Origin of the sequence: Citrobacter sp. RHBSTW-00029 (genome assembly GCF_014104295.1) — a bacterium.
Classification (GTDB): domain Bacteria; phylum Pseudomonadota; class Gammaproteobacteria; order Enterobacterales; family Enterobacteriaceae; genus Citrobacter; species Citrobacter youngae.
Genome location: NZ_JABXRT010000001.1, coordinates 1,547,469 through 1,602,483, shown reverse-complemented (window position 1 = coordinate 1,602,483; position 55,015 = coordinate 1,547,469). Strand labels below are relative to the sequence as shown.

The window sequence follows — 55,015 nt, the reverse complement described above, 5'->3', positions numbered from 1 at the left end:
CGAAAATTGCTAAAGCAAATATCAATGCAAGTACAAATAGAGCCGCTTTTTTTTTCATTAAAGTCCTGAACCCCGCAAAATCAATGCTTTTTTACTTCTAAGGTCGGTCAGTAGCGATTGAAGATTTACAATCTCATCATTTTCCCTTTCGATTCGAAGGTCGAACTGCGTCCTAGAAAGAGAGTTACTCAACCAGTAGGTTTTGTTCGCTTCCCCCTGAAAAACAAAGCCATAGTCATTCACCTCTGACGGATCAGCATCCCATTCCTGTATCATTTGGTTCACGTCGTCCAAATCAACATCTGGGGATATTGTATATCTTACCTTGGTTGAAGGTTGAGCTGCGTGCTGAGCACCCAAACTGATTTTAGCAAGCATTTTTTGCCACAAATCAAGATCTGGGCCAATACTTAAATCAAGCTCAATAATTCGTTCAATTTTCTTTATGAAATTAACTTTTTGTTTAATTTCTTCATGTTTTCCGGGATTTTTAATTAATGCAGTATTAAACCTAGGGTAATAAACCCTTTTTTCTTCATGCTCATCAGACACATCAAGCATGTATCGGCTAACCCTTACTTCATGCGAACCGTCATCTAGCTCTACAACTTCAGCTTTGGCATGCTTCGAAGATTGCTTTAAAAAACACTGCATATACTTCTGCAACGAACCCTGAGCTGTCACTTTGTTATGAAGTCGAATTGTTGCCATCAAATTCTGATCGGCGATAAACCAAAAATAAGTAGCAAACCCAGGAATACTTCCCTCCTGAATCGGATTCATTATCACTTCCGGCTCAGCGCCAAATCTAGCATCTTCACTAAGCGAAGGCATGCGTTGACCGTTACTTGGAACTTCGTTCCATAAAAGCAGGACCCAATCCTCACCAACACTTTTGGAATCAACTAAGTAGGATGGATAACGTTCTTCATCAGCCTCAAAGGTCTTAGTTTCCTTAAGTGTCTTAGGTTCGGCCCAATCTTTAAGATCGACCAAAATTTCAGCCAACGATCCAAAATCAGGTAATCCTGCACCAGAACGATAGAAACCAGCATTTCTCACACGATAAAACGTAAAAGTCGCTTGCTCATTAACCATAAACCTCAACCTTGAGTAATAGGAAAAGGTTTAATTTAATACTAAACAGATTTTAAGGTTACCTGATTATTTGATCAGCACCATTAACTGTATACATATACAGTACAATGCCGCCATGCCATATGCAATAAGGTTCCGCCTATTGATAAAATACAACACACCTACATTTTAGCCAGCCGCCGCGCTTTCTTCGCCATATAGTCATCAGCCACGGCGTCATACTCTTCTCTCGTGAATCCTTTCTGGTCTGGGTATTTTGCCGCCAGCAGCATCTGAAATTCGGTCATTGTTAACTGCGACGCCTCGGCCCGGCTCATACCAAAGTGACTGCGTGCTGCGCTGATGTAGTCGAAGGCGTTAAACTCTGTGGTTCGCTCGCCTGTTTCGTGCCGCTGCAGCTGGCGAACCTTGGCTTTTCCGACGATGCCATGAGTAATTAAGCTCTGCGCAACAATTAGCATGCTCGACGCCGGCATTGAGCCTTTGTGCCAAACGAATCCCCACCGCCCTGATTTACCCAGTTCCAACCAGCCAATAAGTGGGGAAACATCATCATCACAACATGCGGTGAGAACTGTATGAGCAGCTACGAATGCCGGTTTTGCGAATTGAATACCGGATATGTACTCACTTAGCCAGGATGGAATGTATCCGTATGCCTCGATAGCTCTTTTAACCATGGGCGTAACGTTATCGTTGTGAAGATGGTAGAACGCGCTAACTATTTCCTGCGGTGAACCAATACGAGCCATGGCTTCAAAAGATGGTCGGAAGAAATAGTCGGCTTCGCGATCAACAATCAGGCATTCGCCAATTTCTTTCAGGGGTGTCATTTGGTCTTCCATGCAATGGATATTATCAAGGGCAGCACGCCGCCCTTTGGAATGTCCGTTAGGTAACGGTAACCGTGTGCACGGCCACAAAGTTTCCGTCTTCGGTGTTGATGATGATCTGCGCGCTGCCGGTGGCGACGCGGTTCACCGTGACGGCGGTACCGGAGGCCGTAGCCGTGGCTTTGGTTGGATCGGTTGATGCAACGGTGAAACCTTTGTTGGTTGCGCCGGTTGGCGCGATGTTCACTGTAAACGTACTGGTTCCGCCCGCAGCGCCAGTGCTGGTAGCCGGAGTTACCGTCAAACCTGTCACTGCTATAGCGGTCAGTTCGTTAACTTCAATCGTGCTCGCATCACCGACCTTGAACTCGGTGGAGAACGTGACGATATCATTGGTTCCACCATCGGAGCTAAGCGCCGTAACGTTCATGTAACCGATGAATTCAACCGGGCCATAGTCCATGCGAACCCAAATACCAGGCTGCTTCTTAGCCTTCAGTTGCGCAGCAAAATACGTGATGAACTTGCCGATGCCGTACTGGTCCAGCTTGTCTTTCTTACGGACTTCACCTTCAAAACTGATAGTGAAGTCACTGTTCGTGATGATGGTTTCGACATAGCCGCCGCCGTCATCTGCGTCTGAAGTAACAGAGTTCGGGTTGAAGTCGAAGCCCTTAGACGTGCCAGCGGCCAGCGCCAGCCACTCAGACTCAAGTGGTTTAACGTCCGGGCAGCCATCGGCAACCTCCAGCACGATAGCGCCGCCAAACAGGCGTTCATTTGAGTTCTGGCAATCAGCCATTTGAAACTCCTTAATTTGCATAAAAGAAAACCCGCCGTAGCGGGTCTGTCTGGTTGAGGGAGCTATTCGCCGAAGGTGCAAGCGAACTGGAGTCGAAAGACTATTCGTCCTTCTTCTGTGAGCACCGGCGCGGGGATTGCGCCCATGTTCTCGATGTAGCCGACACATTCATCAGCCATAGGATTGGCCTGGACGTAATCGACGATGTGCTGAACGGCATTAAGCGCATCTTTGCGCTTGTCTTTCGCACCGACGACATCGACCAGGACGTGATACTCAGAGCCAAGGTCCGTTCTGATATTCGAACCACCGTTTGGCCTGAATACCATCACCGCTTTCGACAGGTCTCCCGGGTCGTCATACATCAACTGCTGCACCATGAACCCGTCAGTAAGCCCGGCATCACCGAACATATTGCGCACCCGCTCATGCATCATGGGTGTCATAACGTAAGCTCCTTGAGAATCACCGCATCAATCTGACTCCGGGTATCTTCAAAGCCTTCCGTCAGAAACTCTTTCTGTGCTGTCGAGCGCCGGAAGACTTGGGGTACATCAGGATCATGAACATAAACAGCATAATTAGCCGAGTACCCAACCCTCCCGGTGACCAGAGTGCCACTGGTGTTAATTTCACGGTACTGACTATTAAGCAACGTAGATGTATCGATTGGGGTGTATAACGCAGCCTGAGAGCTACCGATAATCATTGCCGACTGCAGAGCCCTAACCACCTTACGGCCTCGAACATCCTGAATAATTCGGTTTAGGTTGGCCTTAGCCTCGCGGATACCGCGAACTTTAGCGCCCATATCCTACTCCAGTCAGAATGGCGTAATCATCCGCCAGGCGCTCGAATGTATCGGCATACTGTATAACCTGCCTAACCTCGTCAGCGCCGGCCACAATCGGATCAGACTCGGTTGACTCGCCAATCAACAGGTAATCACCTGCCGCTGCCAGCGCATACTCAGTCCAGACAGTGTTCTTCACGACGATTTCAGCGCCCAGGCTGCCGATGCGCTTTGACAGGCCGCCCTCGTAGTCACAGAGAATCTGCTCAGGCGGTTTATAGCCTCGCGGGTCGCCATATTCATCATTACCTTCCATCTTGCGCCAGATTGTCGCTGTGGCGGTATAGGACCAGTTAGCAACCGAAGACATACCCTATTTCCTCCATTGCAGTACAATCGCGCCTGTCGCCCGGATGCGCGGACAGTTGATATGCCACTCGCCATTAGACTTAACAAAGCCGGTTGTCTCCCGCCCGGTGTCGGTCAGAACCCACACACGTACGAATGAGCGGGGTATAGTTTGCTTAACGGATGTCCACGTCATCAACAGCCCCCAACGACATCGAAGAACCCGACACTGTTACCAGCGCTGATTGGCAGTTCACTGGTGCAGCCGCTGGTATCGAGCTGAGTCAGCGACTCCCGCAACCAGGTAATGCTATCGGTACCGTAATCGAAAGAACGGGACGCGCCAGACGGTGCGCCCTGTGATTTCAGGCGGCGCGCGCCGGACGATGTCGCCATCAACGCGGCTGCGTACATCAGAATCAGCTTTGCTGTACAGTCGTCATACCCCGCGCCATCAAGACACGGGGTAATCTTGTTCACCACGCAGAGAATCGGATCCAGCAGCGCCCCCGGAATGGAATAACCCAATTCACCGAGGAACGCCTGCACGTCTGCCGCTGTGATTGGGTCAGCCATGGTTATTTCGCCTTCTTGGTTGCTTCAACCAGCGCGGCAACAGCGTCGTCAGCGCGTTTAGTTTCGGTGGTGAGTGCATCAGCATGCACCACGTCTTTCTCAGCTGCTGCCTGCTGCAACTGCTGAATCTGCAACAGAGCGTCATCCAGTTGGGCCTGAAGCGTGCCGATTTCGGTGGTGAGTGGCGCAGACGGGGGCGATACTTCAAAATGAAGTTTGACGCCCTTCTCCTTCGACTCCTCCGCTTTGCCATCGGTGATCCATTTCTCAGCGATCGCATCGTCAACATCATAGGTTTTACCAACCTCCAATTTCTGGAAGTTGGCACCGGCAAAGAGGTTTGCAGCCAGAATCTTTACGAGTGCCATGTTTTATCCTTAGCTCGAAGCGTAAACGACAGAGAAATGGCCGTTGATGTCCTGCTTGACCATCAGGCCAGCAGCACCCCAGGTGCGCCATACGTAATCACTGTTGTAGAACTGACGCGGATCAGCAACAGTACCGAACGCCTGGCCGACAATCGGAGCGATGACGCCAGCGCCCAGCGGCACAATCATGATCTGATTCCCGGTCAGCTTGGCATCTTCTTTGATGTCTTTAATGCCGGAGAGCTTCTTGATCTCTTCCAGCACCGTGCGCAAGGAGTTCACGTCGAAATACTGTTCCCAGTTCGACATGATTTCACTGGATACATACCAGGTCTGCTCACCGTACTGATAGTTCTGCAGCTTCAGCACGTCGCGCAGCAAGATTGCCTGCGCACGAATGGCCTTCGGGTCGGTGCTGGTCGCGAAGTTGAAGGTCAGCGTGATCTGAGCAACACGCTCATCAGCACGCAGGCCTTTCCAGGTTTTATCGTCGAACTTGATAAAGTTGCCCGCTTTGTCGCGGAAACCGCTCCAGATGTAGTCCACGTACTGACGACGAACATCATCAACAGATCCTGACTGGGCATCAGCCAGGGAAGCCAGCGCCGAGCCTTTGTTGAATACTGGGTCACGCCAGTTAAACTTAAAGCCGGAGTCGTGGATCGGGACCATCGTACCGTCGAAGGTGTAGGACTTCGCATCCAGCGCCGCACCAATCTGTCCAGACATGGAAGTGTGTGCCCAGCCGCGACCGCCGGTGCGAGCATACTCATACACGGACTCTTCCAGGCGAACTGAGCGTGACAACGGCATAAGGTCGTTCAGCAGCGTGAATTCGGTAGTCGGCTGGAACTCAGCGAGCACCGTCTGGTCGTAAGCACGGTACAGGCGACGAATGTCGTCGACCGCATTAACTGCATCCAGCACAGGCGCGTTAGCAGCATCACCGCGCACGCGGGTGCGGGCGATGAAATCAGCAACAGCCTGAGCGCTGGCATTACGGGCAAATTGCAGTTCCTGAAACTGAGCGGTGTTCGCCTCAAGGTTTCGGGTGGCAGTTGCCTGTTGGGTGGAGAATGCAAACATTCGTTGCTCCTTACTTAATGACTACGCGCAGCAGTTCGCCGGCGGTAGCAATGGTGTATGAACGGTCCTCTTCCACGAACGCGAAGACCGGCTCATCGGCAGCGGCAGCTTTCACGCGGCCATTTACAACGGACAGCGCCTGACCTTTGGTGTAGGTTCCGGCCACTGCTGGCACGTTAAAGAACACGCCCGGAGTTGGATGCATTGCCACAACCCAGTCACCGACCGCAATGATGTCGTCGACGGTTTTGCAGCGCAGATAGTCGTAGTTGGCGACGTAGAGGATCGCGTCTTCTTTGCCGTCCACAGAGGCAGTGAATTTTCCTGCCGCATTGTCGAATAAGCCGATCGTACCCGGCGGAGTTGCTGCGGCTGCCGCACCCTCGCGATGGAGTTGCGGGTTTGCAAAGATGCCGCCCGCGTGAATTACGTGTTTCCCGTCTTTAGCCATTTCTTACTCCGGCATTTCGCTGAATGAATCGTTGTTATTGACCTGGCGGAATGCACCATTCAGGCCGGTAGAGGTCTGGCACTGAGCAAACAGGCCATCGAGGGCAGCGCCGTCAAGCGCATTCACAGCGAGGTCATCCAGACCGAATTTCGCTTTTACGGCAGCTCGCTTTTCGCCCTTCTCTTTGTCAGAGTTAGCGGTAAGTCCAGACTTAACTGCAGCGAGATCATCAGCAAAGGGCTTAAACCATGCCGGTGCTTCCGCCTGGTTGTTGGCACGCTCGCGCTCTTCTTTTTCAGCCTTTTCACGAGCAGCCTTCTCTTCTGGCGTTTCGGTTTTGGTAGCCGCCTTTTCAGCAGCCAACTGGTTGTATGCGTCCATCAGCTCGGCGTCTGATTTGCCTTCAGTCGGCTTACCAGCGGCTTGCAGCGCATTGATAATCAGTTCTTTCATCGGATCGTTCTCTCCGTTGGTTTTAATCTCGTACTCAGTGGGTTTGCGCACGACTTCTACAGGTTCGCCGACGAACACGGCCTTGCCGTCGTCATCGATGAGGTACTTCTGCTTCAGGTATTTGGTGTCATTGCGGTAGATGAAGCTGTCCGGCCATACCGTTTCAGGCCAAAGCCACTTATCTTCGGCGTCACCCTCGCGCAGCTTGTCGCTGATAGCGTGGGAGATGTCGTCGAAAGAGAAGTTGGAAGCATTGGTAAAGAAGAATTTGGTTTTGTTGATCAGGCCATCGCGGGTGCAGTCGATTCCGTCAGCCAGACGGGCAACCTCAATCTGTTGCTCATCACCTTCTGAGTTAACGAAGATGCCTACGCCCTCTTCTGGCGTTCCTGCGCCAGGCTCATCAAGCAGCACCGCTACATGGTCAAACATCATGTTTGTGGCGATCTCGTTATACTTCTTGCCCTTCGATTCGCCGTTGGCGGCGATACCGGAATACAGCAGGCCGGTGGATATGTGGATCGGGTCGGAGTTGGTACCGGCCAGCATCTCATCCAGGCGGTTGATCAGGCGCTTGCCCTTGTCGCTCGACTCGGCGTACTGGCGGTTAACGTACATGTCGCCCGTTACCTTCCCGTCTTTGTGGCTGACGTTCTGCAGCCAGGCACCGACGTGGTACTCATTCACCGCCCGGACATCGCGCGCCGACACATGCTTGCCGTCCACTTTCGGGTGGCCCAGCGGCATCGGATTACGCTCGAGCGTGTTGTAGGCCTTTTCGATTTCTGCTGCCGGGTACAACTTCCGGTTCATCACGATATCGTCAACGACAGGCGTGATGCCGCGAACCACGATATGTGGCTTGTCGTCGATGGTTTCTGTTGTGATGTTTGAAGCGGAGTTGACGACGGTCAGCACATTAACGCGGTTGCGTTTCATGCTAGATCCTCGTTAAGTTATGTTTATTCAATAAAGGAGTGAGATGATGATTAAAAAGGCCTTGATAATTGGCGCAATCGGTTTATTCGGTGTGCAGGACGCGCAGGCTAATTTTTACACTGGAAATCAGCTTTTTGCCTGGGGCGAATCCTTGATGCGAGTCAGAGAAAATAGAACAATGGGTTCTGATATCAGCGATGCGAACATGTACTACGGCTACGTGTCAGGAGTTTATGATCTGGGTAGCGGTGTACTATTTTGTGCCAGTAATCAACTTAACCTGAATCAAATATCTGACGTCGTATATCAGTACTTGAAGCAGTATCCTAAACGCCGCGCTGAAAACGCGTCTGATTTGGCGGTTGATGCTCTGAGTGAAGCGTTCCCTTGCAAGAAATAGTACAAATTGCGCCTTCGTTTAGATTTTTCGTAACATAGGCGCCATACAGCACCATGGGAAATACACCAACGCAGTTACGCATTGATAGCTCACAGTTCGCCCGCAACCACAGCACCAATAGACTGTCACGCAGCGCCCTCATTCGTGAATTTCAAATAAAATAAAAACCCGCCGGAGCGGGTAAGTCCCAATGCTACTTTTTCATAGCCGCGATGCCAGTTAACGTACTATGATCAGGAATGTTTTCACCTGCAATCTTATAAAGCATCTGATTAGCGTGATTAAAAGCAGATAGCTCAGCCAACTGCGCGCCATCAAAACTATATAGATTAGTTGTTATCTGCGGAGCTTTATTGATTACTGCTTGCGCGCTTCCAGTTACTTCTATTCCTTTCGAGGTCACTATCTTACAAATTACTCGATAATGGATGGCAATGTCAGTTTTGAACAACTCCTTCCATTCGAAATTAACACTCTTCGCTTCCATTGTTTACAAACTCTCAATATTTAACGGATTATAACATCATCATATCAATGATGTTTTGTCCATAACATCCTTTCATTTGTGAGCTTTTGCTTTAAGCCTTCATTGAAAATACTGCCGTCGTCGTTAAGCAGTACCGGGATCTGGCTGCAATAGCAGTGATATTTGTTCCCATCGACCGCATACCAGTCGCGCACCTCTTGCACGGTCCTGACCTTTCCATGCCAAAACGCGTGCGTTGTCCTGGTTGTAGGCTTCAGCGCAGAAAGATGGAGAAGACCGGTGTTTAGCCCCAGCCTCTCAGATGCCCAGTCCGTCTCGTTCCATTGTGCCAGCCGCAGCGCACCGACCTGCTCGGTCTGAGCGATGGTCTTTGCCTTAGACATCGACACGTCGAGTCGTTTGCTTACGATGCCGGCTGTCTCGCGTGGATTAATTCCCCGACCAATCGAGTCAGCAATGATATTTGCCAGGTCAGCACGGGCTGTGTCGCTAATACCTTTCCAGTCGCTGTACGTGCTGATGTAAGCGCTAGCGATTTGGTTCTGGTAAGCCGGGCTGGACAGCAGTTGTTGCAGCGTTGTCTGGCTGGCGTAGGCCTGAGATTGCACTGAAAGGTTGGTGAAGGCGTTAAGCGTGCCGCGCTCATACTCTGCGGCGACATAATCCAGCGCCCAGAGGTTCTGGCTACCACCTTCCAGCAACTCGTCATCCAGTATCGCCTGAACCACCTGCAGGAGGTCGGCCAGTTGGACCGACGACATGTCGTAGATGAACTTACCGGCATTGACCTGATACAACGAAGGCTCAGAACCCTCGTTATTGCACATCATCCACGACCGTTCGCCATTGGTTTCGCGTTTCTGCCCGGTAAGCCGCTGGTCAAACAGCGTTTTCAGTCGGCGCTTTATCGTCAGATAGCGTTCATCGATGTCACGAAACATCCGCCCTACCTGCCGTGCTGACTGCGTAGGGTCGGTTTTATTACGTGGTACGACTGGCGTTCCGATTCGGATCTGCACTGTCATCATCATCTGTCAGCGGATCCTTATCGGTTGGTCTCGCGTTTGGGTCTGGGGTTGCAGGCTCTTTACGTGGCTCAAGTTCGCCGACGGCACGGACCTCGTTCTCATCGACCGCTGGTGCGCCGTAAGCCTGCTGCGTTTTCTGCGCCACGTCAGCCATCACCGCCATATTGGCAAGCTTTTCTTTCTCGCTCGGGGCCAGTAAATCTGACCAGACCAATGAAACCTCACCGGACGCGGGTGGCTCAATAATGCCGACGTTCCAGAATCGCTCAATCACACGGGTGATAACGTCTGATTGAAACCCCCAGCGGCGACCGTTACAACGATTCGCCCAGGCCGTTTTGTCCTCTTCCGAGGCGAGATTCCCCGTCTGCTTGCCGAACATAATGTTGAACGGGCATTGAATTGTTGAAGAGAACGAGTTCGCCGAGACTGTCCAGCTAGGCGTTGGGTCGGCGGCGGCAACTGAGAGCACCGACGTTTTCCCACCCTGGGTAACCAGTGCGGCGTCGGTACCACTGTTGAGCTTATTAACCTTGTCATTCATCGCATCGCCGAGTCTGTCGTAACCGGCTTCCTTCGCCTGCTTAATGAGTGAATCTATACTTACCTTCTCATCGAATTCGGTAGCCAACTGGCGGCTCGCGTTCTTCAGAAAGCCCTCGGCGCTGCCACCCTTCGTTTTTTCGATGTCCAGAAGGTCGTTGTAGCCAGCTTCCAGCAACGGAATACCGGAGAGGATGTTGTCATCCTCTGAGCCTTCACAAAGCAGAATGATGCGCTCCGGATGAACCTGAACAGAACGCGGGCTGCTATAAGTTCCCTCATCACCGATGGGTTGCTCGTTAAACTGGTAGCTAACCGGCTGCCCATAGGTTTCAGACCAGGTATCTATATCCAGATTGCCCGGTTTGATCTGCGGCTCCCACGCAGGGATTAACTTCACCAGAGCCTTGCTGCCGAGTTTTTTTACCACATCAACATCAATCGGCTGCCACCAATCCCGGTTATCGCGGACCTGAATCAAAAGCGCAGAGTAGCGACCAATCATATTACGGCGATCGGCATCCTTAATTTTTGCCCAGTGCTTCTTCATCAGCTTTGTGACGGTTTTTTCCCACTTCGTTGTGGCTGTCGACTCCCTGTCTTCGTCGCCATCAATGATGGTGGGCAGATCTATCCAGCAGGCGTCGAGCAGTTTGTGTACCGCAGAAAAACCCGTCGAACCACGGCGGTATTGACGATAGAAATTATCGAAGGTGAGCGTTTCCGGATAACCGAACTCATCCCACAACTTCGTGCGCTTCACGTTGCCATTACGCCCAGCGTATTGCATGCGCTGGCGCCCGATTGCATCAGCAAGGGCGTTAACGAGGAATGAGACCTCGCCTTGTTGTTCACTCACTGATGAACTCCTTAGAAGAAGATGGCTCCCACCTTCGCCGGTGAGTGCAGTACGCGGTAACGAGTGGCATCCCAGTCGTGGTCTTCCTGGTTGGTGTCAACGTCGTCAGGTTTTTTGTCGTCACGAACTAAAACCGGGATGCGGCTTATCCAGCCCCGGCAGTGCTCCATTACATAGAAAGCTGGCTTCTCGGGTATTCCTGACTCCATCTTTTTAGCTTCAACAACGGCCTCAAGCATGTCAGCAAAGAGCGATGCGCCGTTGATGCGTGAGCCTGGTTTCTTGTCTGCGGGTATCCATTTGACGCCCTGGGCCTCCATTTTTTGGGCGATGGACAACTCGTTATCGCCCGTATTGAAAATCGCACCATCGGCAGGTCCGGGAATGACGCTACTGCATATGCCTGGAACAATGTACATCTGGCCTTTTCCCTGTACTTCCTCCGGCTCGTCCACTTCCTCGCCCACCAGCCGCTTATCCACCCACGCCACGCCTTTAGCGACGTTTGTGGACGACATGTTCAGGCCTTTGTTCAGCTCGTCCGGCGGGCAGCCGTACCACTCGCCAATCAGAATGAGCGAACCGGCAGGCGGGCAGAACTTGCTACCGTCAGGAAGCTCTGCTGCGGTGCCGTCTGCGCGGGCCCACCAGAGATTAGAGAACGGCTTTGATTCACCCCAGTCATGTGAGCGGTCAACCGTCCAGCTATCCGGGATGCGGAACGGCTTGATAACGTGCAGCGATGCATTCCACAGATGGTCAAACCGCCCACCACTGGTAACGTCCCACGAGCCCTCTACCCACGCTTTGCGGCGATTAGGGTCTTTGATTGCCATCAGCGTTGCGATGTACTGCGGATCCAGATAAGGGTTCTCTTTGAACGAGCCGTGAATCGCAACGCGGGTAAGCGTCACATCCTCTTCACGTTCAGTTTGCGGGTTAAACACCTTCTGCGTTTCGCGAATGATCGTGCCGCGCGGCGCTGGCTCGATGAAGCGCTTCTTCACCCAGGTATGGCCGATGCCAAACGGGTTGGTAGTACTGAATGTTTCGAGCGGGATTGGTTTCAACAGGCTACCGTTAGCCAGCGGGTAGTTCTCCGGCCGGAACGACGAGCGTCGGCAGGAGAACATCATTTCGTAGAACTCAGCAGACTGCTGCTTTGTCAGCTCGTTAAAGCCGATGAACGGGAACTCCTGCCCGTGATAGTCCCAGTAATCACCCTCTTCTTTGCCGAATCGGAACAGCAGCTCCTCGCCTGTGGGCCAAACCCAACGTAATTCACTGGCCGATGCCAGATAGCGTGCACCGTCGTTAAACAGGCGATACATACGCTTTGACTGGGTAATGATGTCGGTGAGGTTTTTATACTCGGTATCAAAAATGACGCCACGCCAGAACGAGCCATAGCCCAAGCCAACCAGGCGACGAAAGCGCGCCAGCTGCGCAGCAGTTTTACCCGGACCACGCGTACCTTCATAGAGGATTTCGTTACACGGGCAACTCAGGGAGAGCGATTGCGATCCCGGCAGAGGTTTCCAGACGGCTTTGTAATTCATCCACCAAGAACCTCGCTCTGTTGCTGTTGAGCCGCCTTCTCCCACTCATCGACACTCGTACATGATGGGATTGGCATGATGTTGTGAGTGGCAGTGACATTCTGCTCGACCTGCTCTTTAAATGCTTGGACAGAAATATGCTTACCGAGCAGTTCAAGGTTCTTCACTTTGTCAGGCCACTTAATCTTCTTCAGGAGCGCGGCGGTCCCACCTTCTGCTGCCATCTCCATGACCTCGAGGCCTGATAGAGTCGTGCGCCAGACCTTCGGCCACTGAGAAACTGGCTTGAGTTCCCCGGTCGAGGTGAGGATGTCGAGCACATCCATCTGGTCAATCTCAACAAGACGACTCAGGACGTATGTCGCATTAATGCCAACAAGATCATTGCGTTGCGCTTTAAGTTCGGCAATCCTTGACTGGATGTCAGGTTTTGACAGGTTTTCGGACGCAGTACGGTTAGCGGTCTTTGCGCTGTACCCCGCCCGAATAGCCGCTTGTGTAGCGTTTAAATCGATGAGGTACTCGCGACAGAACATTTCTTGCTTGTCTGTGAGTGCCATTTCTTCTCCAAGGAGGATTTATGAGCTCTTTAACTTTTATTGGATTGTCGCAACTACTTTCGAAGAAAGGTGAGTTGTTACAGCAAAATACGCATGACTTACTAGATCGTGTTAACGCCGCATGGAATAACAAACGTGACCTTAATAAACAAATTTCCATAGAGTTAAATGATGGTGAGCTTGAGGTTTCCATTCCCCAACTACGCTTTAAGTGTTTTACGGAAAGCAAGCTTTCACTTTACGAGGGCTCGTTAATCGGGGTCATCACTTTTTACACGTCTCGGGATGGAAAAAATCAAGAATTTCATAAAGTTTTTCTTGATTGGGACAATTGCATGCATTTTGGGGCGCCAGATTCGACTCCTTCAATCGACACCGATTATGCTGAAAATGTTGAATATCACTTCATGAACGCCCTGATCGAGTCTGCCTCTCGTAATAAATTAATTTAGAAACCGTTTAAAGGGTGGTGAATTTCCCCACCCTGTTAATCTTCATCCTCTTATTCAAGAGTAATGTTGGGCAGAGGCGTAAACTGCACGCGCTTCACATCGGCAGGAGCGAAGTACAGCCACTCGCCAGTTTCGGTAGCCAGCGGCACAAAGCCATTAACCAGCTCAGGCTGACGTCGTGACATCTTGCCCGTGAAGGTTTCGCCTGTTTGGGTGGTTAGCGTGATTGGATATATGTCGGACATTTAGAGCCTCTTTATCCGCTTGCGATGGTGTGTGGTTGATTTTCCGCTGCAGAAGACGGACTAAACTATCACTATGGGACAACTCGGTGTCTAACGCGTTAGACACGTTGCATAGCATTTAGGGGACACTATAGAAGGCCCAATCTTGGCCACTCCCGCCACACTTTGAAAAGGATATGAAATGCTTACTCCCCATGACTGGGTTGAGATTATGCACACCCGTAGCACATCCCACCTCACTTAAAAGAGAGAAAATCTAGCATTATCAAAGCCTCTCAGTGAAGAGTTTCTGCAATATCATTGCATAACGTTATTAGTCCAATACTGCTGGAGAAGTGTTTCAGGTGAATTAGTGGCTACTCCTGAAGGTAAGAACCATCTTGCCTCATTCCTATTGGAGGTCACATGAAACAAAGCCTATTGTTGTTACTGGTTTGTCGCTGCGCAGACAGTTTTAACGACATCGTTCATCTTATTTGTCTGCTGATTGCAAAGCACTACGGCATTCTTCAATACTTCTAATCCCCGTCTTATCCAAATTGCACTGTCTCAGCGCCGTACAGAGCTTAGCATTTAACTCCAGACTTACCTGCCATGTGAACGGAACCATCATTCCAGGGATCGGCCTACCTGCGGGCAGGTTTGTTGGCAGCAGCACCGCAGGAACCTTCACGTAAACAGTGCTCGTATTCACGCACCCAGTTAAACCCAAATAAGCACATAACGGGACAATGCCCCTCTCAGCTATTGCTGTATTAACGACTCACTATAGGGGGAAAAGTCCAACACGTTGGACAACCCCATTTCAATTTACGGGACACTATAGAAGCCCACTCAAACTTAGATAAGGAGACTAAAATGTTTATGCCAGAAATGATTTCGCTCGCAACAGCCTTAGTTGAATTAGCCAAACCTATCGTTGAAGTAATATGCCATTGGCTTAAACTCGAAATAAACAAACGCTACGGCGTCAATTAACTCCGTTGTTTGACTCCCTCATCGATTCATAAACCCGCTCACACGTCATCCCTGCTCTGTAGCGTTCGTCAGCGATTCCAGCATATCGTTTAGCTTCTCCTGCAATATCTCCGAGCATGTCGGCGAGCATTCTGGCGTCGGCTCCGGCTGTTTTGCTTCTGACGGCAGCGGCAAGATCTGAGGTGTGCTTTGCGGCGTCCAGGCGGGCGGCAAACTTTGTTGCTTCGGTGCGCAGCTGGCTAACAGTGGCAGACAGGCCAGCAGCATTCGCAGCAGATTTAGCGGCTTGTGCTTGTGCATCTTTTACAGCCTCATCACGGGCAATAATTCGCCCTTGTTCAATCATGCGGGCGGCGGTCTGCGCGTTCGCTGTTTGCGAGGATTTCGCGCTGTCACGTTCCGCCCACTTTTGTTCCCAACCGCGGTTACTCCACTCGTTTCCGGCGATAAATGCGACGGCCACCAGCACCGAAATAGCAATGAACTGATAGCGCAGGCTCACTGGTCTATCCCCCAGCACGTCAGCGCGCTTTCCTGATCTCGTCGTTCTACCTGCCCATAACAGCCATTTTTCTGGCCTTTGGTCAGGCGACAATCGCGGCCACCGTCTTTAATCCACCAGCGAATAGCTTCACAGGCTCCTTTACGGTCGCCCGCATTGATCCGCTTATAGAACGTGGAAGGGAAACATTTTCCAGGGCCGATGTTGTATGGGCAGAAAGAAGCAATACCTGCTTTCTGTGGTTCGGTCAGCGGTACTTTGATATTTCGTTCTACCCAAGCCAAAGCTTTATCGCGTTCAATGGCGTTTACCTGGGCACATTTCTCAGCTGACAGCTTCATGCCTTGAACTACTGGCTTACTATCAACCATCGTAGCGCCACGGCAAATGGTCCACACTCCGCCGCCGTCACGATATGCCGTCAGGCTGTTACCCTCCTTCTCATCCAGAAACTGATCGAGAATCACGGGCGCGGATGCCCCGGCAAGAATCAAACCAACGACCGCTGCGCTCAGCTTATTCCTCAGCTTTGGTGGCATAACCATTGCGCCGATCCTCCCGTTCTTTCCAGCGGAAATACCAGTTCACTGCACAGGTAATAACAGTGCATGCGATACCGACAATAATTGCCCAGTCGCTCAGGCTTAACCCTGCAATTCTGTCGGCCAACATCCAGGACACCTCTTTTGCTGTTTTAGCTGTTTCGGCATATGCCTTCGCTGATACACCGCAGCCGGTCAGCGTGGTTCCTGTTCCATATGAAAGTCTGCTGTAAATGGTGCTCATTCTGGTCATAGCCTCACCTCCGATAGTTCGGATGGCGCTGTGTGTGATGACAGGGTCAGGCTTCACGAGCTGGATTTATCAACAAAGCGCGTAGTGAGTGATACCCGTGAGCCTGAAATAGAAAAGCCCCGCATAAGCGAGGCTATAAATTATTATCCACACTCTCGCAGTGGCTGCGCTCGTGCCCTCGAGTATCTGTCGCGTCATCGCCGCTTATGACCGGTGCGCGTCTGGCGTTCGCGCTGCTTTACCGGAGTTTGTTTTGATATAAGAACCTTGACCCATCACTACACAGGCTCGCTCACTGGCGACTCAGGGCAGCATCATGACTGCTACATTGCCTATCGGCTGCGGTCCATCCGTTTACTGGTGCATTTTCTTACCCTCCAGAAACGCAAAAGCCCCACGGTGTTATCCGCAGGGCTTGAAACGAAGGCATTAACCCATCGTTGGGACAAAATTAACACAGATTCGGGAAAAGTAAATAGCCCGCAACAAAATCGCAGGCTATCGCTACAGGCGTTACCGCGTTATCTGCTTAAGCTGTTTTTCTGCCCAAGCCTCTTCGATATCGAATTTCGTGATCAACTGGTCATAGAATGGCTTAACAGACTTTTTCCAGGTGTCCAGGCTAATAGCATCCGTAATCTGGCATACGGCCGCATATGCCTCAGTCGACGGAAGTCGTTCATATCCGCGCCCACTGCAGCGTTTGCAGTCAGTCAGAACCGGCACACCCTGCTCCTCCGTTTTCTTCTGGTCTACGGCTTTACCACGCCCCCGGCAATCACTGCAGGCACAACTGACAACTTTCTTCCCCTTGCAGTTCGTACACAGCACGTGGGCCACCTCTCTCACCTGTCGCTGATTCTGATGCTGCGAGGGGATAATCTTCAGCCCCCATTTTTTTGACTTTTGGATGATGTCCTTTGCGCATCCAGAGATGCTGGTTTTCATGCTGAACACATCAGCCTCAATGAAGCCCTGACCGTCACAACAATCGCATTGCTTCACGCTGGCAGCGCTGCGGGAATAATCCTCAAAAGCGAAGGTGGCCAACTGGTGCATCACCTGAGGTTTAACCCCGGCACCGAGCTTACGCAGTGCGGCAACCTTGTCGCATTTGGTCATCGCGTACTCGGCCAGCAGACCGATCGCCCGCTCCCGGTCGTTATTGCTTATTCCCATCTTGCCGAGGAAGGCGCTGTAACCCATTGCGGCGCGTTCCTGCGTCATGCCCATGGCAGCCATGATGTCGGTACCGGTCAGTGAATCGGAGGCGGTAGCACGCGGAGAATCGCTAATCAGCGTGGGTTTTGCGAAGTGGTATTTCACTGTGTTTTCAAGATTCACGCTGTGGCCCTCTCTGGCTGTTTGGTCTGCTGGTTCTGACTATGGTTTGCTATTGGTTTTAGGTTGGCTCTCGCGACGCTTTCAGCCTGGTAACGTTCAATATCGGTTCTGCTCACGCTGCCTCCTGTTTCTTCAGTGCGCGTAGGTCGGCCAGCGCGGTAAGCCTGATTGCCTTCAGCTCTTCGACTGCCCAACGGTGTGGAGTGTTATCGTTCTCGAGCGCCAGCACCGGCTCTTCGCCGTAACGTTCCACCAGCGCAGCTCGGTATGCTTCGATATTCCCGGATTTGTAGACGTTGCAAACATCACACTGAAGATGGATGTTAAAGCGAGTGAAGCGCAGATGCCCAGCGGCTGCCGTGGTCCGATAATGGCCGGCATGCCAGGCGAACGCCGTTTTCGTTCCGCAGGAAATGCAGCCCCGCCCCTCTGCCAGCTCGGTTTCGCGACAGATGTCATTAACCGCACGCTGCGTCAGGTCTACCCAGTGCTTCAGCGGCTTAACCGCAGCTTTGCGCTGGCGCCAGGCTGCTCGCTCTTTCTTCTCGGCTGCACGCTGTTTGGCAGACTCCTTGCGCTGCGCATCCTCCCGGGCTTTTCTGGTCTGCTCTTTGCCGACGGCACTGGCACACTCATAACCGCAAACAGTCTGCGTTTCACGCACCGGATGGAACCATTGGCGACATTCTTTGTTGGCGCACTTACGGCGCGGTAACTTAGCCATGCTCAACCCCACGCCCTGTTTTGCCAGACCTTACTCGGGCGCGGGGCTTTCTCGCTTTCCGGCAACTGCACACTGACAGTCCAGGTGATGTTGTCGCTATTCAGGCTGCGTTCTACCGTGGCGCCACGACGGCGGTAACTGGCCACCAACTCGTCGGCCTGTTCGGTTGTGCATTCATGATGGTGAAACCAGGAATATTTCATCGCCATCACCCCGCAAAGCTCATGAGCTGCGATGCGGCGTTTTCCGCTTCACGCTGGTCCTTGAATGCCCGGGACAATACCCAGCGCCACAGGACATCGAGCGCGGCCTTGTACAGCTGCTGGAACTCGGTTTCGTCCATGTTGGCAAAGGCAATGCTGCGGGGGTGTTTGCGAAGGGTACCGTCAGGAAGCTGTATGGCGTCGTAGTGGCCAGACTCGATGATCACCCATGCACGGTATGCGTCATAGGATTTGCAGATGCTGATGCTACCGGCACGCTTATCAGCGATACGGTCGAGATATTGCTCAGCCGCATCCAGGAGTGCAGCTTCACTTCCCGCGAATGAGGCAAGGAATTTGGCGTAGCCGGTTACCAGTTTGCGCTCGTTGGAGGAGATCGCCCCGCCAGTAGGCTCCCAGTATTCAAACCCGAGATTCAGGAGCGCAAAGAAACGGCGATGGAATGCGGGATTCCTCACCTGACGAAATTCGGCTACCAGTACGGCGCCGAGTTTGATTTTTGATTGCAGTAAATCACTGGTCTCGGGCGTTGCCGGGATCAGGATACCTGAAGACTGCTTGATTAGTTGTAGCTGCGCCATGGTTTCTCTCCGTGGCGCATCAAGTTGTCAGTTGTTCAGGCTGACACTGACATTATGTACAGTTGATAATGGAAAATCAATGCAAGAAAAAACCCGCCGTAGCGGGTTGAATTAGCAATGTTTTATTACGCCGCTATTTGTTTCTGCTGACAGACATGATTACAGTAATCCGAGCATGAAAAACTCATGTAAAATCAAACTGTTTTTGCTGCGGAAATGACCGCGCTCATCAGGCCTTGATATGGGCCAAGATATCCATCAATATAGAAATGACCAGATAACCTATAGGCTCCCCTAAACCAGTAAATCTGACCAAATCCATCTTCATGTGGTGTGATCGTCAGTTGATAACCTGAAGAGTTACTTGTGCTGGGTTTTTCCTCAGGTTGTACATCTTCGAATTTATCAGTCCAAATCACCAACCACTTGGAATCGTCCGACTCTCCCAACTCAAAGTCATCACCATCCAGTTCAATATTCAGATAGACCTTTCTATGTGTATTTTCGCTCAAAAAACGCTCTAATGCTTTCGCTTCTCTTGAATAATGCTTTAAAGTGCAAATGTTTTCTCTTGGCTTTTTATCAGGAAATGAAATTTCCTTTGATGATGTAAAAGCTTTATAGGCGTAGTAGCAACTTGCTATAGAAACCAGAACACCCACAAAACTCAGAAAATTACCCAAGCTAAAATCCCCCATCATGAGCATTAAGATTTATAATCTATTTATATAGCGAATCATTGATATGTTGAGGTTGCACGTCCATCGCCAGATTAAAGAATCTAATCGCACAAGAGTTCCGGCACTCTTTGAAAGTGACGTCTGACGCACTCAGATCGACGTTAACCTTGTCCTGCTCTTCTTTGGATTTTGCTGCGATATTCCAGTCAGACATTAGTCAGCAGTTCTCCCTCTTTTTTTCCTCGTTTCGTAAGGAGATCTGTAACCATCTACAGGGGCCACATCATCAGCCTCAAATCGCTTAGCGTTTGCTATATCGGATTGAAGCCTGTGTTTTTTATATCGCTTCCTCGCCGCTTTGTATTTCTCGGCAGGAGTCATTTCTTCGTGTGACATAAAAAAATTCCTCGAGTTATGGATGGGATTATACGTTAGGCTGCAATTTGTTTCGACTGACAAAGTTCAGGCAGGTTAGCCCTCACCAGTGCCTCGGCGAACGGCGGTGGTACGGCGTTACCGCAGCGCGCAACCTGTTTGTCCTTCGCGTATTTTTGCCCCCGATAGTCCTGGTCAATGATGTACCACTCAGGGAAGCCTTGAGCGCGGTATAGCTCGTGCGGTTGCAACATGCGCATGCCAATATCGACGATGCGGTAAGTTACGCCGCCAACGGTCACCAGCCCGTCGCAATCCTCACCACAGTATTCACGCAGAAACTCAAGCGTCTGCTGTGCGCGAAATTCGTCGTATTCATCGACCGCAAGAGTGGTTTTCACCTCCCCTACGTGCAGCCCGCCCGCCGTCACCGTTGGCATTGGCTCGCTGGTCGGCTGCCCGTCCCGGCAGGTACCACGCAGTTTAACCAGATGCGACGTAACTGCGGCATGGTGATCGACTGTCGTAACCGAGTGCATAGGTTCATCCATGCCAACACCAGCGCCCTGGTAATTCCCGCCATAGTGTTTCGCCAGGAACGCACTCACCGTCGCGAATTTATTCCCACCAGCTGTAACGGTACCCAGCGGGTTATCCAGTCGAAGCACTCGCGGTTCTTGTCCGGGACGCTCGCCATAACCCATCTGGATCAACGTGGGTGTTACCAGTTGAGATTTGCCGCCACCACCAGCGGTGATGGTTGCGCTCGGTTCGTCTGCCCGATGGCCGACGCTGGCCCCAAACTGGCGGGCTATCACTGGCGCAACCAGACAGGCGCGGGATTGCTTCAGAATAGTGTGAGCAGGTTTATCCAGCGGGCGCGGTTTAGCCTGGTATTCACTACCACCATTACCCGCCAGGAATGGTGTCAGTGCAGCCTCAACAATCCCGAGTGCATGCCCATTCCCGCCTGGGCGTTTTGATGTGCCAGCGGTTACTGTCGGGACAGGTTCAGTAACGGGCTGCCCGGTGGCACCAGTGCGGAATTTTGTCAGGTGTGGAACGGCTAACGCGTAACCGTGGGTTTTAGTAATGGTCTGCAAAGGCTCGTCCAACGCCTGACCACGGAAACAGTCATAACTCGTCTTGGTGCTGGTGTGATTGCATTTCACGATGAACGGCGACGCGCTCTCGATAACAAACCGCTGAATCCCACGAGCGATGCGTTTGAGTGTATTTTCAGCCAGTGGCTTTTTGCGGTCGAATATCGACGGTGCCGGAATGGTCCAGTCGATACACTCCGCAGCTGTACGCCATGGTGCCAGCTTGCCACTCAGAACGGCTGCTGACTTTGGATCGCCGTGCGTTGCTTCCGGCCACACAATCGGCTTCCCATCGCGGCGCATGACCATGAAGAAACGTTTTCTGATTGTCGGTGCGCCGTAGTCGCAGGCGCGCAGTTCGCGATACTCCACAACATAGCCCAGACCTTTAACCAGTCGAGCTGCGTCATCGCTATCAAGCGATATATTCAGAAACTCACAGCATTCTGCCAGCGCCGGATGATCTGCAGGAATGCCGGTTGTCAGCATTGCGACAAAGGCGTTAAAGGTCTCCCCCATACGCGCCGGGTCAGGACGCTGTTCAACTGGTTCAGGTGGTCCGATAAATTCATCAAGGAAGCGATCCGCGTGACTGATGAATGGCATTTCACGTAATAATGGCCCCCACGTTTTAAACTCTTCGACGTTCTCCAGTTTCATTACCCGTGGTTCAACATCCAGCCCCCAACGCAGCACAACCCATGCCAGTCCACGGATCGCTTTCTCGACAGGTTTAGCGCCTTTGGCTTTAGAAAAGTGGCGGCAATCAGGAGAAAACCACGCCAGCGCCACCGGACGTCCTGCGGTAGCTATCTTGGGGCGAACCTCATACACAGACTCGCAATAATGCAGCGTATCAGGGTGATTCGTTGTGTGCATCGCCACGGCGTTCTCGTCGTGATTAATCGCGATGTCAACACTACGACCGATCGCCAGCTCAATTCCCGTACTCGCCCCACCGCCGCCGGCAAAGTTATCAACGATGATTTCTCTCACGCGTATTTCTCCATGGCGATGGCCAGTGACTGGGCAGCTGCAATGATGGCCGGTACCGGCATTTGTTCCAGCCACATGCGGTTGATGTGATGCTTCAGGCGGCGCTGGTGATGTGCAGGGAGATCCCCGGCTACTTCAACCTGGCTGTAGACCATACCAACTTCGGCTGGCCATACAGCTTCAGCAACGTCCACCAGCAGCAGATTTTCCAGCTCGATAATCCGTTTTGTTGCGTAGTGCAGTAGCAGGTCAGATGTTTGCTGCTGATCACCGCCTTTGACGAAAGAAATCCAGTGGGTTTTGTCGTTCTTCCCGGTACGTTGACCAATTGCTGGTTTCACATCAGTAAGCGCTAAAATCTGGCTAACTGGAATTTGCGTCTCGTTCCATTTGAAAATGAGAACGCCGTGTGGCCGCAATACACGGAAAGCCTCTTTGAATCCTGTTCGCAAATCAGAACGCCACGTTTTTTTGTTCAGTCGCCCGTATTTTTTACCCATCCAGGCAGACTGGCCCACACGCTCCAGATGTGGCGGGTCAAACACTACTACCGGAAACGATGCGTCGGCGAACGGCAGCGCACGAAAGTCGGCAATCAGATCGGGACTGATAACCAAACGGCGACCGTCGCACAACTCATGCTCTTCAGCGCGGATATCAACGAACACAGTGCGGGTGTCCTGTTTGTTGAACCAGAACATGCGGGAGCCACAGCACACATCCAAAATTGTTTGCTCGGACATATCATTCCCCCTCACTGTCCCAGCGAACGAATGCGACACAGTCAGTGCTGCTATCAACCTCGCCACCTCGACCGCACTTTGCGCACTCAGCCTCATCACCTGGATTTACTGAACCAGCAGTATTATCTGTCCAAACGCGAACGTGTCCGCTGCCACAACCTGGGCATGAATTTCCTAGCCAACCAATCGTTTTTACCTGCATCTCACTCCCCCTTCACGCCAATGCCAGCGGCTGTGGCTGATTCTTCATGTGCGCGTTTAGCAGCGTTAAGGATTGCTGCCAGTGGCGTATAGCCGCCATCCATTCGGATTGTGTTGTGGATGCCAGCCATTGTGTCGCGCAATTTACTGTGGCTGGTGGACAGTTCTGCTATGCGCTTCTCTGCGGCCTCTGCCCGTTTCTCTGCCGAAATGCGGTGCTCTAAGCCTTGTCCCTGACAGATATCTATCAGGCGTTGCTTTTCCATAAGTTCAGCTTTGAGTTTGTCTTTGGTTTCCAGCTCATCCAGCAGCGCCAGAACGGTAGCGGGGTTAGCTAACTCAAGAAAACCAGCGCATTTGGCAGGGACATCACCAGCTGTGCAGTTGATAACTGTCGCTCCTGTCTCCTCGGTAATGTAGGCGCTAGAAAGCGATAGCGTCCGAATGTAAATCCATTTACCACCACCTGCTCTAACCGCCGCTTCACGCAGAGCCTGTTTGTTGAGTGCTGTCATTGGGCTGCCTCCTGTTTCGATTTACGCAAAGCTTCTTTGTAACTAGCCTTCGCTGCTTTTTTGGTGTCGCACCACTCGCCTTCAACATCACGTCGTGGGTAGCCATAAGCCGCGTCGTATGAGCAGCGAAACATTCGGCATTTTCCATCACGGCTATATTCGACTTCAGGCAGTCGATATCCCAACAACCATTCACTGAACGGCTGGCAGCTATCAGCATCAAGATATTCTTCGTATCGAGTGCGTTTCTTTAGCTCTGGCAGTGCAGAAATTGCCGTTGCTTCACCTTTTTCTGTGACGTGGTAAAGCGTTCCGCCTCCTACGAAATCAGGCGCAGGACGGGAGGTGGCTAAACCATCAGATACCAGTTCTTCCCACTTCTCGTTATCCGTATGCCCTTCGCCTGCGAGGAAATAATTACGGTATGGCGTGCGGTTCCTCTCATTGATGCCCAGCGCATGCTGCATGAGTTCAATTCCAGTGCTCATTTGGCCTCCTGGCGAATCTCATCAGCAAACATCTGAGCGCGGTAGGCTTCACCCTCGAGAGCATCAGCAGCACGTAAATCATCACGTTCTCTAGCAATTCTTGCAGCAGTTTTGCGGCGCAATACCAAAGCTTCCACACCCTGCGCCCGCACTTCTGCCAGGAAAGCGTCAGTGGCTGGGGTTTTCTTCATGACGTAAACGGTATCCTCTCCAGCCTCATGTCCGCAGATATAACCGTGCAGAACTGGCTGGTAGGTTTCACGTCCGAACAGACCAAGACGCTCGCCAAGCTCCTGAATGTCAGCACCATCCATCGACCCGCCAACAGCAGCTGCGCGGAAGCAGGTTTTGATGAATTCCTGTTTATCCGCATTCTCCGCCGCCAGCTCCCTGCACTTGCTCTCGGCGTTAGCGAGCTGTACTGACATGTCTGCGTTTTGTGATTGCAGCTCTTCGATACCAGCTTTTGCGATATCACTGGCCTTTTCCACGACACTCATCAACTCGTTAATCGCAGCCAGTTTTGATTGCTGCAATGCACATTTTTTCTCTAGTTCTTCGTATGTTGGTTTCATGCTGGCATTCTCCCCACGATATCCATTACCCGGCGCATAACTGCGCTTCCCCGAAAATCAGCTGGTAACTCAATAACTGGCTTACTCGAACCGTATGAGAATCGCTGGAGATCGAAATCAATCACCGCCTTCTGGTCTCTGAACAAACCAAGGCGACCGTGACGAATGAGTTCGCCGCGTTCGGCTGCTACGCGGAAATACTTCTCAGCCGTCTGACGGTGCAGCGACAACATTTGTGATGCCTCGCCAACGGTTAAACGACCGCGGATTTTCACCTCTTCGATGATCACCCGGATAAGTGCCGCCTGCTCTTCTGGTGTATTTGGTCTTGGCATGCTTACCCCCTGAATCCGGTTGGGATGGTTTTATCTGGCTCGGAAATTGTGTTCGGATCTCTTTTCCCATCTGGCGCCGCAAAAGACCACGACTCTTCGTAGTGCTTTGAGGGTCCAAAAAACGTGGATGCCTGTTTCACATACTCGGTGTTAAGTTTCCCAGCGGCAGTTACGTAATCCGCGTATCGCCGAACACCATCAGTAAGCTCCTGCACTGTTGCGCCGGATTTAATCCGTGCAGTCCAGGCTTTGAACGCATCAGCCTTGCTGTTACCACCAGAGCGTTTGGGGTATTCCTGCCACGCCAGTTCAAAATCATCCGGATAAGTATTTTTCCCCTGGGGTGTGGCGGCGCCATGCCCCGAAATATCTTTATCCTGATCTTGTTCCTGATCCTGTTCCTGATCTTGGCTTCGTAGCCCCTTCGAAGCCCCTTCGGAAATTTGGCGCGATTCACGTTTTAAATTAAGGTGAAAATCTGTTTTATAACGCTCATAAAACAATGATAAAAAAGGGTTTTCAGGTAATGACACATACTCATTCCTGACGCCAGCACAACGGTTATCCCCTGGCTTTAGTGATCGCCCCACCTGATAAGCGGCCATTTCATGCACCCAAACCATCTCAGTGTCCTCGTCATAGCTACAAAATCCCGCTTCAATGGAGCTTTTTAGCCCCTTCGAAGCCCCTTCCAAGCCCAGACCCGTTTCATGGGCTATGTACAGAATTGGCAGGTAATACAACCCGAGCATGTTTGCGTGTGGCGAGGTCATCAGATAGAACGAAACCACCTGCGCCTCCGCGCCTAGCTTCCTCAGTTCACGACCTGTTATCCCAAGCCAGAACTGAGGTGCAACAGTTGCGTAATCACGCATAAAGACCTCTTAATCGCTAAAGTGGTGGCCCATCTATCTTTCTGAAGGCTGATTTTTCTGACATACTTACCTCGTAATTTCTGCCTGGAATTACACCGAAGGTCGGTTCCGTTGGCGCGGTCCGACCTTTACCTTTTTTTGAGCCCGTCATATAGCCCCCAGCATCATCTGCACCATCTCCATCAGCGGGCCAGTTAGCCCAGGGTCAACGCGGTACATCTCAACGATCCCCTCGCTCAGTTCTTTCAGTTTCTGATGACGTGGTGCGTCCATCGCGACAGCTATCTTCGCTTCGCTGGTTTCTTTCTCCATACGTGCCAGGCGAGCCATGATGTTGTCTTCTGGCAGCAGGCGGTTGCGGTATTCAATCGGCAGGACTGCGAGTATTGCCGGAGTCAGCTGACGAACGTTCTCGCGGTACCGTTCACTGTTGAAATGGTTGTCCAGGAAGCGGAAAAGCTTCTGACGCTTTCGGCAGAGATCGTCAGGGAAAGTGATGTCGTCACCGCCCTGAGACACGTACTCTTCGATGATCAGAGCCGTAACTACGTCCTGGCCATCGGCGCCAGCCCAGGAGCGGACCGCATCACGAATATCTTCATGGCTCGGTCCTTTCTGCGCTTGAGCGCGATTTATCACCACCTGCTGCGGCGATCCTGTATCCTGGTAAAACGTAAGTGATGGCATTTGCAGTCCTTTTATGGTTATGCCGCTAGTCAGGCGGCTGAATGAGGGAATAAATCGGATAGGTCAGGTCTGATTTCATGGGCTTTGACCTCTCCATTTGTAGCCTTGACGATAGACATGACGTGCTTCGGAGATACGGCACCACCATTCAACCACTTACAAACAGCTGGTTGAGAAACTCCGCAGGCGTCAGCAAGCCTTTGCTGACTCCCCACGATTTTCAGTGCCCTGTATATAACTAAATTCATGAGTCATTCCTTAAATGGTAGCTAACGACCAAAAGATAACTCAAGTTATGAATCCAGTCTATAACATTTGTTATTTTACTTTCTATAACCACGGTTATAAATTGACGATATGAAAACCTTCGCAGAACGATTAATCGCCGCCATGACCGCTGCAGGCCTGTCCCAAGGGCAGTTAGCTGAACGTGTCGGACTCTCACAACCGGCGATTCAAAAAATGACATCAGGAAAGACAAATGGAAGCCGTAAAATGGTTGAGCTTTCGCGTGCGCTAAGCGTCAGACCAGAATGGCTAAGCGCTGGAAGCGGGCCGATGCGTCATGAAGACAACATCCCCTCAGAGAAAGATTGGGGAAAAATTGACTCATGGGACAAAAACACACCGCTTCCTGAAGATGAGGTGGAGATCCCTTTTTTGAGAGATATAGAGTTTGCTTGTGGTGACGGCAGGGTTTCAGACGAGGATTACAACGGTTTTAAACTGAGGTTTTCGAAAGCTACTCTGCGCAAGGTGGGAGCTAACACCGACGGTTCAGGTGTTCTATGTTTCCCCGCCAGGGGAAATAGTATGGAACCCAATATTCCTGATGGCACTACGGTCGCTGTAAATACAAAAGATAAAAAAATCGTTGATGGGAAAATGTATGCCATCAACGAAGATGGATGGAAAAGAATTAAACTGCTTTATCGCACAGGACCCGAGATGATCAGCATTCGCAGTTACAACAGTGCTGAGTATCCATCTGAGGATAAAAATCTAGGAGATATAGAAATTATAGGCAGAGTTTTTTGGTGGTCAGTTTTAGACTATTAACACAGATATGGGACACCCCAAATGGATGCATTTAAAAACAGGTTAAAGCTTCATAGTGAGCATGTTAAAAACGTTGGACTTCATTGCACTACTGAAGAAACAACAAAACAGGCACTAATTTTACCATTTTTGGACATTCTCGGTTTTAGTCCATACGATCCACAAAAAGTAAAAGCTGAATATGGTGCAGACTTTCCTGGGGTGAAGGCTAATGAGCGGGTGGACTATGCCCTGTTTTGCCAAGGGATTCCAGTCATGTTCATTGAAGCCAAAGCCTATAAAGAAAAAATTGATAATCACTGCCCACAGTTATCAAGATATTTTAACTCAACCCCAGAGGTGACAATATCGGCCATAACCAATGGCGTTGAGTGGCGGTTTTTTACTGATCTAAAAGAGAAAAATATTATGGACCCCACTCCATTCTTGAAAATAAGAATGGATGAGGTTACAGATGCTGATGCTGAGCAACTTTTTAGATTTAGACATGACAAGTTCAAACCTGAAGCATTAAGAACTCTCGCAGAAGAAAGTGTATACCTTTCAGCTTTTACTAAAACAATAAGTTCAAGCCTTCGAGAAGTTGACCAGGAATTTGTTAGGTATGTAGCAAGCAGATCGAATGTAGAAAGGCAATTGAACCAACGATTTCTTGAGTCAATAACTCCATTAGTAAAACAGGCAGTAGAATTATCAGTAAGCGCCATGGTAGTTTCTGGACTATCAGGAAAAAACTCAACAGAATCCCCTCACGACGAAGTTCATGACGATAACGAACAAGAAAAGTCTGACGTACAAGCGGATATTGTAGATCCCGATAATCCTAATATCGTTACGACTTATAACGAAAGGCAGCTCTTTGATAAAATCGTATCAATCATTGGAGCGGAGCACGACATTCAATACAAAGATACTGCATCATACTTCGGTGTTCTATTCCAGGGTAAAACGAACCGCTGGATAGTTCGCTACTATGATAAAAAGTCGAAATCATCTATCCAGTTGCCTATAGAGTTGAATGACATAACAATTAATGAAATCTCTAGGGCAGGGTTAACCTGTGATACCTCAAGAATTTACATGGATAATCCAGAAGATATTTTGAGGATATCTGGATTAGTTCTTGATTCATTTGAGTACGTGAAAAACGACGAAAATTTCCGTAAGAAGTAAGAACTTAACCGGCCTGATGGCCGGTTTCACCTTCTTCATCCTAAAGTAACAAATCCACTTCTGCTATCCACCCCCCATTTTCATAAAATTAAATTCCCTTTGTTATCATTGACATATAACTTAATTACCGTAATTATAAGTTAAGTTATGGACATTATAGATAACTATAGTTATTCTTTCGTCATCGCGAAACACTCAGCGCATCAAGTTCAAACGTTCCGCTAGCCTGGCGACAAGGGCAAAACAGAAGTGAGCTTCGCGGTGGTGAATTGCAGAGTTAAAACGCTCAACTGTGAAGAGCAGCGTCACAGCACCACCAGTGAAGTTCACTAACCAACCGCAAGGTATCGAGGGTGAGATGGAAAAAGCATACGAGGAATATTTTGAAAGCTTAGCTAAAGGCGAGGAAGCACTCAGTTTTGCAGAATTTAAAGAGGCTTTGTCATGAAAACCGCGAATGCAGTACCAAACAGCGGTCGTGCAGTTGCAATGCGTAACCAGCGCACCGGAGCAGCCTGGCAGGTCTCCTATGACCACATCAACGGCACCTACTGGCACGAACCGCAGGGAAATCTGCGTCATATCCGCAGCCCGTATGCTTCCCGCACCATTGAACCGAATCTGGTTCTGGCAGGCACGCACTGATGAACACCTTATTCGCATTAGTGCTGACCATTGGTATGACCAACGGTGATTTTCAGGATGTTGTACTGGGTGTTTATGGCGACCAACAGCAATGTGAGCAGGCCGCTGTTGAGCAGCAGGTTTCAGGTAACTGCTATCCAGTTGAAAGGATCATCAGAAGCGGCGAATTACCTGCTCAGGCGGACGTTAAGTTGTGAGGAAATGATGATGCAGACCAAATGCGGTTATTGCGGCAAACCGGTTGAACCGGAAGAAGTAATCAAAAACACCCTTCTCTATCGCAACGGCTCACTGCTGGCGCGTAAAGAGAAAGAGTATTGCTCCAAACGTTGCGCTTCGCACGACCAGATGGCTCACGAAGGCTAACGTAAAACCCGCGCAAGGCGGGATCTACGTCCGGTGCCACCGACCAAAGTTACACCGGAAACAACATTAAAACCAAAGTTAACCCAATGGGCGCTATCAATGGTCCGGGGATTCTAACACCCAAAAAAGAGGATCTCACATGGAATTCTTTAATGTGGTTAAAGCCACTCAGAAATCCGGAAAGCAAGATGCAGTGGTCTGGTTCACTGCCAAAACCGAGGCTCGAGCCAATCTGATGCTGGATGTTGCGCTGGAAGATGCAGGCATCGAAACAGGTCGGGGTAAGGACTACGCCAAACCGATTCGCACTGATTTCCCAGTTGTCGACGGCCTGCCGAAAGAAGGTGAGGTTGATTTAACCTGGTGTGATCGTTACGAACTTCAGAACGATGGGCGCACCTGGCTGCCAAAAGCAGCTGGTGATTCTACTGGCGCCGTTGACGCACCCTCCACTCCTACTCCGACCGTAATCGTTGAAGACTCGACTGCGTCCGAAATTGTCCCGGTTGAAAACCGTACTCCAGCAGTCCGCTTTGCCGTCCATCTGATGATCGACAAATACCAGACTCATGTCACTAAAGAGCAGCAGTTGGCTGCCAGCGAAATGTCATTGGATGAAGGCAATACATATCTCCAGAGCCTGCTTGTGGCAAAGAATTATGCACCCGAGACTACCAAACTCAGCCTGAATGCTGAGTGGAAAATGATTCAGGCGGTTAAGGACATTTTCGCACCAGACGAAGACCACGAACCAAGATTGATAGCTGCGTTCATGTCTGACTGGGTGAACACGGATGCCGGTGACCGCAATCAACTGGTAGAAGACTGGCGCAGCGGTAAGTTGCAGTTGCTCAAAACTGAAATCAGTAGCGGTGCTGGCGTTACAACGGGTCAAGATCTCACTGTTGAGGACGACATCCAGCTCCGTGAGAACGGCCTGGCCGAAGATGGCGTCGTTGATGGTGAACTCGGTACCGAAGAGCAATCTCAGCAGACAGAACAACCAAACCTGATTGTTGTTGCCACCCTGCCATTCCGCCAGCGCGTACTGGCTCAGTTCATCGGTGATGGTGAATATCTCTATCACGTCGACGCCGGCCAGAAGAATGAGATTGTCCGCCTTGAGATGGACACTGATCACTCGTACGTCCAGAACCTGCTGCTGGCTGCTGAGAATGTGGAAGCATTCAAAAAAGCCATTGAGCACGATATTCATAAAGTCGTGAATGCCGTTAAGAAAGTCTTCCCTGTCGACGGTAAGAAACCGGAGCTGGCAACAGTTATCCAGTTCCTGACGGTGTGGTTCAAAACTGAATACATCGATCGCGGCCTGCTGGTTAAAGAGTGGAGCCAAGGTAATCGTGTAACAACCATTAATCGCACACCTTCAGGTGCGAACGCCGGCGGCGGAATTATCTCTGACCGTAAATTCCCGCAAACCATTCTCGGTCTGGAGCATGAGATTGCTCTGGCGCTACGTGCCCGTGACCGCGAATTTGATATTTACAACGTCCCTCTGGATATAGAACTGCAGGCAAACTCCATTATGAATAAGATGGACGATCCCGAATGGCTGGCAACTCGAGAGAGATTCGTTTCAATTCCTGGTGGCCTGGACTACTCACGTGCCTGCATCATCGCAACAGTAAAAACCACACCAGAGGGGCTTTATGCTGATCCTGTAAAACACCAAGAATATTTGAATAGAGTACTGACGGAAACCGACCACGCCAACCCAGATCCGTTGCTCGTTGATATAGCCTGCGGTCGTTCGTCTATGCCTGTACCTATGAAACAGGAAAAAGTAACAGCTGAAGAGGTAAACAAAATTCTTGCAGCTTCCCGCGGCGAATATGTTGAGGGGATTAGTGACGCTACAGACCCGAAATGGATCACAGAAGACCTCGCATCAACCGCCCAACAAAAAGATGACCGTTCACCAGTTAATGAGGACACCACCAGCGATGTGCAGATGGAAGAAACTGTCAGTGATGAAAAACAGGCTGGTGATGAAGTGCAGTCAGGCGAAAGCAGTCTGGAAACTGGTGAAGAGTCACATACCGGCCAGCAAGCCGATGTGAAACAAAAACCGGAAAATGCGCATCAGAATGATGAATATGCGCATCAAAACACCCAAAAAGCGAATCAAACCGAGCCAGAAGCACAATCTGACGAACCAGCTGTTGTGTATCCCGCCTACTTCGAGCCAGGCCGCTACGAAGGTCTGCCGAACGAGGTTTATCACGCAGCCAACGGTATCAGCTCTACCCAGGTAAAAGACGCGCGAGTGTCGCTGATGTACTTCAACGCACGCCACGTCGAGAAGACCATCACGAAAGAGCGCTCCCCGGTTCTGGATATGGGCAACCTGGTGCATGCGCTGGCGCTGCAGCCCGAGCAGCTCGACGAAGAATTCAGCGTTGAACCGGTGATTCCAGATGGTGCTTTCACCACAACAGCAACTATTCGCGCGTTTATTGATGAGTATAACGCCAGCCTGCCGGCGCAGCTGTCAGCCGACGATATCAAAGTGTTGCTGGAAGAACACAACGCCACACTGCCTGCTCAGGTGCCGCTGGGTGGGTCAGTCGAGGAAACTGGTCAGAGCTATATGTCGCTTCCAGAAGATTACCAGCGTATCGAAGCGGACCAGAAACAGACCGCAACGGCAATGAAGGCCTGCATCAAGGAATACAACGCCACTCTGCCTGCTCAAGTGAAAACCAGCGGTAGCCGTGATGCGTTACTCGAGCAGTTGGCAATCATCAATCCTGACCTGGTTGCACAGGAAGCGCAGAAACTGGCGCCGCTGAAAGTGTCCGGTACCAAAGCAGATCTGATTCATGCCGTGAAGTCTGTTAATCCGGATGCCGTCTTCGCCGACGAACTGCTGGATGCGTGGCGCGAGAATCCGCAAGGGAAAGTGCTGGTCACCCGCCAACAACTGAGCACCGCACTGGCCATTCAAAAAGCACTGCTCCAGCACCCGACCGCTGGCATGTTGCTTCAGCACCCGAGCCGAGCCGTGGAGGTCAGCTACTTTGGCTTTGACGATGAAACCGGGCTTGAAGTCCGCGTTCGCCCCGATCTTGAGATCGACCTGGACGGGGTACGCATCGGTGCCGACCTGAAAACCATCAGCATGTGGAACATTAAACAGGAAGGTCTGCGCGCCAAACTGCACCGCGAAATCATCGACCGTGACTACCACCTGAGCGCGGCTATGTATTGCGAGACCGCTGCACTGGACCAGTTTTTCTGGATTTTCGTCAACAAAGACGAGAACTACCACTGGATCGCCATCATCGAGGCATCCGCCGAACTGCTGGAACTGGGCATGCTCGAATACCGCAAGGCGATGCGCGCTATCGCTACCGGCTTTGACACTGGCGAATGGCCAGCGCCTATCACCGCTGATTACACCGACGAGCTGAACGACTTCGACTTGCGCCGCCTTGAAGCGCTGCGTCTGGCATAAGGGGAATGATGATGGAAAAGACCAACGTTACAGTTATCGAACATAACGAACCGAGCACGATGAATAACACATCCCTGCTTCTGAATATCGACGTCATGGATCGCATGATGAAGCTAGCAGAGGTGATGTCTCAGGGCGTAGCGACCGTACCTAAACATCTACAGGGGAGACCTTCTGATTGCCTGGCAATAATCATGCAGGCCGCTCGTTGGGGTATGGACCCATTTGTTGTAGGCCAGAAAACCCACCTAGTTAACGGGGCTCTGGGCTATGAAGCACAGCTTTACAACGCTTTAATCACCAGCTCCAAAGTTGTACGCGGGCGCTTTAAATACGAGTACGGCGGCGAGTGGGAAAAAATTGTTGGCAAAAAAGACGTGCGTGATGAATCAGGTTTGTTTGTTCGAGTCGGAGCCGTACTTCGCGGCGAGACAGAGGTGACTTGGGGGGAGCCAATTTACCTTGCTGATATTACTACGCGAAATTCCCCTTTGTGGAAAACAGCACCTAAACAGCAAATAGGTTATTTGGCCGTCAAGTATTGGGCGAGGACTTACTGCCCTGAAGTCACAATGGGTGTTTATGACAGAGAAGATCTGGAACAGCGAACAGAGCGCGAAATTAACCCCGCACCAACCCAACGAATGAGCGTTGCTGAAATCGCAGGTGACACCGTCACAACCACGCAAAGCGCACAGGAATCGTCGGCAAATATCGACGCTCTTTCCGACGACTTTCGTGAGCGCATCGATGCTGCGCAGGATGTAGACAGCGCCAAAGCACTCCGGGCTGATATCGAAAGCGCAAAGGCCACACTGGGTTCAGCTCTGTTCACCGAACTGAAGAACAAGGCCGTGAGGCGCTATTACCTGGTTGATTCACGTAACAAGGTTGAGGCCGCGATCAACTCCCTACCGTCTCCGGACGAACCGGGTGCAGCAGCGCGTTTCGGGGAAGTTGAGCGAGTTCTGGCAACGGCGAAACGTCATCTGGGCGACGAGCTGCACGATAAGTTCAGCATTACCCTGGCAGATATGAAACCGGAATACGTGGGCTGAGGGAGGCGGGAGGCGGGAGGGTTCGCCCTCCCGGTAACGAGATGAGCAAATCATTAAATGCACGTTGCATCCGTCGCTGGGCCGTCGAATTTAAAGGTCGTTGCGACTCGAAATATAGCCCGTACTGGCGCAAGCGGGATCTACGCCAGTATATCCGTGAGTGCGCCCTGACAACTGCCGACTGCATGGTTGAGCGCGTGGCAGAGGACAACGCTCTGGTAGATTTTCAGGGTAATGGTTGCGGCTGGTCACCTGAGTTTTCAGCGTGGTACGGCGAGCGCCGTGCGCAGTATAGAAAAGAAGCGTTGAGCTACCTCAATGAAGATGCCAGCAACGACGAGATCGACGAAGAGATTCAGAACGAGCTGGAGGCCTGGAATGACTGAACGCGGAATGATTTTTAACAGTGAAATGGTTCGCGCCATTCTCGACAGCAGGAAGACTCAAACGCGCCGCCCGGTTAAGTTTCCATTCAAGGATCGTAATCTTGGCTGTGAATTATCCGGCAACGAACTCGCCGGGGAGCTGTCTTCCGGGAACTATTTGAACAGTCCGTTTGGTAAACCGGGTGATCGCATCTGGGTACGCGAGACTTTTCAGGGACCGTTATTCGACTTCGGTCAGATGGATGCCTATTGCAAAGACTCTGCACCATTTGAGAAGGCACGGTTCTGCGTTTACAAGGCTGATGGCAAGCCTGCACCAGAGTTTTTCGATGCTGACGATAATCTGCATTGCTGCTGGCGGCCATCAATCCACATGCCACGCTGGGCATCCCGCCTTCTTCTGGAGATTACCAGCGTTCGAGTGGAGCGTATACGGAGCATGAGCCAGGACGATGCCCGGGCCGAAGGCGTTATTGCAGCATCTGGCCCAATGGAGGCCGGTTTAGCATTCCGTGAGCTGTGGGACTCAATCTATGGCGAAGAGTCCTGGAAAGCTAACCCATGGGTCTGGGTTATTGAGTTTGAGCGTATCGAAGGAGACGACCATGCGACTGATTAACCGAGGTAATCAGCAATCCCCGTTAGCACGTCAGGCATGCGACATCGCACTGGCTACCCACCAGCAACGTTACGGTGACTACGGGCGCAGCAAGATGAAGGAGACATACACGGTGAGAGTTGAAGGCGTGAAGGTCTGGGTTGAGGTGGTTAACCGTAAGGCGAGCTACGTGGCCACAGCAATGACAGGTATGCGCAGATTGCGCGCACTGCCTGGACAATGTAATTAAGAGGTAATATATGGATAACGCATTGCAGGCAGACGCTATTTTAATAACTAATGAAGTTTTGTCCCGGTATAAGATATCGCGCAGCACACTGTATTTCTGGAGCACTCCGTCCAGGATGCCATCCTACTTTACTCAGCCATTTCCGAAACCGAGAATAAATGGCAGTCCCAAACGATGGAGAATGTCAGACTTGCTGGCATGGGAGGAAAACGTAGGCATTAAACCAGAGGCTGACCAATCAGTTTTTCCAGATGATCCTGCCATACTGCGAGCCAATGCCGCTGATCATCCAGGTAATCATGTAGGTTATACCGCGCCATAACGCCTGACATATGATGACCCAACAGTTTTTCTACTACGTGTGGTGGCGCGCCTAATTCGGATAGGCGCGTCGCAACCGTTCTTCTCAGGTCGTGAAGCGACCACGTTTTCATTCCATTTTTTGCAATTATCTGGGTTGAAAACATAGCAACATTTGGCTGAAGAGGTGGCCGGTCATCTTCTGGTCCTTTATATCGTGACAGCGTGACGACATGATTTGAGAGAGACGTTTCCTTTTCCTCTTTCATCATTCTGACTACAGCTTCAGGAAGAGCCCTTCTTACGGTCTTTCCGGTTTTATAATCACTTGCCGGAATTGTCCACGTATGTTCGTTGAAATCGAACCATTCCCATTTAGCTGTCCTGATCTCGGTGCTGCGGCAACCGGTCATGATGAGGAACTTCATAATCAGCTGTTGCCTTTCTTTTAGTTCTGGCAGCGTATTCCAGACGGTTTTGATTTCATCATCACTTAATTTTCTGTCCCTTACCGCAGCAGCTAAACCGACATCAGACCGTCTCAGGCTTTCGATGGGGTTAACGCTAATCACCCCACGGTTAGAACAAAAACGAAAGGTACGTTGCATCAAACCCAGCATTTGCCCAGTAACAACTCGCCTTCCCATGCCATCGAAAAGGCTAAGCCAGTGCGCCTTGGTTGTCTGATCAACAATCATGTTCCCGAGAACCGGATTGATGTGGTTCTCGAAATCACGTCGATTAACTTTTATTTTTGCCAGGCCTTCAGGGATACAGTAATACTTCTCCCAGTAATCGAAGGCATCCCTGACGGTTATTGCATCAATCTTTTTCTGTTTTTCAAGCACCGCCTGGCGTCTCGGATCGAACCCCTCAGTCAGCCATGCCCTGAATTGCTGCCTTCGCTCTCTTGCCTGAGATAAAGATATGGACGGATAATCGCCGATCGTCAGCTGAACGGCCTTCCCGTTCCATCTGTAGCGGTAAAAAAATGTTATACTGCCGGAAGTGGATAATCGGATATTAAGCCCGTGAGCATCTGAGATAACTTCGATCTTGTCTCTTTTCTTGCCAAGAGCTTTTCTTAATTTTGTATCGGTAAGCAATGTGTACACTCCGGGAGAGGATATACACACCAGTGTACACATTTTACGTAAATTGATAACCTTCGAATTAAAACGAAATAAACCAATTTAAATCGCTAGTAGGCAGTGAAGGCACACCAGCACTGGAAAATTTAAAAAGACATAAAGCATGTTCAACAAAATTAAATCGAGTACATATGCCCTACGATAGCGTATATAGCGAGAAGCGCCCACCCGGAACGCTACGCACCGCATGGCGTAATTTTTATGGCGATGCTTCTGCGATGGTGGGTCTGTACGGTTGTGCGGGACTGGTCATTCTGTGTGTGTTCGGTGGCTGGTTTGCCCCTTACGGCATCGATCAGCAATTTCTTGGCTACCAACTGTTGCCACCGTCCTGGTCACGCTATGGCGAAGTGTCATTCTTCCTCGGAACTGACGATCTGGGCCGCGACGTATTAAGCCGTCTGCTCAGCGGCGCGGCCCCGACCGTTGGCGGTGCGTTTGTCGTTACCCTCGCCGCCACACTCTGCGGTCTGTTGCTGGGCGTGGTTGCCGGGGCAACGCACGGACTACGCTCAGCGGTGCTGAACCACATTCTGGATACCCTGCTGTCAATTCCATCGCTACTGCTGGCCATTATTGTGGTGGCTTTTGCCGGGCCACATCTGACGCATGCGATGTTCGCCGTCTGGCTGGCTTTACTGCCGCGTATGGTGCGCTCCGTCTACAGCATGGTGCATGACGAGCTGGAAAAAGAGTATGTCATTGCTGCTCGTCTGGATGGCGCGAGCACGCTCAATATCCTGTGGTTTGCGATTCTGCCGAATATCACTGCCGGTCTTATCACTGAAATCACCCGAGCACTGTCAATGGCGATTCTGGATATCGCCGCCCTGGGCTTCCTTGATCTCGGCGCACAGCTGCCCTCCCCAGAATGGGGCGCCATGCTCGGCGATGCGCTGGAGTTGATCTATGTTGCGCCGTGGACCGTCATGCTGCCCGGAGCGGCAATTATGATAAGTGTGCTGCTGGTAAATCTGTTAGGTGACGGCGTACGCCGCGCAATTATTGCGGGGGTGGAATAATGCCATTACTGGATATCCGCAACCTGACTATCGAGTTCAGGACCGGTGACGACTGGGTGAAAGCAGTGGACCGCGTCAGCATGACGCTAAACGAAGGTGAGATCCGTGGACTGGTCGGTGAATCGGGTTCAGGTAAAAGTTTGATCGCTAAGGCCATCTGCGGCGTCGCCAAAGATAACTGGCGCGTTACCGCGGACCGCATGCGTTTTGATGATATCGACCTGTTGCGCCTTTCCGCCCGCGAGCGACGTAAGCTGGTCGGCCATAACGTGTCCATGATCTTTCAGGAGCCACAGTCTTGTCTGGATCCGTCTGAACGTATTGGACGCCAACTGATGCAAAACATTCCCGCCTGGACTTACAAGGGGCGCTGGTGGCAACGTATCGGCTGGCGCAAACGCCGCGCGATTGAACTGCTGCACCGCGTCGGGATAAAAGATCATAAAGATGCCATGCGCAGTTTCCCTTATGAGCTGACCGACGGCGAGTGCCAGAAGGTCATGATCGCCATCGCACTGGCAAACCAACCTCGCCTGCTGATTGCAGATGAACCCACCAATGCGATGGAACCCACAACCCAGGCGCAAATTTTTCGTCTGCTGACTCGACTGAATCAAAACAGCAATACCACCATTTTGTTGATCAGCCATGACCTGCAAATGCTCAGCCAATGGGCAGACAAAATCAACGTAATGTACTGCGGACAAACGGTGGAAACCGCGCCCAGTAAAGATTTGGTGACGATCCCCCATCACCCTTATACGCAAGCGCTGATTCGCGCCATTCCTGATTTTGGTAGCGCAATGCCGCATAAAAGCCGCCTGAATACCATGCCAGGAGCAATTCCGTTGTTAGAACAGTTGCCCATCGGCTGTCGTCTGGGGCCGCGTTGCCCTTATGCACAGCGCGAATGCATTGAAACCCCAAGGCTGACCGGAGCAAAGAATCATCTCTACGCCTGTCATTTCCCGCTGAATATGGAGAGAGAGTGAGATGGTAGAAACCCTGCTCGAAGTGCGTAATCTGAGCAAAACCTTCCGCTACCGGACGGGATTATTTCGCCGCCAGACCGTCGAAGCCGTTAAACCGCTGAGCTTTACGCTGCGTGAACGTCAAACGCTCGCTATTATTGGCGAGAACGGCTCAGGCAAGTCCACGCTGGCGAAAATGCTGGCTGGGATGGTTGAGCCGACCAGCGGCGAGCTGCTGATTGACGATCATCCGCTAAAATATGGCGATTATTCATTTCGTAGTCAGCGTATTCGCATGATTTTCCAGGATCCGTCAACGTCGCTAAACCCACGGCAGCGTATCTCACAGATCCTCGATTTTCCGTTACGCCTGAATACCGATCTGGAGCCTGAACAGCGCCGCAAACAGATTGTGGAAACTATGCGTATGGTGGGTCTGCTACCCGATCATGTTAGCTACTATCCGCATATGCTGGCCCCAGGGCAAAAACAGCGTCTGGGCCTTGCCCGTGCGCTGATTTTGCGGCCAAAAGTTATTATCGCCGACGAAGCGCTGGCTTCTCTGGATATGTCGATGCGATCGCAACTCATCAACCTGATGCTGGAATTACAGGAAAAACAAGGGATTTCGTATATCTATGTGACCCAACACATTGGGATGATGAAACACATCAGCGACCAGGTGCTAGTTATGCATCAGGGCGAAGTTGTCGAGCGCGGCAGTACGGCGGACGTGCTGGCCTCTCCGCTACATGAGCTGACTCGTCGTCTTATTGCAGGGCATTTTGGCGAGGCGCTTACCGCCGATGCCTGGCGGAAAGACCGTTAATCAGATAATAGCCCACCAGGACGGGAGGGCTATCCGTTCTGTCATCAGTGACAAAACCGGGGCAAGAGGAGCGCGTCAACCTCAGAGAACGTGACTGACGGGAAAATTTCACCCTGCATCGCCCAAACGCCGGCGGTGCAGACCTCCTCGATAAGATGGGTCGTATCTATCCCCTCAACCACAACGCGCTCGCAATATCCCCTGATATTTTTAATCAACACCGGGAAAATTGTTTTTTCTACCTGTGACAGGAAGAAGTCGCGATCCATTTTCACAACGTCAAAACGGCCGCACACCAGCGGACTCGCGCCAATACTGCCAGATCCGAGATCGCCCAGCCACAAGGCATTTGGGCCATCACTCAGCGAATTAATCAGCAGGTTGTTCAGGCAAACTGTATTCGACAGAAAGCGTTCTGAAAGTTCCAGCGCAATAAAGGGCATGGAATGCAAGGCCGACTTAATGACGGGATCACCAATTGCTAATAGCGCCATTTCATCAATAAGGCTTAGCGTACAGAGCAGATTATTGTTCTCGAACCAATTACGCTTTTCTGCAATTAACCGAATTTGCTCAAGCATGAAATTACGTTTTTGTTCGCTACTCCATGCCGAAATGATGGAATCTGCGTGTAACGGATGAACCGTCTCAGAGGTGAAGCGGGCGAGCATCTCAACACCCAGCAACTTATCTGTTGTGTCTCTCATCGGTTCCGCGATGAAATGATAGTGCATAAGACCACTCCAATTGATCATAACGTCCTGATAATGCACTTTTAATCATAATCAATCAATAATATCGATCAATGAATCGATATTGATCGATAAAAACAATATATCATAACTAAATGAATATGGTCATATTTTTTGTTTTAAGAATGTTCTTACATTGATATGTGTTAAAACATCGACTAGAGGTCAGATCATACCATTTTAACCCTCTGACGCCTTGTATTTTCACCTTATACCCCTGCTCTTCTCTGGTTGGATGAGGCAGAACCAGGGGGGAGTGATATACTCCTCACGTGCAATGAATAGTGACAGGCCACCAGGTGCTGACAACGATTCCCTGCCCTCTGAAATGCCGATTACTGCTGCTCACCGTCTGGTGAATAGCAGAGAAAGATCGTGACACAAGGGGCAAAGAGTGGGATATAATTTCACACCAATTTCGAGTGACCTTGAAATTGCAATCATAACTCATTGATTGCTAAAAAAAATAAGTAATGACTATAAGGATTAAAGCTATGGGTTTTCTTTCCGGTAAGCGCATTCTGGTGACCGGTCTTGCCAGTAAACTGTCCATCGCCTATGGTATCGCACAGGCGATGCACCGCGAAGGCGCTGAACTGGCGTTCACCTACCAGAACGACAAACTGAAAGGCCGCGTGGAAGAATTTGCCGCTCAGCTGGGTTCCAACATCGTACTGCAGTGTGATGTGGCTGAAGACGCCAGCATCGACACCATGTTCGCTGAACTGGGCAAAGTCTGGCCGAAATTCGACGGTTTCGTACATTCCATCGGTTTCGCACCTGCTGACCAGCTGGATGGCGACTACGTGAATGCGGTCACCCGCGAAGGCTTTAAAATTGCTCATGACATCAGCGCATACAGCTTTGTTGCAATGGCAAAAGCATGCCGTTCAATGCTGAACCCTGGTTCTGCACTGCTGACGCTGTCCTACCTGGGTGCAGAGCGCGCGATCCCGAACTACAACGTAATGGGTCTGGCGAAAGCCTCTCTGGAAGCCAACGTTCGTTATATGGCTAACGCGATGGGTCCTGAAGGCGTGCGTGTGAACGCAATCTCCGCCGGCCCAATCCGTACTCTGGCGGCTTCCGGTATCAAAGATTTCCGTAAAATGCTGGCACATTGCGAAGCGGTTACGCCGATTCGTCGTACCGTTACCATTGAAGATGTGGGCAACTCTGCGGCATTCCTGTGCTCAGACCTGTCCGCCGGTATCTCCGGTGAAGTCGTTCACGTTGACGGCGGCTTCAGCATCGCCGCAATGAACGAACTGGAACTGAAATAATCTTTCAGACTTCCTCTATGGGCGACGCTCCGTCGCCCATTATTTTCCTCTCCCTTCTCCTTCGCTCGTGGCTATATATGCTTTTCTGATATTTATTATCACTTAACAATCTTTCATCACCTCATTCGCTTACGTCAGGATATCGCAGCGCAAACGATCCGGCGTACAGGTATGACGACGTATCCGGGTCGCCACTTTTTAGACCAAGGAACGCCCATGGAACAACGCCGAATTGAAGGCAAAAGCCACTGGTATCATGAGACACAGTCCAGTACATATCCGCAAGATGTTCTACCGTTGGTGCCCGAAGCCGCACACGTAGAGGACCGATTTTTGCTGGATCTGACGATACCTGCCGTTGCGCTTTTACCCTTTCAGTCCTGGTTAGAACCTGCCCGTAAACTTGCTCAACTTCTCTTCCCAGTGCATGTTTCTCTGGACTCAATGCACACGTTCAGCGCCTATGAACGTATGAGTACCGCTTTAACCGTCGCACAGGTTTGTGGCGTACAGCGTTTATGTAATCATTATGCTGCACGTCTGACCCCCCTTCCTGGCCCTAATTCATCCAGGGAAAGCAACCACCGACTGGCGCAAATCACCCAATATGCTCGCCAGCTAGCCAGCTCTCCGGACGTCATCGGCTCACGCGATCGCCAGCATCTGGAGGCGGTTGGCCTCACGACCAGCGACAGTGTTCTGATGAATCAAATCGTTGGCTTTGTCGGCTTTCAGGCCCGCGTCGTTGCGTTGTTTCAGGCCTGGTTTGGCCATCCTGTGCGACGCATTCCAGGCCTTGATATTCAGCAATTTGCCGAGGCATCCCCCTTTAGTGCAGAAGAAGCACAGTGGCACACCGCCGACCTGCCAATTGAAAAACATCTTGCCGGCACAGAAGCACATGCCAGCCATACTCCCATTGTGTTGCAAGCGCTGAGGCCATTACTTCAACACTCACCTGAAGAACTGGCGTTATTTGAAGCGCTTTTTACCAGCACATTACACAGCGATGTGCAATCACGGACATTTTCTCTGACCACGCTGTTCACATCGCGGATTAACGGTAGCGTGTCCTGCTTCAATGAGTACGCCCTCTCAGCCACTGAGCTCACTGAGATTATTACCGTACTTCGCCAGGATGAGCGCCAAATACAGCGTTGGGAGCAACGACATCCGGTTGAGCGCGTCACCCTGCAGGCGGTACAATGGCTAACCCGGGCGCCCGATCGCTTTAGCGCCGCACTGCTTACTCCGTTACTCGACCAGGGTATATCTTCAGAACAGGCAATTAACGTACTGGCCTGGAGCGGATTGTGCGGATGGTTAAATCGTTTGAAGATCGCGTTGGGCGAGACGTATTAACCGATCCACTTGCTGAAAGAGCGCTTGCTGCGACTGGCAGATTCGCGTAAAACTGTCAGCCGCTCTTTCAGCCACGAAAATAGACAATTATGCTTCAGGACAACCCGCTGCTAGCGCAGCTTAAACAGCAACTACATTCCCAGACGCCACGTGCTGAAGGGGTGGTAAAAGCCACGGAAAAAGGCTTTGGCTTCCTGGAAGTCGATGCACAAAAAAGCTATTTCATTCCACCGCCGCAGATGAAAAAAGTGATGCATGGCGACCGCATTGTGGCGGTTATCCATACGGAAAAAGATCGCGAATCTGCCGAACCGGAAGAACTGATCGAGCCGTTCCTGACGCGCTTCGTGGGCAAAGTTCAGGGTAAGAATGACCGCCTGTCCATTGCGCCGGATCATCCGCTCCTGAAAGATGCGATTCCCTGCCGCGCCGCGCGTGGCGTTGAACATGAATTTAAAGAAGGTGACTGGGCTGTTGCAGAAATGCGTCGTCACCCGTTAAAAGGCGACCGCACCTTCTACGCCGAATTAACCCAATTTATTACCTTCGCTGACGATCACTTCGTTCCGTGGTGGGTCACACTGGCTCGCCATAATCTGGAAAAAGAAGCACCCGATGGCATCGCCACTGAGATGCTGGATGAGGGTCTGGTGCGTGAGGACTTAACCGCACTGAACTTCGTCACCATCGACAGCGCCAGTACGCAGGACATGGATGACGCGCTTTACGCCGAAGAACAAACGGACGGTAAATTGCAGTTAACCGTCGCGATTGCCGATCCTACCGCCTGGATTGCTGAAGGCAGTAAGCTGGATAACATTGCAAAAATTCGTGCATTTACCAACTACCTGCCGGGGTTCAACATCCCAATGTTGCCGCGCGAGCTTTCGGACGATCTGTGTTCTCTGCGTGCTAACGAAATTCGCCCGGTTCTGGCCTGCCGCATGAGCATCACTGCTGACGGCACGATCGAAGACAATATCACCTTCTTTGCAGCAACGATTGAATCGAAAGCGAAGCTGGCCTACGACAACGTCTCTGACTGGCTTGAAGGCACGGGTGACTGGCAGCCGGAGAATGACGCAATTGCACAGCAGATCCATCTGCTGCACCGTATCTGTCTCAGTCGTGGCGAATGGCGCCATAATCACGCTCTGGTATTCAAAGACCGCCCGGATTACCGTTTTGTTCTCGGTGAAAAAGGCGAAGTACTGGATATCGTGGCGGAACCGCGCCGCATCGCGAACCGCATTGTGGAAGAGTCCATGATTGCGGCGAACATTTGTGCTGCCCGCGTACTGCGCGACAAGCTGGGCTTTGGTATTTATAACGTGCATATGGGATTCGATCCGGCTAACGCAGAAGCACTGGCTGCCCTACTGAAAACCCATGGTATGCACGTTGATGCTGAAGAGGTCCTGACGCTGGAAGGCTTCTGTAAACTGCGTCGTGAACTGGATGCGCAGCCTTCCGGTTTCCTCGACAGCCGCATCCGCCGATTCCAGTCTTACGCTGAGATTAGCACCGAGCCGGGTCCGCATTTTGGTCTGGGCCTGGAAGCTTATGCCACCTGGACCTCGCCTATCCGTAAATATGGCGACATGATCAACCATCGCTTGCTTAAGGCCATCATCAAAGGTGAGACAATTTCCCGCCCGCAGGATGATACGACTTTGCAGATGGCTGAACGTCGCCGCCTGAACCGCATGGCCGAGCGTGATGTGGGTGACTGGCTGTATGCACGTTTTCTGAATGACAAAGCCGGCACCGACACCCGCTTTGCGGCCGAGATTATTGATGTCAGCCGTGGTGGTATGCGTGTACGTTTAATTGATAACGGCGCGGTAGCCTTTATTCCGGCCCCCTTCCTGCACGCGGTTCGTGATGAACTGGTGTGTAGCCAGGAAAGTGGTACGGTCCAGATCAAAGGTGAGGTGGTTTACAAAGTTACTGATGTCATTGACGTCACCATCGCCGAAGTGCGGATGGAAACCCGCAGCGTCATCGCGCGCCCTGCCGTATAATACGCATTAACTCAACGACCTTTCTCTTTTGTGAAAGGTCGTTTTCTTTTTTCCCGACCAATTGCCTGCCACGCACTACACTTCTTCCATCCAGTCAGATTTATTTTTTACTATTTTCCGTTCGCCAGCTTTGCTTTTTCCTGAATCTGGATTACACATAAATATATAAATAAAACAATATGTTCAGCCATCATCACCCTTTGAATTATGGCTACCCTTACTTTTGAGGCTCCATGCGCTTTAAACGGGATAGTACACATCATGAAAGACGTTCGGGAGCTGGCTACGTTGTATAGCTATGTGGGCACCCATAACCCCTACTGGCGTTTGTCAGAGGGTTGCGACATCCTGCATTTCTCTATTGACGAAGCGGCAGAAACGAACCAAAACATCGAATTATCACCTGAGCAAGCCGACCGCATCCGGGAGATGACGGTCATCACGTCAAGCCTGTTAATAACACTGTCGATTGAAGATGACGATATCCCTGTTCACCTGGTCGGGCGGAAAATAAATAAACGCGAATGGGCCGGAAGTGCATCCGCCTGGGATGATACCCCTCCGGTCGCCCGCGATTTGGCACAAGGACTTTCTTTTGCCGAACAGGTGGTCTCTGAAGCCAACTCCGTTATTGTCATCCTTGACCGCATGGGGAACATTCAGCGTTTCAATCGCCTGTGTGAAGAATATACCGGACTCAAAGAACGCGAAGTGATTGGTCAAAGTGTCTTCACGCTGTTTATGAGTCGACGCGAAGCCGCAGCCTCCAGACGCAACATCGATGTTTTCTTTCGCGAAGGTAACTCATATGAAGTCGAACGTTGGGTGAAGACCTGTAAAGGTCAGCGACTGTTTCTGTTTCGCAATAAATTTGTGCACAACGGCAGCGGTAAGAACGAAATATTTCTAATCTGCTCAGGTACCGATATCACCGAAGAACGGCGTGCTCAGGAACGCCTGAGAGTTCTGGCAAATACCGACTCCATTACCGGATTACCTAATCGGAATGCGATTCATGAACTGATCACTGAAGCCATTGAGAATGCAGGAGATACCCAGGTTGGTATTGTGTACCTCGACCTGGATAATTTCAAAAAAGTAAACGATGCCTACGGACATATGTTCGGCGATCAACTGTTGCAAAGCGTGTCACTGGCAATTCTCAGCTGTCTTGATGATAACCAGTTACTGGCCCGTTTTGGTGGCGATGAGTTTATTGTCCTCGCGACTCAAACATCTCAAGTGGCGCTGGAAGCCACGGCATCACGTATTTTGACCCGTTTGCGCCAGCCCTTCCGAATTGGCCTGATTGAGGTTTATACCGGTTGTTCGATTGGAATTTCCCTTGCACCACAGCATGGACACGACTGCGAGAGCGTTATTCGCAATGCCGATACTGCCATGTATACCGCAAAGGAAGGCGGACGGGGACAATTCTGCGTTTTCTCTCCGGAAATGAACCAGCGAGTCTTTGAGTATCTTTGGCTGGATACCAACTTGCGTAAGGCGCTGGAAAACGATCAACTGTTGATTCATTACCAACCGAAAATAACATGGCGTGGTGAAGTACGTAGTCTGGAGGCGCTGGTGCGCTGGCAGTCCCCTGAACGTGGTCTCATTCCTCCGCTGGAGTTTATCTCCTACGCTGAAGAATCAGGCTTGATTGTGCCGCTGGGGCGCTGGGTTATTCTCGACGTTGTTCGTCAGGTCGCAAAGTGGCGCGATAAAGGGATTAATCTGCGAGTGGCCGTGAACGTTTCTGCTCGCCAGCTTGCCGATCAGACGCTGTTTACCGACCTGAAACAGGTGCTTCACGATCTCAATTTTGAATATTGCCCTATCGATGTCGAATTGACCGAGAGCAGTTTAATTGAAAACGAACACCTGGCACTGTCCGTTATTCAGCAATTTAGCCAGCTTGGGGCACAGATCCATTTAGATGATTTTGGGACGGGTTATTCATCGTTGTCTCAACTGGCCCGCTTCCCACTTGATGCCATTAAGCTGGACCAGGCGTTCGTCAGGGATATTCATAAACAACCCATTTCACAGTCGCTGGTGCGCGCTATTGTCGCAGTGGCGCAGGCGCTTAACCTACAGGTGATAGCTGAAGGCGTTGAAAGTACGAAAGAGGATGCTTTTTTGACCAAAAATGGCGTCAATGAACGTCAGGGTTTTTTGTTCGCCAAGCCAATGCCAGCCGCTGTATTTGAACGTTGGTATAAACGTCATCTGAATAAAAAATTGCGATAACGCAACAAGAAAAGTGCAAGGGATAACCGTGAAAAATAGCCATAAATGGACACTACGTGATGACCATATCTGTATGTAATCACGGAATATATAATATTCTCCAATCATTCATGTTAATACTATTTTTCCCTTCTCTTTTGGCATGAATTTCTGCATCATGAAATTCAAACCTTTTTGACATTAGGATGATGACCATGTCTGATACCGACGCACAACGTCTGGCCGAGCGCATTGATACTGTGCTGGATATTCTCGTTGCAGGCGATTACCACTCAGCGATCCACAATCTCGAAATTCTCAAGGCTGAACTGTTAGATACGGTCAAAGAAGATACAGCGTCTGTGTCAAAAAAACCGAAGGCCCCGTGGGAAATCTGATGACTTCACTCACGTTATGTCGCTGTAGCCATCAGATTTCAGATAACGCAGCTACCGTTTAATTTCCGATACGATATCGCTATAAAAATTAATACTATGAATTCCCGACAACAATCTATTTTGCAGATGGTGATCGATAAAGGTCAGATGAGCGTGGCCGACCTGGCTAAAATCACCGGTGTCTCCGAAGTGACGATTCGACAGGATCTGAACACACTGGAAAAACAGAGCTACTTGCGCCGTGCGCACGGTTTTGCGGTGTCACTGAACAGTGATGATGTCGAAACGCGCATGATGACCAATTTCACCCTTAAACGTGAACTGGCCGAATTTGCGGCGTCACTGGTTAATCCTGGTGAATCCGTCTTTATTGAAAATGGCAGCAGCAATGCGCTGCTGGCCAGAACGTTGGCAGAACAAAAAGATGTCACCATCATCACGGTCAGTAGCTACATCGCGCACCTGCTCAAAGAAACACCGTGTGAAGTCATTCTCCTCGGTGGGATCTATCAGAAAAAAAGCGAGAGCATGGTCGGACCGCTGACTCGCCAGTTTATTCAGCAGGTACATTTCAGTAAAGCCTTTATCGGTATTGACGGCTGGCAGGCTGACACCGGCTTCACCGGGCGTGATATGATGCGCTCTGATGTGGTTAATGCGGTTCTGGAAAAAGGCGCTGAGGTGATTGTACTCACCGATAGCTCTAAATTTGAGGCCATTCATCCATACACGCTGGGCCCGTTAGACAGATTCAGTCGCGTAGTCACGGACTCCAGACTCAGCGCCAGCGTGCAAATGCAACTTGAACACTCGGGTTTAACCGTCAATATCATTGATGCTCACGCATAATACTTCAGCAGATGATTTGTCCGCGGGCAGATCATCTTCTCTCTGAGACTTATCCGACAGTCCAATTAAGACTTTTTACCTGTCGTTAACAGGATAAAGTCGTAGAATTAATGTTAGCGATATAACAGGAGCGAACAGTCACCTCAGGATTTGATTGTAACGTCCTGCGCTAAACGGTTTCGCGGAAATATCTTTAGTCGTCCTATTTTGGCGCTATCATTAAAGTGAACTGGATTCCGTGATTCAATAATTCAGGAGAAAGTATTATGTTAGTAACGAGCAAAAAAATGACCGCTGCCATTCTGGCGATTACACTAGCAATGTCTTTGAGTGCCTGCTCTAACTGGTCCAAACGTGACCGTAACACTGCGATAGGTGCTGGTGCGGGTGCGATAGGCGGTGCAGTCCTGACTGACGGCAGCACGCTGGGTACGCTGGGTGGTGCTGCAGTAGGTGGTATTATCGGCCACCAGGTGGGTAAATAATTTACGGTTGAACGGCTCGATATAATAATACGTTTACTTTTTCAGGTTTGTATTATTAGAGAAGCCACGGATGCTCTCCGTGGCTTTTTTATTAGCCGCCGGCCAGCTTAACTTTCATTCCTTTGGCTTCCAGCAGCGATTTTATCAGGTCGCGTTTATCACCCTGAATTTCAATTACGCCGTCCTTCACTGCCCCACCACAACCACATTTTTTTTTCAGCTCTGCGGCCAATTTAACCAGTGCAGCGTCATCTTGATCAATACCGGTAATCAGGCAAACGCCCTTACCTTTACGACCGCTGGTCTGGCGCTGGATGCGAACAATACCATCGCCCTTCGGACGCTCTGCTACCACTCTGGGTTCATCAATTCGTCCGGACTCAGTTGAATAAACCAGTCGAGAGTTTGAGTCGCTCATTTATGCACCTCGATTCAGAGAGGCGTTGATCATCTTCAGCGTTTGCGCCGGATCTTCCGACTGCGTGACTGGACGACCAATCACCATATAATCCACACCAGCGGCCAGCGCCTGCTGTGGCGTCATAATACGGCGCTGGTCACCCGCCTCACTACCTTCAGGACGAATGCCTGGCGTCACCAGCTTGAATGTCTGTCCAAACGCCTGCTTGAACCTCACCGCTTCATGCGCCGAGCATACTACCCCGTCCAACCCACAATTTTGCGTCAAACGCGCCAACTTTTCAGCATGCTCCGCAGGTGACAACGTCACACCAAGATCGGCAAGGTCGCTGGCTTCCATACTGGTCAGGACCGTCACTGCAATTAACAGTGGCGCATCTTTACCAAAAGGCAGTAATGCCTCGCGGGCAGCGGTCATCATTCGTGCCCCACCACAAGCATGCACGTTTACCATCCAGACGCCAAGGTCAGCAGCTGCCGCGACGGCATGCGCCGTGGTGTTGGGAATATCATGAAATTTCAAATCCAAAAAGATGTCGAAGCCACGTTGTTGCAGATCCCGTACCAATTGAGGTCCAAAAAGCGTGAACATCTCTTTGCCCACTTTCAAACGACAATCACGGGGATCAATTCTGTCGACAAACGCTAATGCCTTATCACGATTTGAGTAATCCAACGCGACAACGACGGGAGAATCAGTAGCTGCGCGGGAAGAAGATGAAGCAGTAAACGTCATGACCAGACCTTCTTGATGATGGGCGCACGAACGGCGCAAAATGGATAAACGGCGTGCATTCTACCTGTGGTAATAGAAAATTAACAGGTGCGTTTACATTTCTGCGAAACGATGTGGCTCAGGAGCCTGAGCGCTGGATGAAGAAAAATAAATAAGTATGTTGTAACTAAAGTGAGTTTTTTTTAAAAATTAGAGCCCGTCCAGACCGCGAATTGGCTTAATGGTTGACCAGGAGCGGCACGATGGGCAGTGCCAGTACAGCGAATAAGCAGTAAACCCGCACTTCTGGCAACGATAACGCGGCTTGCTGCGCACCTGCTCACCAACCATATCGCGCAGGACCATCAGACTCTCTTTTGCGCGCCCTTCTTCCGCTTCATTAAGGTGGTAATCCATCAGTTTATGGAACACGCGCATCGTCGGATGACGTTGCAACTGACGGGTAATATAAACCTGCGCAGTATCAGTACCCTCGCGCGCCTCAAGAATATCAGCCAGCATCAACTCAGCGGCAGCACCGGTGTTTTCTTCGACCGCACGGCGTAAAAACTCCGCCCATTCATCGTTTTTACCCAACTGTTGGTAGCAGCTCTGCAGCATTTCCAGCGTTTCACTGACCAACTCTTTATCCTGCGAGATCACGCGTTGCAGGCATTCAACGGCCTTCGCGTAATCTCCCTTCAGCATGTAAACGCGCCCCATCATAATCGAGACACGAGCACTGTTTTTGTCTGCAGCAGCTCCTTTTTTCAGCAATGCCATGGCGCGATCCATATCGTCGCTGCCCATTTGCTGCAAGGCCAGTTCACAGTAAAAATGCGCGATTTCAATACGCTGTTTATCTTTGCCGAGTTTCACCAGTCGTTCTGCAACATCAATGGCTTTTTGCCATTCGCTGGTTGCCTGATAGATTTGCAACAGTTGCTGCAATGCCCCTACACGGAAATCCGTTTCATCAGTCAGCTGATTGAACATGTCTTCCGCACGGTCATACAATCCGGCTGCCATGTAGTCACGTCCCAACTGCTGTACAGCCAACAAACGTTGCTCGTAAGTCAGCGAAGCACTTTCCATGAGGGTTTGGTGGATACGGATAGCGCGGTCGACTTCACCGCGTGAGCGGAACAGGTTTCCGAGGGTGAGATGAGCCTCAACGGTGCCGGTATCCTCTTTCAACATATCGAGGAACAGATCTACCGCTTTATCTTGTTGGTTGCTCAAGAGGAAGTTAACCCCGGCGACATAGTCGCGCGAAAGACGGTTAGCTTCATCCTGCTTTGTTTGTTGCGCACTTCTGCGACCCATATACCACCCATAGGCAGCGGCTACAGGCAAAAGCAGAAACAACAACTCCAACATAAATAATTATTCCTTCACAACCGACGAGTCGGCAGTTACCGCAACGTCGGTCGCAGGCGCAAGCTGGTTTTCCAGGCGTTTAATTTTGCGTTCGGCGCGCGCAAGAGACACACGAACCTTCAGCCAGAACAGGCCGCAAATTAACCAACCAATCGCAAAGCCTGCTGCAAACAATACAGCAAGCAGCGTGGAGATACGATACTCACCCTGAGCTAGCAGGTAATTAAACGTTACCTGTTGATCGTTTTGCGCACCCAATGTCACCGAAATAACAAAAATCGCCAACACCAGTAAGAAAATGAGTAAATATTTCACATTACTTCCCGTTATGTGGTTTGAGCGAATAAATCGTGTACAACTTACCGCGTTAAGCCCTTTAAATTACCATTTTCACGACAAGTGCGAAACGGAAAAGCGCCTTACGCTGTATGATTTGAGGGCTAAATTTGAAAAATCAATCACGGTCTGCGTTATTGCTCACGCTGCGCTATTTCCTTTGTCTCCTGGACGGGCGGTGTCAGAGGTCCACATATTCGCTGTGCAAGCCATGTTGCCAGCGTTACCAGCAGCCACGATATCAGCGTCGCAACAACCAAATCGCGCGGCCAGTGCATGCCCAGAAGCAAACGACTGCCCATTACGCCGGTCGCCCAGACGAGTAAGAGCACAATCGTCAGCGTGCGCCTGCGTGGCCATAACAACCCGACACCCAGTAACGCCCAACTGGCAGCAAACAGAGTATGCCCGGAAGGGAAAGCAAAACCGGTCTCTTTTTGCCAGTGCTTACGTAAAAAAGGCGGAATATCCTGCTGCCCGGACAACTGCTCTTTTACTAAGTGTCCGCGATCTTTACGTTTTAAAGTGTAGAACTCATCTACCGGAACATGGTGCGTTTTTTCCAGCCACAGAACAAATGGCCGGGGCTCCTGCACCCTCTCTTTAACCCAGGATTTCACACCCTGGCCAATTAAGATAGCCGCCGCCAGGATCGCAAATAGCATAAACGCAGCTTTCAGACGAAATCGCAGACACCACAAAAACCACGCACAGAGAACAACATGGGTGATAATCCCCCAGGGTTGCGTCACCGTTTCAGTTACCCAGTATAAGGATTTTAACCACCAGACATTCTGTCCAGGCTGCCAGCTCCAGCCGGATATCCATACGGAAACCGGCATAATCAGTAACAGTGCTGCGCCTACAGTGGTTCGCTTGGCAATAGACAGCATTGCGTCTCCTTTCGTCGATAAGTCCCACAATCATAACTGAAAAATCCGCACACCGGGGAAATTGACAATTTTGTGCCATTCGGAAATGAATGCGTTGCTGCAATTAGGTGAACACCCTTGCCTTATGGCAAAATAGTGCAATACAGAAGCCAACAGGCGACGGCACGCACAGTGCCAGCATAATCTGGAGAATTACATGCAGCTTAAACGTGTGGCAGAAGCCAAACTGCCAACCCCCTGGGGTGATTTCCTGATGGTGGGATTTGAAGAACTGGCAACCGGACACGATCATGTCGCACTGGTTTTTGGCGATATTTCAGGCCAGACGCCTGTCCTGGCACGTGTTCATTCCGAATGTCTGACCGGCGATGCGCTGTTCAGTCTGCGTTGTGATTGTGGCTTTCAGCTGGAAGCGGCGCTTACGCATATCGCTGAAGAAGGACGCGGTATTCTGCTCTACCATCGTCAGGAAGGACGTAACATCGGCCTGTTGAATAAGATCCGCGCCTATGCGTTGCAGGATCAGGGCTATGACACCGTCGAAGCCAACCATCAGTTAGGCTTTGCGGCGGACGAGCGTGACTTCACCTTGTGTGCTGATATGTTCAAATTATTGGGCGTGGATGAAGTCCGTCTGCTAACCAATAACCCGAAGAAAGTGGAAATTCTGACAGAAGCTGGGATCAATATTGTGGAGCGTGTGCCGCTAATTGTTGGCCGTAACCCGAAGAATGAACACTATCTGGATACCAAAGCCGCTAAGATGGGACATCTGTTAAGCGAGTGACATTCTCGCTTGCTGACAGTACAAAAAGCCTGCTTCCGCAGGCTTTTTTATAATTTAATTCAACATATTACGAATAACATAGTGCAAAATACCATCGTTTTGGTAATAGGTCAGCTCTGTCGCGGTATCAATACGACAACGACACGAAATCACCTCTTTTCGCCCATCCGCACGGACCATATTCACCGGGATAGTCGCTCCCGGTTTAATATTTTGTAAGTCCGTAATATCAATGACTTCCTCCCCGGTTAACCCCAGGGTTTTACGTGTAACCCCCTGCGGAAATTCCAGAGGCAGGATCCCCATGCCAATCAGGTTAGAACGGTGGATGCGCTCAAAAGATTCGGCGATTACTACGCGAATACCTAACAAACGCGGGCCTTTCGCCGCCCAGTCCCGACTGGAACCCGAGCCATACTCCTTGCCAGCAACAATCGCCAACGGGGTCTTCTCTTGCTGGTATTGCATAGCGGCGTCATAGATAGCCATCACTTCTGTACCCGGCAAATGACGCGTCATCCCCCCTTCCACACCCGGTACCATTTCGTTACGGATACGGATATTGGCAAACGTGCCACGCATCATTACTTCGTGGTTTCCACGGCGAGAACCGTAGGAGTTAAAATCTTTGCGCTCAACACCGTGGCTTTGCAGATAGCGACCCGCCGGGCTGTCCGGCTTGATGCTCCCCGCAGGAGAAATATGATCGGTGGTGACGGAATCGCCGAGCATCGCCAGGATACGAGCACCATGGATATCCTGTACCGGGTCCGGCTTCGCCTGCATACCATCAAAGAACGGTGATAACCGGATGTAGGTTGAGTCCGACTGCCAGCCATAGGTGTCTGCACGATCAACATTAATCGACTTCCATTCCGGCGTGCCTTCGAACACTTCGGCATACTCTTTATGGAACATCTCGGTAGAGACCTGCTCCACGGCACGGGCAATTTCCTGCGCACTCGGCCAGATATCTTTCAGATAGACAGGATCGCCTTTTCTGTCATGACCCAGCGGGTCTTTCGTCAGATCAATATTCATATTCCCGGCCAGCGCATAAGCCACCACCAGCGGCGGAGAAGCCAGCCAGTTTGTCTTCACCAGCGGGTGGATACGCCCTTCAAAGTTACGGTTACCGGAAAGTACCGCCCCTACCGTCAGATCACCTTTTTTAATCGCCGTTTCAATAGGGTCAGGTAACGGGCCAGAGTT

66 protein-coding genes and 2 pseudogenes (2 of these 68 only partly in view) are annotated in these 55,015 nt (G+C 50.8%); 24 read left to right on the top strand and 44 right to left on the bottom strand.

What is annotated here, in order from left to right; all coding sequences use genetic code 11:
* From HV041_RS07925 to HV041_RS07870, 12 genes are all read right to left on the bottom strand, one after another.
* A protein-coding gene (locus HV041_RS07925) for a hypothetical protein (protein ID WP_182294152.1) crosses the window boundary here: on the bottom strand, window positions 1-58 show its 5' portion. The gene continues 467 nt to the left of window position 1, outside the view; 58 of the gene's 525 nt are visible here — the first part of the coding sequence; it begins with the start codon at window positions 56-58; its stop codon lies beyond the left edge, outside the window.
* Window positions 58-1,098 (bottom strand): hypothetical protein, encoded by a 1,041-nt coding sequence (locus tag HV041_RS07920; RefSeq protein WP_182294151.1) that lies wholly within the window; start codon window positions 1,096-1,098, stop codon window positions 58-60. Before HV041_RS07920 ends, HV041_RS07925 begins: the two co-directional genes overlap by 1 nt.
* Before the next feature lie 161 nt (window positions 1,099-1,259).
* Window positions 1,260-1,931, bottom strand: coding sequence for a DUF6246 family protein (locus tag HV041_RS07915; protein ID WP_182294150.1), 672 nt, complete (start codon window positions 1,929-1,931; stop codon window positions 1,260-1,262).
* 58 nt (window positions 1,932-1,989) lie between these two features.
* On the bottom strand, window positions 1,990-2,733 hold the full coding sequence (locus tag HV041_RS07910; protein WP_182294149.1) for an Ig-like domain-containing protein: 744 nt from the start codon (window positions 2,731-2,733) through the stop codon (window positions 1,990-1,992).
* Between the two features lie 62 nt (window positions 2,734-2,795).
* A complete protein-coding gene (locus tag HV041_RS07905) occupies window positions 2,796-3,179 on the bottom strand; it encodes a hypothetical protein (protein ID WP_182294148.1) in 384 nt (127 codons plus the stop codon).
* Complete coding sequence (locus HV041_RS07900) at window positions 3,176-3,544, bottom strand: HK97 gp10 family phage protein (RefSeq protein ID WP_182294147.1); 369 nt, start codon at window positions 3,542-3,544, stop codon at window positions 3,176-3,178. The genes HV041_RS07905 and HV041_RS07900 overlap by 4 nt, the downstream gene beginning before the upstream one ends.
* Window positions 3,534-3,896, bottom strand: a complete 363-nt coding sequence (locus tag HV041_RS07895; RefSeq protein ID WP_182294146.1) for a hypothetical protein — start codon at window positions 3,894-3,896, stop codon at window positions 3,534-3,536. Before HV041_RS07895 ends, HV041_RS07900 begins: the two co-directional genes overlap by 11 nt.
* A 173-nt stretch (window positions 3,897-4,069) precedes the next feature.
* Window positions 4,070-4,450: a hypothetical protein gene (locus tag HV041_RS07890; protein WP_100272359.1), complete on the bottom strand. Its 381-nt coding sequence runs from the start codon at window positions 4,448-4,450 to the stop codon at window positions 4,070-4,072.
* A gap of 2 nt (window positions 4,451-4,452) precedes the next feature.
* Complete coding sequence (locus HV041_RS07885; protein WP_182294145.1) at window positions 4,453-4,818, bottom strand: hypothetical protein; 366 nt, start codon at window positions 4,816-4,818, stop codon at window positions 4,453-4,455.
* 9 nt (window positions 4,819-4,827) lie between these two features.
* Entirely contained in the window at window positions 4,828-5,904 is a 1,077-nt protein-coding gene (locus HV041_RS07880; RefSeq protein ID WP_182294144.1) for a major capsid protein, read from the bottom strand.
* A 10-nt stretch (window positions 5,905-5,914) separates the two neighbouring features.
* The gene (locus tag HV041_RS07875) at window positions 5,915-6,355 is read right to left on the bottom strand and encodes a hypothetical protein (protein WP_182294143.1); all 441 of its coding nucleotides are present in this window, start codon (window positions 6,353-6,355) and stop codon (window positions 5,915-5,917) included.
* A 3-nt stretch (window positions 6,356-6,358) separates the two neighbouring features.
* On the bottom strand, window positions 6,359-7,747 hold the full coding sequence (locus tag HV041_RS07870) for a DUF2213 domain-containing protein (protein ID WP_182294142.1): 1,389 nt from the start codon (window positions 7,745-7,747) through the stop codon (window positions 6,359-6,361).
* A gap of 43 nt (window positions 7,748-7,790) precedes the next feature.
* On the opposite strand from HV041_RS07870, the gene HV041_RS07865 reads away from it, so the two are divergent.
* Complete coding sequence (locus tag HV041_RS07865; protein WP_182294141.1) at window positions 7,791-8,147, top strand: Rap1a/Tai family immunity protein; 357 nt, start codon at window positions 7,791-7,793, stop codon at window positions 8,145-8,147.
* A 193-nt stretch (window positions 8,148-8,340) separates the two neighbouring features.
* Here the strand turns inward: HV041_RS07865 and HV041_RS07860 are convergent, their stop codons facing one another.
* From HV041_RS07860 to HV041_RS07840, 5 genes are read right to left on the bottom strand one after another with little or no spacing between them, the layout of a single operon-like run.
* Entirely contained in the window at window positions 8,341-8,634 is a 294-nt protein-coding gene (locus HV041_RS07860; protein ID WP_182294140.1) for a hypothetical protein, read from the bottom strand.
* Between the two features lie 44 nt (window positions 8,635-8,678).
* On the bottom strand, window positions 8,679-9,659 hold the full coding sequence (locus HV041_RS07855) for a phage minor head protein (protein ID WP_182294278.1): 981 nt from the start codon (window positions 9,657-9,659) through the stop codon (window positions 8,679-8,681).
* Window positions 9,616-11,064, bottom strand: a complete 1,449-nt coding sequence (locus tag HV041_RS07850) for a phage portal protein (protein ID WP_182294139.1) — start codon at window positions 11,062-11,064, stop codon at window positions 9,616-9,618. Before HV041_RS07850 ends, HV041_RS07855 begins: the two co-directional genes overlap by 44 nt.
* Window positions 11,065-11,075: 11 nt before the next feature.
* Window positions 11,076-12,623, bottom strand: a complete 1,548-nt coding sequence (locus HV041_RS07845; RefSeq protein WP_182294138.1) for a terminase — start codon at window positions 12,621-12,623, stop codon at window positions 11,076-11,078.
* Entirely contained in the window at window positions 12,620-13,183 is a 564-nt protein-coding gene (locus tag HV041_RS07840; RefSeq protein WP_182294137.1) for a terminase small subunit, read from the bottom strand. The genes HV041_RS07845 and HV041_RS07840 overlap by 4 nt, the downstream gene beginning before the upstream one ends.
* A gap of 20 nt (window positions 13,184-13,203) precedes the next feature.
* Here HV041_RS07840 and HV041_RS07835 point away from each other — a divergent pair, with 20 nt between their 5' ends.
* Window positions 13,204-13,635 carry a hypothetical protein gene (locus HV041_RS07835; protein ID WP_182294136.1) on the top strand — a complete coding sequence of 144 codons (432 nt, stop codon included), beginning with the start codon at window positions 13,204-13,206 and terminating at the stop codon, window positions 13,633-13,635.
* Window positions 13,636-13,685: 50 nt separating this feature from the next.
* On the opposite strand, the gene HV041_RS07830 is transcribed toward HV041_RS07835, so the two are convergent.
* The 19 genes and pseudogenes from HV041_RS07830 to HV041_RS07740 all read right to left on the bottom strand — a co-directional run bounded on the left by HV041_RS07830 (window position 13,686) and on the right by HV041_RS07740 (window position 26,849).
* Entirely contained in the window at window positions 13,686-13,880 is a 195-nt protein-coding gene (locus tag HV041_RS07830) for a hypothetical protein (RefSeq protein WP_182294135.1), read from the bottom strand.
* A 970-nt stretch (window positions 13,881-14,850) separates the two neighbouring features.
* Window positions 14,851-15,360, bottom strand: a complete 510-nt coding sequence (locus tag HV041_RS07825; RefSeq protein ID WP_182294134.1) for a DUF2514 domain-containing protein — start codon at window positions 15,358-15,360, stop codon at window positions 14,851-14,853.
* Window positions 15,357-15,905 carry a lysozyme gene (locus HV041_RS07820; RefSeq protein WP_182294065.1) on the bottom strand — a complete coding sequence of 183 codons (549 nt, stop codon included), beginning with the start codon at window positions 15,903-15,905 and terminating at the stop codon, window positions 15,357-15,359. Before HV041_RS07820 ends, HV041_RS07825 begins: the two co-directional genes overlap by 4 nt.
* Window positions 15,877-16,155: a phage holin gene (locus tag HV041_RS07815; RefSeq protein WP_001568784.1), complete on the bottom strand. Its 279-nt coding sequence runs from the start codon at window positions 16,153-16,155 to the stop codon at window positions 15,877-15,879. Before HV041_RS07815 ends, HV041_RS07820 begins: the two co-directional genes overlap by 29 nt.
* A gap of 513 nt (window positions 16,156-16,668) precedes the next feature.
* Entirely contained in the window at window positions 16,669-17,499 is an 831-nt protein-coding gene (locus HV041_RS07810) for an antitermination protein (RefSeq protein ID WP_182294133.1), read from the bottom strand.
* Window positions 17,500-17,611: 112 nt separating this feature from the next.
* Window positions 17,612-18,223: a recombination protein NinG gene (locus tag HV041_RS07805; protein WP_182294132.1), complete on the bottom strand. Its 612-nt coding sequence runs from the start codon at window positions 18,221-18,223 to the stop codon at window positions 17,612-17,614.
* Between the two features lie 2 nt (window positions 18,224-18,225).
* On the bottom strand, window positions 18,226-18,432 hold the full coding sequence (locus HV041_RS07800; protein ID WP_182294131.1) for a hypothetical protein: 207 nt from the start codon (window positions 18,430-18,432) through the stop codon (window positions 18,226-18,228).
* Window positions 18,432-19,028, bottom strand: a complete 597-nt coding sequence (locus tag HV041_RS07795; RefSeq protein WP_135911944.1) for a DUF1367 family protein — start codon at window positions 19,026-19,028, stop codon at window positions 18,432-18,434. The genes HV041_RS07800 and HV041_RS07795 overlap by 1 nt, the downstream gene beginning before the upstream one ends.
* A 194-nt stretch (window positions 19,029-19,222) precedes the next feature.
* On the bottom strand, window positions 19,223-19,711 hold the full coding sequence (locus HV041_RS07790) for a hypothetical protein (protein WP_182294130.1): 489 nt from the start codon (window positions 19,709-19,711) through the stop codon (window positions 19,223-19,225).
* Window positions 19,712-19,823: 112 nt separating this feature from the next.
* Window positions 19,824-19,922: pseudogene (locus HV041_RS25215) on the bottom strand (DNA polymerase III subunit theta); the annotation flags it as partial.
* Between the two features lie 217 nt (window positions 19,923-20,139).
* The gene (locus HV041_RS07780) at window positions 20,140-22,182 is read right to left on the bottom strand and encodes a DNA cytosine methyltransferase (protein WP_182294129.1); all 2,043 of its coding nucleotides are present in this window, start codon (window positions 22,180-22,182) and stop codon (window positions 20,140-20,142) included.
* Window positions 22,183-22,457: 275 nt separating this feature from the next.
* Window positions 22,458-22,925: pseudogene (locus tag HV041_RS25025) on the bottom strand (class I SAM-dependent methyltransferase); the annotation flags it as partial.
* A gap of 203 nt (window positions 22,926-23,128) precedes the next feature.
* Window positions 23,129-23,641 carry an ead/Ea22-like family protein gene (locus HV041_RS07770; RefSeq protein ID WP_182294127.1) on the bottom strand — a complete coding sequence of 171 codons (513 nt, stop codon included), beginning with the start codon at window positions 23,639-23,641 and terminating at the stop codon, window positions 23,129-23,131.
* A complete protein-coding gene (locus tag HV041_RS07765) occupies window positions 23,638-24,129 on the bottom strand; it encodes a hypothetical protein (protein WP_182294126.1) in 492 nt (163 codons plus the stop codon). The genes HV041_RS07770 and HV041_RS07765 overlap by 4 nt, the downstream gene beginning before the upstream one ends.
* Complete coding sequence (locus HV041_RS07760) at window positions 24,126-24,704, bottom strand: hypothetical protein (RefSeq protein WP_182294291.1); 579 nt, start codon at window positions 24,702-24,704, stop codon at window positions 24,126-24,128. Before HV041_RS07760 ends, HV041_RS07765 begins: the two co-directional genes overlap by 4 nt.
* Window positions 24,701-25,039 (bottom strand): DUF977 family protein, encoded by a 339-nt coding sequence (locus HV041_RS07755; RefSeq protein WP_182294125.1) that lies wholly within the window; start codon window positions 25,037-25,039, stop codon window positions 24,701-24,703. Before HV041_RS07755 ends, HV041_RS07760 begins: the two co-directional genes overlap by 4 nt.
* Window positions 25,040-25,041: 2 nt before the next feature.
* Window positions 25,042-25,914 (bottom strand): DNA-binding protein, encoded by an 873-nt coding sequence (locus tag HV041_RS07750; RefSeq protein WP_182294124.1) that lies wholly within the window; start codon window positions 25,912-25,914, stop codon window positions 25,042-25,044.
* A gap of 147 nt (window positions 25,915-26,061) precedes the next feature.
* Entirely contained in the window at window positions 26,062-26,601 is a 540-nt protein-coding gene (locus HV041_RS07745; RefSeq protein ID WP_182294123.1) for a toxin YdaT domain-containing protein, read from the bottom strand.
* A 29-nt stretch (window positions 26,602-26,630) separates the two neighbouring features.
* On the bottom strand, window positions 26,631-26,849 hold the full coding sequence (locus HV041_RS07740) for a helix-turn-helix domain-containing protein (protein WP_116360000.1): 219 nt from the start codon (window positions 26,847-26,849) through the stop codon (window positions 26,631-26,633).
* Window positions 26,850-26,958: 109 nt separating this feature from the next.
* Here HV041_RS07740 and HV041_RS07735 point away from each other — a divergent pair, with 109 nt between their 5' ends.
* From HV041_RS07735 to HV041_RS07685, 11 genes are all read left to right on the top strand, one after another.
* On the top strand, window positions 26,959-27,660 hold the full coding sequence (locus HV041_RS07735) for a helix-turn-helix transcriptional regulator (protein ID WP_162873151.1): 702 nt from the start codon (window positions 26,959-26,961) through the stop codon (window positions 27,658-27,660).
* Window positions 27,661-27,681: 21 nt separating this feature from the next.
* On the top strand, window positions 27,682-28,833 hold the full coding sequence (locus tag HV041_RS07730) for a type I restriction endonuclease (RefSeq protein WP_086523735.1): 1,152 nt from the start codon (window positions 27,682-27,684) through the stop codon (window positions 28,831-28,833).
* A 292-nt stretch (window positions 28,834-29,125) separates the two neighbouring features.
* Window positions 29,126-29,281, top strand: coding sequence for a hypothetical protein (locus HV041_RS07725; RefSeq protein WP_182294122.1), 156 nt, complete (start codon window positions 29,126-29,128; stop codon window positions 29,279-29,281).
* Complete coding sequence (locus tag HV041_RS07720; RefSeq protein ID WP_115601925.1) at window positions 29,278-29,478, top strand: hypothetical protein; 201 nt, start codon at window positions 29,278-29,280, stop codon at window positions 29,476-29,478. Before HV041_RS07725 ends, HV041_RS07720 begins: the two co-directional genes overlap by 4 nt.
* On the top strand, window positions 29,478-29,675 hold the full coding sequence (locus tag HV041_RS07715) for a DUF1482 family protein (protein ID WP_115601924.1): 198 nt from the start codon (window positions 29,478-29,480) through the stop codon (window positions 29,673-29,675). The genes HV041_RS07720 and HV041_RS07715 overlap by 1 nt, the downstream gene beginning before the upstream one ends.
* 7 nt (window positions 29,676-29,682) lie before the next feature.
* Window positions 29,683-29,844, top strand: coding sequence for a YdaE family protein (locus tag HV041_RS07710; RefSeq protein WP_233471414.1), 162 nt, complete (start codon window positions 29,683-29,685; stop codon window positions 29,842-29,844).
* Window positions 29,845-29,983: 139 nt separating this feature from the next.
* Window positions 29,984-33,322 (top strand): RecE family exodeoxyribonuclease, encoded by a 3,339-nt coding sequence (locus HV041_RS07705; RefSeq protein WP_182294121.1) that lies wholly within the window; start codon window positions 29,984-29,986, stop codon window positions 33,320-33,322.
* Between the two features lie 11 nt (window positions 33,323-33,333).
* Window positions 33,334-34,380: a RecT family recombinase gene (locus HV041_RS07700; protein WP_182294120.1), complete on the top strand. Its 1,047-nt coding sequence runs from the start codon at window positions 33,334-33,336 to the stop codon at window positions 34,378-34,380.
* 41 nt (window positions 34,381-34,421) lie between these two features.
* On the top strand, window positions 34,422-34,766 hold the full coding sequence (locus HV041_RS07695) for a hypothetical protein (RefSeq protein WP_182294119.1): 345 nt from the start codon (window positions 34,422-34,424) through the stop codon (window positions 34,764-34,766).
* Window positions 34,759-35,385 carry a morphogenetic protein gene (locus HV041_RS07690; RefSeq protein WP_182294118.1) on the top strand — a complete coding sequence of 209 codons (627 nt, stop codon included), beginning with the start codon at window positions 34,759-34,761 and terminating at the stop codon, window positions 35,383-35,385. The genes HV041_RS07695 and HV041_RS07690 overlap by 8 nt, the downstream gene beginning before the upstream one ends.
* On the top strand, window positions 35,372-35,614 hold the full coding sequence (locus tag HV041_RS07685; RefSeq protein WP_182294117.1) for a DUF4060 family protein: 243 nt from the start codon (window positions 35,372-35,374) through the stop codon (window positions 35,612-35,614). Before HV041_RS07690 ends, HV041_RS07685 begins: the two co-directional genes overlap by 14 nt.
* 218 nt (window positions 35,615-35,832) lie before the next feature.
* On the opposite strand, the gene HV041_RS07680 is transcribed toward HV041_RS07685, so the two are convergent.
* Window positions 35,833-37,062: a site-specific integrase gene (locus HV041_RS07680; RefSeq protein ID WP_182294116.1), complete on the bottom strand. Its 1,230-nt coding sequence runs from the start codon at window positions 37,060-37,062 to the stop codon at window positions 35,833-35,835.
* A gap of 134 nt (window positions 37,063-37,196) precedes the next feature.
* Between HV041_RS07680 and sapC the strand changes: the two genes are divergently transcribed.
* From sapC to sapF, 3 genes are read left to right on the top strand one after another with little or no spacing between them, the layout of a single operon-like run.
* Window positions 37,197-38,087 carry a peptide ABC transporter permease SapC gene (gene sapC, locus HV041_RS07675; RefSeq protein ID WP_005126480.1) on the top strand — a complete coding sequence of 297 codons (891 nt, stop codon included), beginning with the start codon at window positions 37,197-37,199 and terminating at the stop codon, window positions 38,085-38,087.
* The gene (gene sapD, locus HV041_RS07670; RefSeq protein ID WP_003020556.1) at window positions 38,087-39,079 is read left to right on the top strand and encodes a peptide ABC transporter ATP-binding protein SapD; all 993 of its coding nucleotides are present in this window, start codon (window positions 38,087-38,089) and stop codon (window positions 39,077-39,079) included. Before sapC ends, sapD begins: the two co-directional genes overlap by 1 nt.
* A gap of 1 nt (window position 39,080) precedes the next feature.
* A complete protein-coding gene (sapF, locus tag HV041_RS07665) occupies window positions 39,081-39,887 on the top strand; it encodes a peptide ABC transporter ATP-binding protein SapF (RefSeq protein ID WP_048211509.1) in 807 nt (268 codons plus the stop codon).
* A 44-nt stretch (window positions 39,888-39,931) separates the two neighbouring features.
* On the opposite strand, the gene HV041_RS07660 is transcribed toward sapF, so the two are convergent.
* Window positions 39,932-40,621 (bottom strand): EAL domain-containing protein, encoded by a 690-nt coding sequence (locus HV041_RS07660; protein WP_048212578.1) that lies wholly within the window; start codon window positions 40,619-40,621, stop codon window positions 39,932-39,934.
* Between the two features lie 512 nt (window positions 40,622-41,133).
* On the opposite strand from HV041_RS07660, the gene fabI reads away from it, so the two are divergent.
* From fabI to osmB, 7 genes are all read left to right on the top strand, one after another.
* Window positions 41,134-41,922 (top strand): enoyl-ACP reductase FabI, encoded by a 789-nt coding sequence (fabI, locus tag HV041_RS07655; protein ID WP_005126472.1) that lies wholly within the window; start codon window positions 41,134-41,136, stop codon window positions 41,920-41,922.
* 216 nt (window positions 41,923-42,138) lie between these two features.
* Window positions 42,139-43,284, top strand: coding sequence for a carboxymuconolactone decarboxylase family protein (locus HV041_RS07650; protein WP_121584708.1), 1,146 nt, complete (start codon window positions 42,139-42,141; stop codon window positions 43,282-43,284).
* An 89-nt stretch (window positions 43,285-43,373) separates the two neighbouring features.
* Complete coding sequence (locus HV041_RS07645; protein WP_121584709.1) at window positions 43,374-45,308, top strand: exoribonuclease II; 1,935 nt, start codon at window positions 43,374-43,376, stop codon at window positions 45,306-45,308.
* 261 nt (window positions 45,309-45,569) lie between these two features.
* A complete protein-coding gene (pdeR, locus tag HV041_RS07640; RefSeq protein WP_121584710.1) occupies window positions 45,570-47,561 on the top strand; it encodes a cyclic di-GMP phosphodiesterase in 1,992 nt (663 codons plus the stop codon).
* A 194-nt stretch (window positions 47,562-47,755) separates the two neighbouring features.
* Window positions 47,756-47,938, top strand: coding sequence for a hypothetical protein (locus HV041_RS07635; RefSeq protein WP_048211505.1), 183 nt, complete (start codon window positions 47,756-47,758; stop codon window positions 47,936-47,938).
* A 96-nt stretch (window positions 47,939-48,034) separates the two neighbouring features.
* Window positions 48,035-48,787 (top strand): DNA-binding transcriptional regulator YciT, encoded by a 753-nt coding sequence (locus HV041_RS07630; protein ID WP_048211504.1) that lies wholly within the window; start codon window positions 48,035-48,037, stop codon window positions 48,785-48,787.
* Window positions 48,788-49,053: 266 nt separating this feature from the next.
* The gene (gene osmB / locus HV041_RS07625; protein WP_003020583.1) at window positions 49,054-49,272 is read left to right on the top strand and encodes an osmotically-inducible lipoprotein OsmB; all 219 of its coding nucleotides are present in this window, start codon (window positions 49,054-49,056) and stop codon (window positions 49,270-49,272) included.
* 91 nt (window positions 49,273-49,363) lie between these two features.
* On the opposite strand, the gene yciH is transcribed toward osmB, so the two are convergent.
* The 5 genes from yciH to pgpB form a co-directional block, all read right to left on the bottom strand.
* The gene (gene yciH / locus HV041_RS07620) at window positions 49,364-49,690 is read right to left on the bottom strand and encodes a stress response translation initiation inhibitor YciH (protein WP_048211503.1); all 327 of its coding nucleotides are present in this window, start codon (window positions 49,688-49,690) and stop codon (window positions 49,364-49,366) included.
* Entirely contained in the window at window positions 49,691-50,428 is a 738-nt protein-coding gene (gene pyrF / locus HV041_RS07615; RefSeq protein ID WP_048211502.1) for an orotidine-5'-phosphate decarboxylase, read from the bottom strand.
* Window positions 50,429-50,617: 189 nt separating this feature from the next.
* Window positions 50,618-51,787 carry a lipopolysaccharide assembly protein LapB gene (gene lapB / locus HV041_RS07610; RefSeq protein WP_101742281.1) on the bottom strand — a complete coding sequence of 390 codons (1,170 nt, stop codon included), beginning with the start codon at window positions 51,785-51,787 and terminating at the stop codon, window positions 50,618-50,620.
* Between the two features lie 6 nt (window positions 51,788-51,793).
* Window positions 51,794-52,102 carry a LapA family protein gene (locus HV041_RS07605; protein WP_005126452.1) on the bottom strand — a complete coding sequence of 103 codons (309 nt, stop codon included), beginning with the start codon at window positions 52,100-52,102 and terminating at the stop codon, window positions 51,794-51,796.
* Window positions 52,103-52,257: 155 nt separating this feature from the next.
* Complete coding sequence (gene pgpB, locus HV041_RS07600; protein WP_121584711.1) at window positions 52,258-53,016, bottom strand: phosphatidylglycerophosphatase B; 759 nt, start codon at window positions 53,014-53,016, stop codon at window positions 52,258-52,260.
* 196 nt (window positions 53,017-53,212) lie between these two features.
* Between pgpB and ribA the strand changes: the two genes are divergently transcribed.
* Window positions 53,213-53,803, top strand: coding sequence for a GTP cyclohydrolase II (gene ribA, locus HV041_RS07595; protein WP_005126450.1), 591 nt, complete (start codon window positions 53,213-53,215; stop codon window positions 53,801-53,803).
* Window positions 53,804-53,857: 54 nt separating this feature from the next.
* Here ribA and acnA read toward each other — a convergent pair whose 3' ends face one another.
* On the bottom strand, window positions 53,858-55,015 hold the 3' end of the coding sequence (acnA, locus tag HV041_RS07590; protein ID WP_048211499.1) for an aconitate hydratase AcnA. The gene runs 1,518 nt beyond the window's last position; only the last 1,158 of its 2,676 coding nucleotides appear in the window; its start codon lies beyond the right edge, outside the window — the gene reads right to left on this strand; it ends in the stop codon at window positions 53,858-53,860.

What these genes read in the sequence shown, in the direction of transcription:
- HV041_RS07920 (WP_182294151.1), bottom strand. Translation starts at nt 1,098, where the DNA reads ATGGTTAATGAGCAAGCGACTTTTACGTTTTATCGTGTGAGAAATGCT.
- HV041_RS07915 (WP_182294150.1), bottom strand. Translation starts at nt 1,931, where the DNA reads ATGACACCCCTGAAAGAAATTGGCGAATGCCTGATTGTTGATCGCGAA.
- HV041_RS07910 (WP_182294149.1), bottom strand. Translation starts at nt 2,733, where the DNA reads ATGGCTGATTGCCAGAACTCAAATGAACGCCTGTTTGGCGGCGCTATC.
- HV041_RS07905 (WP_182294148.1), bottom strand. Translation starts at nt 3,179, where the DNA reads ATGACACCCATGATGCATGAGCGGGTGCGCAATATGTTCGGTGATGCC.
- HV041_RS07900 (WP_182294147.1), bottom strand. Translation starts at nt 3,544, where the DNA reads ATGGGCGCTAAAGTTCGCGGTATCCGCGAGGCTAAGGCCAACCTAAAC.
- HV041_RS07895 (WP_182294146.1), bottom strand. Translation starts at nt 3,896, where the DNA reads ATGTCTTCGGTTGCTAACTGGTCCTATACCGCCACAGCGACAATCTGG.
- HV041_RS07890 (WP_100272359.1), bottom strand. Translation starts at nt 4,450, where the DNA reads ATGGCTGACCCAATCACAGCGGCAGACGTGCAGGCGTTCCTCGGTGAA.
- HV041_RS07885 (WP_182294145.1), bottom strand. Translation starts at nt 4,818, where the DNA reads ATGGCACTCGTAAAGATTCTGGCTGCAAACCTCTTTGCCGGTGCCAAC.
- HV041_RS07880 (WP_182294144.1), bottom strand. Translation starts at nt 5,904, where the DNA reads ATGTTTGCATTCTCCACCCAACAGGCAACTGCCACCCGAAACCTTGAG.
- HV041_RS07875 (WP_182294143.1), bottom strand. Translation starts at nt 6,355, where the DNA reads ATGGCTAAAGACGGGAAACACGTAATTCACGCGGGCGGCATCTTTGCA.
- HV041_RS07870 (WP_182294142.1), bottom strand. Translation starts at nt 7,747, where the DNA reads ATGAAACGCAACCGCGTTAATGTGCTGACCGTCGTCAACTCCGCTTCA.
- HV041_RS07865 (WP_182294141.1), top strand. Translation starts at nt 7,791, where the DNA reads ATGATGATTAAAAAGGCCTTGATAATTGGCGCAATCGGTTTATTCGGT.
- HV041_RS07860 (WP_182294140.1), bottom strand. Translation starts at nt 8,634, where the DNA reads ATGGAAGCGAAGAGTGTTAATTTCGAATGGAAGGAGTTGTTCAAAACT.
- HV041_RS07855 (WP_182294278.1), bottom strand. Translation starts at nt 9,659, where the DNA reads ATGACAGTGCAGATCCGAATCGGAACGCCAGTCGTACCACGTAATAAA.
- HV041_RS07845 (WP_182294138.1), bottom strand. Translation starts at nt 12,623, where the DNA reads ATGAATTACAAAGCCGTCTGGAAACCTCTGCCGGGATCGCAATCGCTC.
- HV041_RS07840 (WP_182294137.1), bottom strand. Translation starts at nt 13,183, where the DNA reads ATGGCACTCACAGACAAGCAAGAAATGTTCTGTCGCGAGTACCTCATC.
- HV041_RS07835 (WP_182294136.1), top strand. Translation starts at nt 13,204, where the DNA reads ATGAGCTCTTTAACTTTTATTGGATTGTCGCAACTACTTTCGAAGAAA.
- HV041_RS07830 (WP_182294135.1), bottom strand. Translation starts at nt 13,880, where the DNA reads ATGTCCGACATATATCCAATCACGCTAACCACCCAAACAGGCGAAACC.
- HV041_RS07820 (WP_182294065.1), bottom strand. Translation starts at nt 15,905, where the DNA reads ATGGTTATGCCACCAAAGCTGAGGAATAAGCTGAGCGCAGCGGTCGTT.
- HV041_RS07815 (WP_001568784.1), bottom strand. Translation starts at nt 16,155, where the DNA reads ATGACCAGAATGAGCACCATTTACAGCAGACTTTCATATGGAACAGGA.
- HV041_RS07805 (WP_182294132.1), bottom strand. Translation starts at nt 18,223, where the DNA reads ATGGCTAAGTTACCGCGCCGTAAGTGCGCCAACAAAGAATGTCGCCAA.
- HV041_RS07800 (WP_182294131.1), bottom strand. Translation starts at nt 18,432, where the DNA reads ATGGCGATGAAATATTCCTGGTTTCACCATCATGAATGCACAACCGAA.
- HV041_RS07795 (WP_135911944.1), bottom strand. Translation starts at nt 19,028, where the DNA reads ATGGCGCAGCTACAACTAATCAAGCAGTCTTCAGGTATCCTGATCCCG.
- HV041_RS07770 (WP_182294127.1), bottom strand. Translation starts at nt 23,641, where the DNA reads ATGACAGCACTCAACAAACAGGCTCTGCGTGAAGCGGCGGTTAGAGCA.
- HV041_RS07765 (WP_182294126.1), bottom strand. Translation starts at nt 24,129, where the DNA reads ATGAGCACTGGAATTGAACTCATGCAGCATGCGCTGGGCATCAATGAG.
- HV041_RS07760 (WP_182294291.1), bottom strand. Translation starts at nt 24,704, where the DNA reads ATGAAACCAACATACGAAGAACTAGAGAAAAAATGTGCATTGCAGCAA.
- HV041_RS07755 (WP_182294125.1), bottom strand. Translation starts at nt 25,039, where the DNA reads ATGCCAAGACCAAATACACCAGAAGAGCAGGCGGCACTTATCCGGGTG.
- HV041_RS07750 (WP_182294124.1), bottom strand. Translation starts at nt 25,914, where the DNA reads ATGCGTGATTACGCAACTGTTGCACCTCAGTTCTGGCTTGGGATAACA.
- HV041_RS07745 (WP_182294123.1), bottom strand. Translation starts at nt 26,601, where the DNA reads ATGCCATCACTTACGTTTTACCAGGATACAGGATCGCCGCAGCAGGTG.
- HV041_RS07740 (WP_116360000.1), bottom strand. Translation starts at nt 26,849, where the DNA reads ATGAATTTAGTTATATACAGGGCACTGAAAATCGTGGGGAGTCAGCAA.
- HV041_RS07735 (WP_162873151.1), top strand. Translation starts at nt 26,959, where the DNA reads ATGAAAACCTTCGCAGAACGATTAATCGCCGCCATGACCGCTGCAGGC.
- HV041_RS07730 (WP_086523735.1), top strand. Translation starts at nt 27,682, where the DNA reads ATGGATGCATTTAAAAACAGGTTAAAGCTTCATAGTGAGCATGTTAAA.
- HV041_RS07720 (WP_115601925.1), top strand. Translation starts at nt 29,278, where the DNA reads ATGAAAACCGCGAATGCAGTACCAAACAGCGGTCGTGCAGTTGCAATG.
- HV041_RS07715 (WP_115601924.1), top strand. Translation starts at nt 29,478, where the DNA reads ATGAACACCTTATTCGCATTAGTGCTGACCATTGGTATGACCAACGGT.
- HV041_RS07710 (WP_233471414.1), top strand. Translation starts at nt 29,683, where the DNA reads ATGATGCAGACCAAATGCGGTTATTGCGGCAAACCGGTTGAACCGGAA.
- HV041_RS07705 (WP_182294121.1), top strand. Translation starts at nt 29,984, where the DNA reads ATGGAATTCTTTAATGTGGTTAAAGCCACTCAGAAATCCGGAAAGCAA.
- HV041_RS07700 (WP_182294120.1), top strand. Translation starts at nt 33,334, where the DNA reads ATGGAAAAGACCAACGTTACAGTTATCGAACATAACGAACCGAGCACG.
- HV041_RS07695 (WP_182294119.1), top strand. Translation starts at nt 34,422, where the DNA reads ATGAGCAAATCATTAAATGCACGTTGCATCCGTCGCTGGGCCGTCGAA.
- HV041_RS07690 (WP_182294118.1), top strand. Translation starts at nt 34,759, where the DNA reads ATGACTGAACGCGGAATGATTTTTAACAGTGAAATGGTTCGCGCCATT.
- HV041_RS07685 (WP_182294117.1), top strand. Translation starts at nt 35,372, where the DNA reads ATGCGACTGATTAACCGAGGTAATCAGCAATCCCCGTTAGCACGTCAG.
- HV041_RS07680 (WP_182294116.1), bottom strand. Translation starts at nt 37,062, where the DNA reads ATGTGTACACTGGTGTGTATATCCTCTCCCGGAGTGTACACATTGCTT.
- sapC (WP_005126480.1), top strand. Translation starts at nt 37,197, where the DNA reads ATGCCCTACGATAGCGTATATAGCGAGAAGCGCCCACCCGGAACGCTA.
- sapD (WP_003020556.1), top strand. Translation starts at nt 38,087, where the DNA reads ATGCCATTACTGGATATCCGCAACCTGACTATCGAGTTCAGGACCGGT.
- sapF (WP_048211509.1), top strand. Translation starts at nt 39,081, where the DNA reads ATGGTAGAAACCCTGCTCGAAGTGCGTAATCTGAGCAAAACCTTCCGC.
- HV041_RS07660 (WP_048212578.1), bottom strand. Translation starts at nt 40,621, where the DNA reads ATGCACTATCATTTCATCGCGGAACCGATGAGAGACACAACAGATAAG.
- fabI (WP_005126472.1), top strand. Translation starts at nt 41,134, where the DNA reads ATGGGTTTTCTTTCCGGTAAGCGCATTCTGGTGACCGGTCTTGCCAGT.
- HV041_RS07650 (WP_121584708.1), top strand. Translation starts at nt 42,139, where the DNA reads ATGGAACAACGCCGAATTGAAGGCAAAAGCCACTGGTATCATGAGACA.
- HV041_RS07645 (WP_121584709.1), top strand. Translation starts at nt 43,374, where the DNA reads ATGCTTCAGGACAACCCGCTGCTAGCGCAGCTTAAACAGCAACTACAT.
- pdeR (WP_121584710.1), top strand. Translation starts at nt 45,570, where the DNA reads ATGAAAGACGTTCGGGAGCTGGCTACGTTGTATAGCTATGTGGGCACC.
- HV041_RS07635 (WP_048211505.1), top strand. Translation starts at nt 47,756, where the DNA reads ATGTCTGATACCGACGCACAACGTCTGGCCGAGCGCATTGATACTGTG.
- HV041_RS07630 (WP_048211504.1), top strand. Translation starts at nt 48,035, where the DNA reads ATGAATTCCCGACAACAATCTATTTTGCAGATGGTGATCGATAAAGGT.
- osmB (WP_003020583.1), top strand. Translation starts at nt 49,054, where the DNA reads ATGTTAGTAACGAGCAAAAAAATGACCGCTGCCATTCTGGCGATTACA.
- yciH (WP_048211503.1), bottom strand. Translation starts at nt 49,690, where the DNA reads ATGAGCGACTCAAACTCTCGACTGGTTTATTCAACTGAGTCCGGACGA.
- pyrF (WP_048211502.1), bottom strand. Translation starts at nt 50,428, where the DNA reads ATGACGTTTACTGCTTCATCTTCTTCCCGCGCAGCTACTGATTCTCCC.
- lapB (WP_101742281.1), bottom strand. Translation starts at nt 51,787, where the DNA reads ATGTTGGAGTTGTTGTTTCTGCTTTTGCCTGTAGCCGCTGCCTATGGG.
- pgpB (WP_121584711.1), bottom strand. Translation starts at nt 53,016, where the DNA reads ATGCTGTCTATTGCCAAGCGAACCACTGTAGGCGCAGCACTGTTACTG.
- ribA (WP_005126450.1), top strand. Translation starts at nt 53,213, where the DNA reads ATGCAGCTTAAACGTGTGGCAGAAGCCAAACTGCCAACCCCCTGGGGT.